This is a genomic window from Defluviimonas sp. D31 (genome assembly GCF_033436765.1).
In the GTDB taxonomy this organism is placed as follows: Bacteria; Pseudomonadota; Alphaproteobacteria; order Rhodobacterales; family Rhodobacteraceae; genus Albidovulum.
The window spans coordinates 108,326-163,723 of the sequence record NZ_JAWQFN010000002.1; the positions used below are offsets into that span (position 1 = coordinate 108,326).

Annotated in this window: 54 protein-coding genes, 3 tRNA genes and 1 pseudogene (2 of these 58 only partly in view); 36 read left to right on the forward strand and 22 right to left on the reverse strand. The window is 66.8% G+C overall.

What is annotated here, in order from left to right:
• The 4 genes from R5H32_RS04235 to R5H32_RS04250 all read left to right on the forward strand — a co-directional run.
• A protein-coding gene (locus tag R5H32_RS04235) for a hypothetical protein (RefSeq protein ID WP_318337445.1) crosses the window boundary here: on the forward strand, positions 1–94 show its end. Its footprint begins 671 nt before the window's first position; the window shows 94 of its 765 coding nt (coding positions 672–765); its start codon lies off the left edge, out of view; its stop codon occupies positions 92–94.
• A gap of 200 nt (positions 95–294) precedes the next feature.
• On the forward strand, positions 295–693 hold the full coding sequence (locus R5H32_RS20965) for a hypothetical protein (protein ID WP_412098996.1): 399 nt from the start codon (positions 295–297) through the stop codon (positions 691–693).
• The gene (locus tag R5H32_RS04245) at positions 690–1,436 is read left to right on the forward strand and encodes a hypothetical protein (protein ID WP_318337447.1); all 747 of its coding nucleotides are present in this window, start codon (positions 690–692) and stop codon (positions 1,434–1,436) included. Before R5H32_RS20965 ends, R5H32_RS04245 begins: the two co-directional genes overlap by 4 nt.
• A 299-nt stretch (positions 1,437–1,735) precedes the next feature.
• A complete protein-coding gene (locus R5H32_RS04250; RefSeq protein WP_318337448.1) occupies positions 1,736–4,210 on the forward strand; it encodes an AMP-binding protein in 2,475 nt (824 codons plus the stop codon).
• Positions 4,211–4,356: 146 nt separating this feature from the next.
• Here the strand turns inward: R5H32_RS04250 and R5H32_RS04255 are convergent, their stop codons facing one another.
• From R5H32_RS04255 to R5H32_RS04265, 3 genes are all read right to left on the reverse strand, one after another.
• Positions 4,357–4,506: a hypothetical protein gene (locus R5H32_RS04255; RefSeq protein WP_318337449.1), complete on the reverse strand. Its 150-nt coding sequence runs from the start codon at positions 4,504–4,506 to the stop codon at positions 4,357–4,359.
• A 296-nt stretch (positions 4,507–4,802) separates the two neighbouring features.
• Positions 4,803–4,877: transfer RNA gene (locus R5H32_RS04260), tRNA-Asn, on the reverse strand.
• A 69-nt stretch (positions 4,878–4,946) separates the two neighbouring features.
• Positions 4,947–5,858 carry an MBL fold metallo-hydrolase gene (locus tag R5H32_RS04265; RefSeq protein WP_318337450.1) on the reverse strand — a complete coding sequence of 304 codons (912 nt, stop codon included), beginning with the start codon at positions 5,856–5,858 and terminating at the stop codon, positions 4,947–4,949.
• A 42-nt stretch (positions 5,859–5,900) separates the two neighbouring features.
• Between R5H32_RS04265 and R5H32_RS04270 the strand changes: the two genes are divergently transcribed.
• Both R5H32_RS04270 and R5H32_RS04275 read left to right on the forward strand, forming a co-directional pair.
• On the forward strand, positions 5,901–7,226 hold the full coding sequence (locus R5H32_RS04270) for an ATP-binding protein (RefSeq protein WP_318337451.1): 1,326 nt from the start codon (positions 5,901–5,903) through the stop codon (positions 7,224–7,226).
• Between the two features lie 386 nt (positions 7,227–7,612).
• Positions 7,613–9,139: an arylsulfatase gene (locus R5H32_RS04275; RefSeq protein ID WP_318337852.1), complete on the forward strand. Its 1,527-nt coding sequence runs from the start codon at positions 7,613–7,615 to the stop codon at positions 9,137–9,139.
• 338 nt (positions 9,140–9,477) lie between these two features.
• On the opposite strand, the gene R5H32_RS04280 is transcribed toward R5H32_RS04275, so the two are convergent.
• Together R5H32_RS04280 and R5H32_RS04285 are read right to left on the reverse strand one after the other, a co-directional pair.
• The gene (locus R5H32_RS04280; RefSeq protein WP_318337452.1) at positions 9,478–10,650 is read right to left on the reverse strand and encodes an amidohydrolase; all 1,173 of its coding nucleotides are present in this window, start codon (positions 10,648–10,650) and stop codon (positions 9,478–9,480) included.
• A gap of 165 nt (positions 10,651–10,815) precedes the next feature.
• Positions 10,816–10,892 (reverse strand) — tRNA-Ile (locus R5H32_RS04285).
• A 131-nt stretch (positions 10,893–11,023) separates the two neighbouring features.
• Here R5H32_RS04285 and purM point away from each other — a divergent pair.
• The 3 genes from purM to rnd all read left to right on the forward strand — a co-directional run bounded on the left by purM (position 11,024) and on the right by rnd (position 13,963).
• Complete coding sequence (gene purM, locus R5H32_RS04290) at positions 11,024–12,070, forward strand: phosphoribosylformylglycinamidine cyclo-ligase (protein ID WP_318337453.1); 1,047 nt, start codon at positions 11,024–11,026, stop codon at positions 12,068–12,070.
• Positions 12,067–12,654 carry a phosphoribosylglycinamide formyltransferase gene (gene purN, locus R5H32_RS04295; RefSeq protein WP_318337454.1) on the forward strand — a complete coding sequence of 196 codons (588 nt, stop codon included), beginning with the start codon at positions 12,067–12,069 and terminating at the stop codon, positions 12,652–12,654. The genes purM and purN overlap by 4 nt, the downstream gene beginning before the upstream one ends.
• A 154-nt stretch (positions 12,655–12,808) precedes the next feature.
• Positions 12,809–13,963, forward strand: coding sequence for a ribonuclease D (gene rnd, locus R5H32_RS04300; protein ID WP_318337455.1), 1,155 nt, complete (start codon positions 12,809–12,811; stop codon positions 13,961–13,963).
• 6 nt (positions 13,964–13,969) lie between these two features.
• Here the strand turns inward: rnd and R5H32_RS04305 are convergent, their stop codons facing one another.
• A complete protein-coding gene (locus R5H32_RS04305) occupies positions 13,970–14,437 on the reverse strand; it encodes a hypothetical protein (RefSeq protein ID WP_318337456.1) in 468 nt (155 codons plus the stop codon).
• Between the two features lie 124 nt (positions 14,438–14,561).
• Between R5H32_RS04305 and R5H32_RS04310 the strand changes: the two genes are divergently transcribed.
• Positions 14,562–14,987: a SufE family protein gene (locus tag R5H32_RS04310; RefSeq protein ID WP_318337457.1), complete on the forward strand. Its 426-nt coding sequence runs from the start codon at positions 14,562–14,564 to the stop codon at positions 14,985–14,987.
• Between the two features lie 52 nt (positions 14,988–15,039).
• On the opposite strand, the gene R5H32_RS04315 is transcribed toward R5H32_RS04310, so the two are convergent.
• The 3 genes from R5H32_RS04315 to R5H32_RS04325 form a co-directional block, all read right to left on the reverse strand.
• A complete protein-coding gene (locus tag R5H32_RS04315) occupies positions 15,040–15,666 on the reverse strand; it encodes a DUF1638 domain-containing protein (protein ID WP_318337458.1) in 627 nt (208 codons plus the stop codon).
• Positions 15,663–15,836: a hypothetical protein gene (locus R5H32_RS04320; protein WP_318337459.1), complete on the reverse strand. Its 174-nt coding sequence runs from the start codon at positions 15,834–15,836 to the stop codon at positions 15,663–15,665. Before R5H32_RS04320 ends, R5H32_RS04315 begins: the two co-directional genes overlap by 4 nt.
• Before the next feature lie 121 nt (positions 15,837–15,957).
• Positions 15,958–16,659 carry a B12-binding domain-containing protein gene (locus tag R5H32_RS04325; protein WP_318337460.1) on the reverse strand — a complete coding sequence of 234 codons (702 nt, stop codon included), beginning with the start codon at positions 16,657–16,659 and terminating at the stop codon, positions 15,958–15,960.
• Positions 16,660–16,824: 165 nt separating this feature from the next.
• On the opposite strand from R5H32_RS04325, the gene R5H32_RS04330 reads away from it, so the two are divergent.
• A complete protein-coding gene (locus R5H32_RS04330) occupies positions 16,825–17,907 on the forward strand; it encodes a PA0069 family radical SAM protein (protein ID WP_318337461.1) in 1,083 nt (360 codons plus the stop codon).
• A gap of 471 nt (positions 17,908–18,378) precedes the next feature.
• Positions 18,379–18,693: a DUF1476 domain-containing protein gene (locus R5H32_RS04335; RefSeq protein ID WP_318337462.1), complete on the forward strand. Its 315-nt coding sequence runs from the start codon at positions 18,379–18,381 to the stop codon at positions 18,691–18,693.
• A gap of 156 nt (positions 18,694–18,849) precedes the next feature.
• On the opposite strand, the gene R5H32_RS04340 is transcribed toward R5H32_RS04335, so the two are convergent.
• Together R5H32_RS04340 and R5H32_RS04345 are read right to left on the reverse strand one after the other, a co-directional pair.
• A complete protein-coding gene (locus R5H32_RS04340; RefSeq protein WP_318337463.1) occupies positions 18,850–19,725 on the reverse strand; it encodes a serine hydrolase domain-containing protein in 876 nt (291 codons plus the stop codon).
• A gap of 12 nt (positions 19,726–19,737) precedes the next feature.
• Positions 19,738–20,106: a hypothetical protein gene (locus tag R5H32_RS04345; RefSeq protein ID WP_318337464.1), complete on the reverse strand. Its 369-nt coding sequence runs from the start codon at positions 20,104–20,106 to the stop codon at positions 19,738–19,740.
• Between the two features lie 356 nt (positions 20,107–20,462).
• On the opposite strand from R5H32_RS04345, the gene bmt reads away from it, so the two are divergent.
• The 8 genes from bmt (at position 20,463) to R5H32_RS04385 (ending at position 28,163) form a co-directional block, all read left to right on the forward strand.
• Positions 20,463–21,476 (forward strand): betaine--homocysteine S-methyltransferase, encoded by a 1,014-nt coding sequence (gene bmt / locus R5H32_RS04350; protein ID WP_318337465.1) that lies wholly within the window; start codon positions 20,463–20,465, stop codon positions 21,474–21,476.
• 269 nt (positions 21,477–21,745) lie between these two features.
• Positions 21,746–22,063 (forward strand): hypothetical protein, encoded by a 318-nt coding sequence (locus R5H32_RS04355; RefSeq protein WP_318337466.1) that lies wholly within the window; start codon positions 21,746–21,748, stop codon positions 22,061–22,063.
• A 48-nt stretch (positions 22,064–22,111) separates the two neighbouring features.
• Positions 22,112–22,873, forward strand: coding sequence for a phosphoribosylaminoimidazolesuccinocarboxamide synthase (gene purC / locus R5H32_RS04360; RefSeq protein WP_318337467.1), 762 nt, complete (start codon positions 22,112–22,114; stop codon positions 22,871–22,873).
• 11 nt (positions 22,874–22,884) lie between these two features.
• On the forward strand, positions 22,885–23,124 hold the full coding sequence (gene purS / locus R5H32_RS04365) for a phosphoribosylformylglycinamidine synthase subunit PurS (RefSeq protein ID WP_318337468.1): 240 nt from the start codon (positions 22,885–22,887) through the stop codon (positions 23,122–23,124).
• On the forward strand, positions 23,124–24,167 hold the full coding sequence (locus R5H32_RS04370) for a zinc-dependent alcohol dehydrogenase family protein (protein ID WP_318337469.1): 1,044 nt from the start codon (positions 23,124–23,126) through the stop codon (positions 24,165–24,167). The genes purS and R5H32_RS04370 overlap by 1 nt, the downstream gene beginning before the upstream one ends.
• A gap of 115 nt (positions 24,168–24,282) precedes the next feature.
• The gene (gene purQ, locus R5H32_RS04375; protein WP_263340507.1) at positions 24,283–24,951 is read left to right on the forward strand and encodes a phosphoribosylformylglycinamidine synthase subunit PurQ; all 669 of its coding nucleotides are present in this window, start codon (positions 24,283–24,285) and stop codon (positions 24,949–24,951) included.
• A gap of 147 nt (positions 24,952–25,098) precedes the next feature.
• Positions 25,099–26,823, forward strand: coding sequence for a sensor histidine kinase (locus tag R5H32_RS04380; RefSeq protein ID WP_318337853.1), 1,725 nt, complete (start codon positions 25,099–25,101; stop codon positions 26,821–26,823).
• 8 nt (positions 26,824–26,831) lie between these two features.
• Positions 26,832–28,163: a sigma-54 dependent transcriptional regulator gene (locus tag R5H32_RS04385; RefSeq protein ID WP_318337470.1), complete on the forward strand. Its 1,332-nt coding sequence runs from the start codon at positions 26,832–26,834 to the stop codon at positions 28,161–28,163.
• Positions 28,164–28,216: 53 nt separating this feature from the next.
• Here the strand turns inward: R5H32_RS04385 and R5H32_RS04390 are convergent.
• Positions 28,217–28,633: pseudogene (locus R5H32_RS04390) on the reverse strand (DUF3604 domain-containing protein); the annotation flags it as partial.
• Positions 28,634–28,660: 27 nt separating this feature from the next.
• On the reverse strand, positions 28,661–29,026 hold the full coding sequence (locus R5H32_RS04395) for a DUF3604 domain-containing protein (RefSeq protein WP_318337471.1): 366 nt from the start codon (positions 29,024–29,026) through the stop codon (positions 28,661–28,663).
• Between the two features lie 368 nt (positions 29,027–29,394).
• On the opposite strand from R5H32_RS04395, the gene R5H32_RS04400 reads away from it, so the two are divergent.
• Positions 29,395–32,178, forward strand: a complete 2,784-nt coding sequence (locus tag R5H32_RS04400; protein ID WP_318337472.1) for an Rne/Rng family ribonuclease — start codon at positions 29,395–29,397, stop codon at positions 32,176–32,178.
• Between the two features lie 107 nt (positions 32,179–32,285).
• Here R5H32_RS04400 and R5H32_RS04405 read toward each other — a convergent pair whose 3' ends face one another.
• On the reverse strand, positions 32,286–32,561 hold the full coding sequence (locus tag R5H32_RS04405) for a hypothetical protein (protein WP_318337473.1): 276 nt from the start codon (positions 32,559–32,561) through the stop codon (positions 32,286–32,288).
• A gap of 165 nt (positions 32,562–32,726) precedes the next feature.
• Here R5H32_RS04405 and R5H32_RS04410 point away from each other — a divergent pair, with 165 nt between their 5' ends.
• Positions 32,727–33,479, forward strand: coding sequence for a cytochrome c biogenesis CcdA family protein (locus R5H32_RS04410; protein WP_318337474.1), 753 nt, complete (start codon positions 32,727–32,729; stop codon positions 33,477–33,479).
• Positions 33,480–33,494: 15 nt separating this feature from the next.
• Here R5H32_RS04410 and R5H32_RS04415 read toward each other — a convergent pair whose 3' ends face one another.
• Complete coding sequence (locus tag R5H32_RS04415) at positions 33,495–35,555, reverse strand: glycosyltransferase family 39 protein (protein ID WP_318337475.1); 2,061 nt, start codon at positions 35,553–35,555, stop codon at positions 33,495–33,497.
• Between the two features lie 446 nt (positions 35,556–36,001).
• Here R5H32_RS04415 and R5H32_RS04420 point away from each other — a divergent pair, with 446 nt between their 5' ends.
• The 7 genes from R5H32_RS04420 (at position 36,002) to R5H32_RS04450 (ending at position 43,915) form a co-directional block, all read left to right on the forward strand.
• The gene (locus R5H32_RS04420; protein WP_318337476.1) at positions 36,002–36,919 is read left to right on the forward strand and encodes a 3-keto-5-aminohexanoate cleavage protein; all 918 of its coding nucleotides are present in this window, start codon (positions 36,002–36,004) and stop codon (positions 36,917–36,919) included.
• Positions 36,920–36,930: 11 nt separating this feature from the next.
• On the forward strand, positions 36,931–37,443 hold the full coding sequence (locus R5H32_RS04425) for a lipocalin family protein (RefSeq protein ID WP_318337477.1): 513 nt from the start codon (positions 36,931–36,933) through the stop codon (positions 37,441–37,443).
• Positions 37,444–37,484: 41 nt separating this feature from the next.
• On the forward strand, positions 37,485–38,942 hold the full coding sequence (locus R5H32_RS04430; RefSeq protein ID WP_318337478.1) for a carnitine 3-dehydrogenase: 1,458 nt from the start codon (positions 37,485–37,487) through the stop codon (positions 38,940–38,942).
• Positions 38,939–39,700 (forward strand): SDR family oxidoreductase, encoded by a 762-nt coding sequence (locus tag R5H32_RS04435; RefSeq protein ID WP_318337479.1) that lies wholly within the window; start codon positions 38,939–38,941, stop codon positions 39,698–39,700. The genes R5H32_RS04430 and R5H32_RS04435 overlap by 4 nt, the downstream gene beginning before the upstream one ends.
• 3 nt (positions 39,701–39,703) lie before the next feature.
• Positions 39,704–40,867, forward strand: a complete 1,164-nt coding sequence (locus tag R5H32_RS04440; protein WP_318337480.1) for an acyl-CoA dehydrogenase family protein — start codon at positions 39,704–39,706, stop codon at positions 40,865–40,867.
• A 247-nt stretch (positions 40,868–41,114) separates the two neighbouring features.
• On the forward strand, positions 41,115–43,112 hold the full coding sequence (locus R5H32_RS04445; protein WP_318337481.1) for an acetate--CoA ligase family protein: 1,998 nt from the start codon (positions 41,115–41,117) through the stop codon (positions 43,110–43,112).
• A complete protein-coding gene (locus R5H32_RS04450) occupies positions 43,112–43,915 on the forward strand; it encodes a carnitinyl-CoA dehydratase (RefSeq protein WP_318337482.1) in 804 nt (267 codons plus the stop codon). Before R5H32_RS04445 ends, R5H32_RS04450 begins: the two co-directional genes overlap by 1 nt.
• 205 nt (positions 43,916–44,120) lie before the next feature.
• On the opposite strand, the gene R5H32_RS04455 is transcribed toward R5H32_RS04450, so the two are convergent.
• A complete protein-coding gene (locus R5H32_RS04455; protein WP_318337854.1) occupies positions 44,121–44,447 on the reverse strand; it encodes an iron-sulfur cluster assembly accessory protein in 327 nt (108 codons plus the stop codon).
• An 80-nt stretch (positions 44,448–44,527) separates the two neighbouring features.
• On the opposite strand from R5H32_RS04455, the gene R5H32_RS04460 reads away from it, so the two are divergent.
• From R5H32_RS04460 to scpB, 7 genes are all read left to right on the forward strand, one after another.
• The gene (locus R5H32_RS04460) at positions 44,528–45,718 is read left to right on the forward strand and encodes a deoxyguanosinetriphosphate triphosphohydrolase (protein ID WP_318337483.1); all 1,191 of its coding nucleotides are present in this window, start codon (positions 44,528–44,530) and stop codon (positions 45,716–45,718) included.
• Between the two features lie 54 nt (positions 45,719–45,772).
• Positions 45,773–46,162 carry an AAA family ATPase gene (locus tag R5H32_RS04465; RefSeq protein WP_318337484.1) on the forward strand — a complete coding sequence of 130 codons (390 nt, stop codon included), beginning with the start codon at positions 45,773–45,775 and terminating at the stop codon, positions 46,160–46,162.
• Positions 46,163–46,299: 137 nt separating this feature from the next.
• Positions 46,300–48,045: an arginine--tRNA ligase gene (gene argS / locus R5H32_RS04470; RefSeq protein WP_318337485.1), complete on the forward strand. Its 1,746-nt coding sequence runs from the start codon at positions 46,300–46,302 to the stop codon at positions 48,043–48,045.
• Between the two features lie 82 nt (positions 48,046–48,127).
• On the forward strand, positions 48,128–49,132 hold the full coding sequence (locus R5H32_RS04475; protein ID WP_318337486.1) for an SPOR domain-containing protein: 1,005 nt from the start codon (positions 48,128–48,130) through the stop codon (positions 49,130–49,132).
• A complete protein-coding gene (locus R5H32_RS04480; RefSeq protein WP_318337487.1) occupies positions 49,132–50,142 on the forward strand; it encodes a glycoside hydrolase family 3 N-terminal domain-containing protein in 1,011 nt (336 codons plus the stop codon). The genes R5H32_RS04475 and R5H32_RS04480 overlap by 1 nt, the downstream gene beginning before the upstream one ends.
• Positions 50,135–50,923: a ScpA family protein gene (locus R5H32_RS04485; RefSeq protein WP_318337488.1), complete on the forward strand. Its 789-nt coding sequence runs from the start codon at positions 50,135–50,137 to the stop codon at positions 50,921–50,923. Before R5H32_RS04480 ends, R5H32_RS04485 begins: the two co-directional genes overlap by 8 nt.
• A 62-nt stretch (positions 50,924–50,985) precedes the next feature.
• Complete coding sequence (gene scpB / locus R5H32_RS04490; RefSeq protein ID WP_318337855.1) at positions 50,986–51,564, forward strand: SMC-Scp complex subunit ScpB; 579 nt, start codon at positions 50,986–50,988, stop codon at positions 51,562–51,564.
• Positions 51,565–51,618: 54 nt separating this feature from the next.
• Here scpB and R5H32_RS04495 read toward each other — a convergent pair whose 3' ends face one another.
• From R5H32_RS04495 to plsX, 6 genes are all read right to left on the reverse strand, one after another.
• The gene (locus R5H32_RS04495) at positions 51,619–52,713 is read right to left on the reverse strand and encodes a 2'-deoxycytidine 5'-triphosphate deaminase (RefSeq protein WP_318337489.1); all 1,095 of its coding nucleotides are present in this window, start codon (positions 52,711–52,713) and stop codon (positions 51,619–51,621) included.
• Between the two features lie 57 nt (positions 52,714–52,770).
• Positions 52,771–52,848 (reverse strand) — tRNA-Pro (locus tag R5H32_RS04500).
• Between the two features lie 89 nt (positions 52,849–52,937).
• Entirely contained in the window at positions 52,938–53,639 is a 702-nt protein-coding gene (locus R5H32_RS04505) for a MerR family transcriptional regulator (RefSeq protein ID WP_318337490.1), read from the reverse strand.
• 10 nt (positions 53,640–53,649) lie between these two features.
• Positions 53,650–53,952, reverse strand: a complete 303-nt coding sequence (ihfA, locus tag R5H32_RS04510; RefSeq protein ID WP_318337491.1) for an integration host factor subunit alpha — start codon at positions 53,950–53,952, stop codon at positions 53,650–53,652.
• 91 nt (positions 53,953–54,043) lie between these two features.
• Positions 54,044–55,018, reverse strand: coding sequence for a beta-ketoacyl-ACP synthase III (locus R5H32_RS04515; protein ID WP_318337492.1), 975 nt, complete (start codon positions 55,016–55,018; stop codon positions 54,044–54,046).
• Positions 55,015–55,398 carry the final stretch of a phosphate acyltransferase PlsX gene (plsX, locus tag R5H32_RS04520; protein WP_318337493.1) on the reverse strand. 738 nt of this gene lie beyond the right edge of the window, so 384 of the gene's 1,122 nt are visible here — the last part of the coding sequence; the start codon falls outside the window, past its right edge — the gene reads right to left on this strand; it ends in the stop codon at positions 55,015–55,017. Before plsX ends, R5H32_RS04515 begins: the two co-directional genes overlap by 4 nt.

Here is a 55,398-nt window from a genome sequence, read left to right on the forward strand (position 1 = left end):
CCGCCGCCTCAGCGGTAAGAGCGGACCAATAGCTGACAACGAATTGGCCAATAATCTTGGGCCGGGCGTGCTTTCGATAGGAACATGTAAATGACGATTTCCAAAGAAATTTTCCTCGCCATCCTGTCGATGGACGCCTAAAATCGTGGTTATGGGGCGGGTATCGCCGACGGTGGTGAAGGCGATACCGACGGTCTTGGCGATAGCCCTGGCACCCGAATTGGAACGGCAACCGTCAAACTGGTATCGGATTCGGATCCACTAAGCGCCGAAGTTGCCGCCGGCTTCTCCGCCATTGCCTACGATACGCCCTACGGCACGGTAATCTCCTACCGGGGGACGGATTTCACGCCCGCCGAGGATTTCGCCGCCGATCAATCCGAGGGCTGGCCGCTCGGCGCCGGAAACTTCCTCAAGGAGCAGACGCGGCTCGCCACCAATTTCCTCGATGCCGTGCAGCCCGATGACAGCGCGAAAAGCGTCATCCTCACAGGCCACTCCCTGGGCGGCGGGCTCGCGGGCTTTCAAGGCCGGATCTATGGCAACGAGGCGATCGTCTTCGACCCGATGACCTTTCTGCGGTCGGCCGAAAACCTCATTGAAATACTCAGGACCGATTCGAGCTTCGAGTCGGCGACCGCCCACATAGCACTTCGCCTAGATCGGTCGTTCTGCGAAAGGGTCGCCGCGTGAAAAGCGCCACAAAAGCCCTTCGGATACTGTCCCTTGGCGCGGTGGCCGCAATCGCCATCTGGCTGTGGCCGTTCTTTAGCCTTTTCATCCAGGATCATCACGTCTGGCACCAGAAGCTGGAACTGACAGTGGAAACCGCAGAAGGAATGAGGACCGGGACGGCGATCGTTGAAGTGCGCGCAGCCTTTGGGCAACAGCCGCTGTCGGGCAACGAGGTGAGCTACGAACTCTCCGGCGAGGCGACGGTGGTCGAGCTGGCGCCGGGCCGCTATCTCTTCGCGCTCTTGGGCGGGACGGAAGAACGCTACGCCTGCGCCGCCGGAAAGGCGCTGGGATGGGGCGGCCCATGGAACCCTTCGAATGGCGGCCTTCAGCGCGGAGAATGGTTGGCCGACGTGCCTCGTCAGGTGGGCAGGCCCGCGGTTTCGGTGTCAAAGGGCTGCCTTCCGGCAATGGTGACCTTCGACGACATCACCGATCCGAAGACGGTGCGGAGGGTCGACCCCGACGACCTCGCGGCCACGTTCGGCCCCGGCGTGCGGCTGAAGGCGGTGACCCTGGCGGTGACAGACGAGCCAGTTGCTCCATGGCAGGATGGGCAGGTCGCGGAAGTCCTGCCAAAAGCCTTCTTCGACGCCTGGGGGGCAGTTCACAGGGGCGCCCTCGCCCAAGGCATCCGCGATCCATACTTCTCAAGCCTGCTCGGTCAGCTGTCGCGTTCAGATCTTCAGATAGGTGGATAGTGACGATTTCGAAAGAGCTCTTTCTCGCGATCCTTGCCATGGATTCCTACAATCGTGGCTATGGAGCCGGGATTTCGGGACTGAACAGCTAGCACTCCGGATTCGCGAAGTGAATCCTGCTCACCGATAAGTGCAACAACGCCCATCTGATGAGCGGTCAATACTTGACTGAAATACTATGCTATTGTATCGGATTTGGACATCGCGACCCCTGATAGACCGAGGGCACCTTGTTCCATAGCTTTGATGCCCTGCAGTCGTACGGGGACAGGCCGGCGCTGCTCGCGGGCGATAGCAGTATGAGCTATTCGGAACTTGCCGCGGTCTCGGCCCGCTTCGCCTGCAGATTTCCCCGGCGGCGTGGCCTTATCGCGATCGAGATGGCGCCGACACCGATTACGATTGCCGCCTATCTCGGCGCATTGCAGGCAGGCCATGCCGTGATGCCGCTTCCGGCAGGGCAGACGGATCTCGCGCTGAACCTCGAAGCACGGTTTCGTCCCGCCGCGAGCTGGAGGCGGGTCGGGGATCGCTACCGCATGCTCTATCATGATAAGCCGGCCGGCCTTGATCCCGCTCTTGCGCTTGTGATGATGACCTCCGGCAGTACGGGACAAGGCCGCGGCGTCCGCCTCTCCCGGGACGCCGTGTCGGCAAACGCCTTGTCCATTGCCGAGTACCTGGCGATCGGCGCGGAAGACCGCGCCGCGCTGGTGCTGCCGCTGCACTATTCCTACGGCCTGTCGGTTCTTCACTCGCACCTCGCCTGCGGGGCAAGCCTTTGGCTGAACGAGGGAACGATCCTCGATGAGACCTTCCTGCCGCGCCTCGCGGCGTCTGGGGCGACAAGCCTGGCCGGCGTTCCCCATCTCTTCCGCCTGCTTGAGTCCGCGATCGCAGAAAACGAGCTGCCGGCCGGGCTGACCTGCCTGACGGTGGCCGGAGGCGCGATGCCGCCTGCCGATGTGATGCGCTGGACGCAAAGGATGTCGGAGCGGCGCGGCCGCTTCGTGGTGATGTACGGTCAGACCGAAGCGACTGCCCGGATCGCCTACCTGCCGCCCGAACTGGTTGCGCGCGCGCCGGAGGCGATCGGCCGGGCCATCCCGGGCGGATGCCTGTACTTGCGGGACGATGCCGGCGACACCATCGTCGGGCACGGGCGGGAAGGCGAACTGATCTTTCGCGGACCCAACGTGATGATGGGCTACGCGGCCGGTGCCGCGGATCTTGGCCTTGGCGCCGAAACGGACGAGCTCGCCACGGGGGATCTCGCAGTGCGCGGGGCTGACGGTCTCTACCGCATCACCGGGCGGCGCTCTCGCATGTCGAAGATCGCGGGCCTGCGCGTGGGTCACGATGCGCTGGAACAGGCGCTTGCCGCATCGGGAGAAGACGCGGCCGTCTGGGGCGATGACGAGCACATTTGGGTGGCGACGGCGCGCCCCGCCGAGGCACTCCAGACGCGCGTGGCCCGGCTCGCTGGCGTCGGCGCCCGGCATGTGATCCTGGTTCCGTGCGATCCTTTGCCTCGGCGCCCGAACGGTAAGATCGACTATCCGGCGCTCAAGGCGATTGCGTCGCCGCCGCCCCCTGACAAGAGCCTGTTGCCCCTGTTCGCGCGGACCTTCGCGCCGCAGGCCGTTCGGCGGAGCGACAGTTTCCAGAGCCTCGGCGGCGACTCTCTTCAGCATGTGGAGCTCTCGCTCGCGCTCGACCGTCATTTCGGGGGATTGCCGGACGGTTGGGAGCGGCGTCCGATCGCTGAGCTCGAAGGCGCCGCCACGGAAAGGTCGAGCCTGGTTCCGATGCCGCTTCTCGCGCGCGCCCTGGCCATTCTGGCGGTGGTCGTCGCGCACCAGACGCTGTGGCCCGTCTACGGCGGTGCGGCCGCCATGGTCATCCTGCTGGGCATGAGCGTCGCGGAGCACCGGTCGCGGTTTCTGGCCATGGGGGAGGTGTCGGGCTTTCTCTCTCCGGTTGGGCGCGTCCTGATCCCCTATGCCGTCGTCCTCTTGGGATACGCCGTGGCCTGGCAGCAGATACCCTGGGCGTCCGTCGCGCTGGTCGGCAATTTCGCCGTGACGAAGCCAGAAACGCACCTCATGCTCCCCTATCTCTACTGGTTCGTCGAAGCCTACGTTCAAATGTGTCTGCTTCTCGTGGTGGTCTTCCGCCTGCCGGGGATGCGTCGCTTGCTGGCGCGCTCGCTGTTCGGCACGGGCCTCTTCCTTCTGGCCCTTGGCGTGCTCCTGCGGGTGACCCTGCCCGAACTCTGGCCGCTCCCAGCCGGACGCTCGCAGTTTTCCGTGCCTTGGGTCTTCTACCTCTTCGCGCTGGGCTGGTGCATCGCTGCGGCGAAGAACGTCTCACAACGGGTCATGATCCTCGCAGCGGCGGCGATGATCCTGTCGCTCGCCGCCTGGCTTGGTGGCAACTGGTACGGGTCCTGGTCCAAATACCTGAGCCTGCTCGGGCTAACCTGCCTGCTGCTTTTCGTCGAGTCGGTGCCGATGCCGCGAGTGGCTGTGCGCGCGGTCATGCGATTGGCGCACGCGGCTTTCCCGATCTACTTGCTGCATCGCCTCGCGCCCGAGTTGCTGATGCCCTTCATGGAGCCATACCTGTCTCCAGCCGCATTCGACGGCTTGGCAATCCTGGCCGGAATCGGCCTGGGCATGCTGGCAGGAGGCGCGCTTGCCTGGCTTTCGCGGGCGCTGATCTCCTTGCCGGCATCCCGCAAGATTTGGCTCCTCCACCCCACAAGATGCTAGGTCGTTTTGACAAAAGGGGCCACGGGACGCGCTGATCATGATTCAAGCTGGTATCTGCGATCGAGGTCAGCTTGGCGCGAGATCTGATGTCGGAGGAGGAATGGTGGACTGTCCCCATCGAGTGGTTCGGTTTGATTGTTAGCGCATCATCGGCTGGACTTGCCCCCAACGCTGGACGGCCCCGCCGTTAGCGCCGCGGTGACGGGCTCGTCGCGACTGATGCGGGCCAGTTCGCGTTCGATGACATGGGTCAGAAATTGGCGGGCATCGTCGCGGGAAAGGCCTTGGGTCATCATAGCATCGAAAAGGGGATTGCTCTCGGCGGTGACAATCGGCCCATACGCCGCGCGATCAAGGGGGCATTCGTCCGCAGGCTGATCTGGATAATCCGACCGCCAAGAGCCGCAGGCATGCGGCGGCGCGATGCATAGGTCGGGCCGCGCTGGAAGGTGTTCGATTTCAGTCCCATCGGGGCCTCCGTCTGAAGGCGCTCATGGGGCCGAGGCGGCATTTCCCGTCACATGTATGACAGGAACGTGCGGTTCACCCGAAAACGGGCGATTGCCAAACGATCACAAGGACTTGGGAATTTTGGCTCCGGCGGTAGGGATCGAACCTACGACCAATTGATTAACAGTCAACTGCTCTACCGCTGAGCTACGCCGGAACACGGGGGGCGATATAGCAAGCGCGAAGTGGGGCGTCCAGAGGGTCTTGAGATAAATTTCGAGGATATTCACAGAAGCCGGAATCTGACGTCGATGCCGGGATCCACTTCTGGCGCCGCGATGTTTCTCTCCATGAGATCAATGAGATGAGCGAAGACGTTTCGCATGGCCGCAGGCATGAGCGGCGCCGGGGTTTCAGTGTAAATCATGGCGGCGAGGATAGCTGCGTCCGCAGCCCCCTGGGACAGCGCCTCCCGGATCGCCGTTTCGCGCTCTCGGCGGTGGGCCGCCAGCTCGGCGATGCGCGTCGGCGCGTCCGGAATCGGGTCGCCGTGGCCGGAATAGAATCGTTGCGCACCGGCCGCCCCGAGCCGGGCGAGGGAGGTCATGTAGGCTCCCATGTCTCCGTCGGGCGGGGACACAAGCGACGACGCCCAGCCCATGACGTGATCGCCGCAAAAGACCGCGTCCTGCCAGGCGAAGCAAAGGTGGTTGCCCATGTGACCCGGCGTGTGAAGCGCCTGCAGCGTCCATTCGGCGCCCGCGACCATCTCGCCGTCACCAAGACGGATATCGGGGGCGAACCCGGTATCGACGCCCTCGCCACCGGCGAGCCCGCCAGACGCCGCCAGCCGCTCCATCAGCGCCGAGCGCCCGGAGCGCGCGTCGCCGTAGGCGAGGACCGGGGCGCCGGTGGCCTCGGCCAGCGGCCGCGCCAGCGGCGAATGGTCGAGATGGGCATGGGTGACGAATATGTGGCTCACGCGTTCCCCGGGAGAGAGCGCGGCAAGCAGCGCCGCGAGATGGGCCGGATCGGCCGGCCCCGGATCGATCACCGCGACCTCGCCCTCCCCAAGGATATAGCTGTTTGTACCGTGGAGCGTCATCGGAGAGGGATTGGGCGCGAGCACCGTCCTGAGCCCCGGCTCCAGAAGCACCGCCTTGCCGGGGCGGGGAGGGATTCGCGGTTTCTCCGTCATCTTGCGCTTTCTCTCCCTGACGGCCGCGGCTAGGCTCCGGCCATGAGTTTCAACTGGTTCAAGAGCATCATGCCCCGTGGCCTTTACGGCCGCGCCGCGCTCATACTTGTCCTGCCCATCGTGATGATCCAGATCGTCGTGTCCATAGCCTTCATCCAGCGCCATTTCGAACGCGTTACGGCGCAGATGACCCGGAATGTCGTGCTGGAGATCTCCTTTCTCGCTGAACGCGCCGACGCCGCGGGGGATGTCGAGGCCGCCCGGTCCGAGCTTGGGCGGCTGGCAGAGGCGCTGGCCATGACCGTCGACCTTCCGGCGAGCGCAGATGCGCCGGCGGAGGATGCGAGGGTCTTCTATGATCTCTCGGGTCGAGTCGTCATCAGGACGTTGCGCACCATGGTCTCGCGTGTCGTTGCGGTCAACGTCTCGGACCTGCGCACGGTAGGGATCGTGATGGTGACCCGGCACGGTCCAATGGCGATCCGCTTCGAACGCAGTCGGGTCGCGGCGACCAACCCGCACCAGCTCCTCGTCCTGTTGCTGGCAACGGGCCTTCTGATGACGCTGATCGCTTTCATCTTCCTGCGCAACCAGCTCAGGCCGATCCGCAGGCTGGCCCGCGCCGCCGAGGCCTTCGGCAAGGGCCGGACGGTACCCTATCGCCCCTCCGGCGCGATCGAGGTCCGTTCGGCAGGCAACGCCTTTCTCGACATGCGCGCCCGGATCGAGCGCCAGATCGAGCAGCGTACGCTGCTTCTGTCGGGCGTCAGCCATGACCTTCGCACACCGCTGACGCGGCTGAAGCTGGGCCTGTCGATGCTCGGCGACGATCCCGAGGTCGCGGCGATGAGCCGCGATGTCGATGACATGCAGCGGTTGCTTGACGCGTTTCTGGCCTTCGTCAGGGGTGACGCTGTCGAGGAGGAGGCGCAGGTCATGGATCCGTTGCCGCTCGTGACGGCGGTGATCGAGGATGGACGGCGGGCGGGGCAGGACGTGGTCCTGTGCTCTGTCACCGGAGCCGGGGTGGCGCCTCTTCGGGCGGGATCGGTTCGAAGGGCGCTAGAGAACCTGATCGGCAACGCGGTGCGCTACGGCAGCCGCGCCGAGGTGTCGCTGTCGATTCTCGACCGCGCGATCCGGATCACGGTGGAGGATGACGGTCCCGGCATCGCGCGCGAGCGGCGCGAGGAGGCGCTGCGCCCCTTCACGCGGCTCGACACCGCGCGCAATCAGGACCGCGGAACCGGAGTCGGACTGGGGCTGGCGATCACCGCAGACATCGCGCGCGGCCATGGCGGCACGCTCCGGCTCGGCGAAAGCGAGCGGCTCGGCGGGCTCAAGGCGGAACTGGTCCTCGCTCGCTGAGCAGCGGGCTGGCTGGCAGGGTTCGGGGATGGACCGCTCGGCGGTTGGATCCTCCAATGCCGCGTTGAAGCGCGTGCTATCATCGAAGCCCGCATCGGCGCTGCTCACGATGCGTTCGCATTGATCGCGGGTCTCCCGACCGTCAGCGACCAGCGTCGTGCCGGGCCGCCGGCGACCCGTAATCAACAGGTCCTTGTAGTCCTTTGTAGTGCTTTTTAGCGGCAATACTCACTTGAAATACAAAATTGTGCTGCCAGACTGAACAGCGGGTTCGCTGCGACGTGCGACCGGCAACCCCAAATTTATCAGCAGGGAGTATGATGATGAGGACACGCATACTGATTTCTATTGCGATATGCACTTCGCTTTTCGTGTCTGGCGGCGTGATGGCGCAGGAAAGCTCTGACACCGAAAAGCCCAACATTCTGGTCATCTGGGGCGACGATGTCGGGCAGTCCAACATCTCGGCCTACACGATGGGCTTGATGGGGTACCGCACCCCGAATATCGACCGGATCGCCGAAGAGGGAATGATCTTCACCGACTATTACGGCGAACAATCCTGCACCGCGGGCCGGTCCTCCTACATTACGGGGCAGTCGGTGTTCCGGACGGGACTTTCCAAGGTTGGCTTGCCGGGTGCCGAACTCGGATTGCGGGAGGAAGATCCAACCATTGCCGGCCTTCTCAAGGCCCAGGGGTACATGACCGGGCAATTCGGCAAGAACCACCTCGGTGACCGTGATGAGCATCTGCCCACAAACCACGGATTCGACGAGTTTTTCGGCAACCTCTACCACCTCAACGCTGAGGAGGAGCCTGAGAACGAGGACTACCCGGGCGACATGGCAACGGCTGATGGCTCGACCTTCCGCGAGAAGTTCGGGCCGCGTGGCGTGATCAAGTCCACCGCGGACGGGTCGATCGAGGATACCGGACCGCTGACCAAGAAGCGCATGGAGACGATCGACGAGGAATCCGTTGCGGCCGCGATCGACTTCATCAAGCGGGCGCATGAGCAGGGCCAGCCCTTCTACGTCTGGTGGAACGGCACCCGCATGCACTTCCGTACCCACGTCAAGGACGAGATGCGCGCCCAGGCGAACGAGATCGCCGGCGGCGTGGTGGACGAGTACACGGCCGGCATGATCGAGCACGACCTCCATGTCGGGCAGTTGCTCGGCTTGATCGACGAGCTCGGCATCGCCGACAACACCATCGTGCACTACTCGACCGACAACGGTCCGCATTACAACACCTGGCCGGATGCCGCCGCGACTCCGTTCTTCGGCGAAAAGAACACCAACTGGGAAGGCGGATGGCGCGTGCCGTCGATGGTCCGCTGGCCCGGCAAGATCGAGGCCGGCTCGGTCACGAACGAGATCGTGCATCATATGGACTGGCTGCCGACCTACCTGGCCGCCGCTGGCCGCGACAGCATCAAGGACGAGCTGATGCAGGGCGGCGTCGAGGCCATTGGCCGGACCTACAAGGTCCATCTCGACGGCTACAACATCCTGCCGCTGCTGACCGGCGAGACGGACAAGAGCCCGCGCAAGGAGATCTTCTACTTCTCCGACGACGGCGACCTGACCGCACTGCGCTACGAGGACTGGAAGCTGATCTTCATGGAGCAGAAGGAATACGCCACCTTCCGCGCCTGGATGGAACCCTTCACGCCGCTCCGCGTGCCGCTGATGTTCAACCTGCGCCGCGATCCTTACGAGCGCAGCTACCGCACCTCAAACACCTACTACGATTGGCTCCTGGACCGCGCCTATTTCCTGGTGCCGGCACAGGCCTATGTCGGGAACTTCCTCGCGACCTTCCAGGAATTCCCGCCGCGCCAGAAGGCGGCGAGTTTCTCGCTGGAACAGGTGATGGACAAGATGACCGCTCCGGTCGGCGATTGACCTGACGGGAATCGCGAAGGCGGGCCGCTCCGGTGGGCGGCCCGCCATTTCGTTGCCACGACAGACCACGCCGGAAGCACTCGCGTTCGGATGCGCAACGCCTGAATCCGGATACACGAACCGACCGGTGGCGGCATCTTTTGCAGGATACGGCGGCCATCTCTCGCCCCTCGGTGACAGCGGATTCGATTTAAGGGTTCGGTGGGCCCGAAGGCACTTCCTGACGCGCAAAGGTTCAAGGAGTCTCGCTGCTCCAACAGCACAGGTGGCCGGCAACGAACATGATTGAAGGCGCTGCAGCCTCGCGCAAGCGACAGATTTGATCCCAGGGCTTTGCGCTAGGGCCGCGTGAAAACAGTCACGCCTTCCTTGATCGTTTCCATCACCTGGATCGTGTTGATCTTTGCCGGGTCGATGGTGAGAGGGTTGTCGGAGAGGATCACCATGTCCGCAAGCTTGCCAATCTCGAGCGATCCCTTTGTACCGTCTTCGAAGTGCTGGTAGGCACCCCAGATGGTTATCGCTTTCAGACCTTCGACCGGCGTGACTCGCTCGTCGGGCCCCATCACCTTGCCACTGCGTGACGTGCGATTGACCGTCGCCCACATCACCTGCATGAGGTTGGGAAGCGCAACCGGCGCGTCGGTGTGGCTCGAGGCGATCAAACCGGCATCCAGCACCGAGCGCATGGGCGAGATTTGTTGCGCCAAGTCGGGTCCGATGATCTGATCGTACCAGTCTCCCCAGTAGAACGTATGCATCGGAAAGAGCGACGGAAAGATCTGTAGCTCCTTAAGGTCGGGGATCTGATCCTTGCGCAGGAACTGGCCGTGGATCAGCGATATGCGCCGGTCGCCCAGGCCATACTTTTCTTGCGACCGGCGGATCGCCTCGATCATCTGATCGATTGCGGCATCGCCGTTCGCGTGCACATGCACCGGCCAATCCTTTTGATATGCCTCGTCAATCAGGTCCGCGATGACTTGCTTGTCGGGAATAGCCGGGTAGCCCTTGTATCCCTCCTCTTGGCCGTCCGGCGGCAGAAGGTACGGGGTCGTCCGCCATGCGGTCCGCCCCTGCGGCGATCCGTCGAACGTGATCTTCATCCCGGCCACCCTGTAGCGGTCTTGATAGGCCCGGCCTATGAGGGGAAGAACATTCTTCGCCGTGTAGTCGGCATAGGACATTACGTCGATGTCGAGAAGGCCGCGCTCTACCGCACTGACCGCGTCGGCCTGCTGGAACGCCATCAACCGTCCCTCATTGACGGTCGTGTATCCAAAGCTCTTGGCGAGTTCGAGGCCCTTCATCAGGAAGTAGTCCTTGTCTTCCGGACTTGAGGCGTTGATGGCCGGGATCATCACCGGAATGCTCGCTAGCTCTTCGAGCACACCATTCGGCTCCTGACTGCCTTCAGCCTCTAAACATAAGATATGGCAGTTGCAGTGTTCGGAAACCGCCAAACTCGTCCGGTTGATCGACTTGGCCGAGAGGGGCTGGACGGCGTGCAAGGCAACGGCCTCGACTAGTCACCGAAAGCTGTTCGAGATCGCTCACTGCGCCGCTGCCGTCGACCGTCATCGGGCGGTAAGGGGCCAGCCGTCCGTAAACGTTGTCGCCAATGCCGAATACCTGGTTCGAAATGCCCTTTAAGATAAGGCTTGTCTTAGCTTGGGTGGTAGGCCCGGAGGGACTCGAACCCCCAACCAAGGCGTTATGAGCGCCCTGCTCTAACCAGTTGAGCTACAGGCCCGACCTGCGCATTCACTAAGGCGCGATCTTGGGCAGGTCAATCGGCTTTACGCTTCGGCGCGTGGGCCGATCGCGCGTTGCCCCCGCGAGCGGTTTCGGCTATCGCAGCGGCGACAGAAGCCGGGGGATGCCATGACAGCCGGGAAGAACGGTCTTACCTATGCCGATGCCGGCGTCGATATCGACGCGGGCAATGAACTCGTCGAGCGGATCAAGCCGGCGGCCAAGCGCACCCAGCGCCCCGGCACGATGTCGGGGCTCGGCGGCTTCGGCGCGCTCTTCGACCTCAAGGCCGCGGGCTACAGCGATCCGGTCCTTGTGGCCGCGACCGACGGCGTCGGCACGAAGCTCCGCATCGCCATCGACACCGGCAATGTCGACACGATCGGCATCGACCTCGTGGCGATGTGCGTCAACGACCTCGTCTGCCAGGGCGCCGAGCCGCTGTTCTTCCTCGACTACTTCGCGACCGGCAAGCTCGACGTCGACCAGGCCGCCCGGATCATCGAGGGCATCGCCGAGGGCTGCGCGCAGTCCGGCTGCGCGCTCATCGGCGGTGAGACCGCCGAGATGCCGGGCATGTACCATTCCGGCGATTTCGACCTCGCGGGCTTTGCCGTCGGCGCGATGGAGCGCGGCCGCGACCTGCCGTCGGGGGTCGAGGAGGGCGACGTGCTTCTCGGCCTCGCCTCGAACGGGGTCCATTCCAACGGCTATTCCTTCGTCCGCAAGGTCGTCGAGATCTCGGGCCTCGGCTGGGATGCCAAGGCGCCGTTCGGCGCCGGCACGCTCGGCGACGAGCTGCTCGCGCCGACCCGGCTCTACGTCACCCAGGCGCTGGCCGCGGTGCGCTCGGGCGGCGTCCACGCGCTTGCCCATATCACCGGCGGCGGCCTGACCGAGAACCTGCCGCGGGTCCTGCCCGAAGGCCTCGGCGCCGAGATCGACCTCTCGTCCTGGGATCTGCCGCCGGTTTTCCGCTGGCTCGCCGAGACCGCCGGGATGGCGGAGCCCGAACTCCTCAAGACCTTCAACTCGGGCATCGGCATGATCGTCGTCGTCGGCCCCGAACGCGCCGCCGACCTGCGGCTCCTGCTCGAATCCGAGGGCGAGACCGTGCACGCGCTCGGCCACGTCGTGCCGGGGCAGGGGGTCCGCTACCGGGGCCGGCTTCTTTGAAGCGAGTCGCGATCCTGATTTCGGGGGGCGGCTCGAACATGGTCGCCCTTTGCCGGAGCATGACCGGCGACCACCCGGCGCGGCCCGTGCTCGTCGCATCGAACGACCCCGAGGCGGCAGGGCTCGCGAAGGCCGCCGATATGGGCATTCCGACCGCTGCCGTCGATCACCGCCGGTTCGCAGGAGACCGCGCCGCATTCGAGGCCGAGCTTCTCAAGCCGATCATCGCGGCCGAGCCCGACATCCTCTGCCTCGCGGGCTTCATGCGCGTCCTGACACCGGGTTTCGTCGAACGGTTCAAGGGGCGGATGCTTAACATCCATCCTTCTCTATTGCCCAAATACCCCGGTCTCGACACCCACGCCCGCGCGCTCGCTGCAGGAGATGCAGAAGCGGGCTGCACGGTGCACGAGGTTACGCCCGTCCTTGATGACGGGCCGATTCTCGGCCAGGCGCGGGTGCCGATCCTGGCCGGCGACACGCCCGAGGCGCTGGCCGCGCGTGTGCTTGTCGAGGAGCACAGGCTCTATCCTGCGGTGCTGCGCCGCTTCGCTTGCGGCGACCGGACCCCCGTCCTCTCCTGACGATTGCCCGACACCGACGGGACTGCGAGCGACGCAGACCGGCAACGGTGCGCGACATTGCGCGCGGCCGTCACCGTGTGCCCTTTCCAAGCCCGGAGGGCTCGCCTAAGACGGACGGACCGGCGGGATGACCCCGCGCGACAACGGATTTTTGATGCATACGATCACCACGACCGAAGACCTCGCCCGCTTCTGCGACGTCGCCAAGGCCCAGCCCTACGTCACCGTCGATACCGAGTTCCTCCGCGAACGCACCTACTACTCCAAGCTCTGCCTGATCCAGCTCGCGCTGCCGGGCGAAAAGGGCGAGGCGGTGCTAGTGGACCCGCTTTCAAACGGGCTCTCGCTCGAACCGCTCTACGACCTCTTCCGCCACGAGGGTACGGTCAAGGTGTTCCACGCCGCGCGGCAGGATCTCGAGATCTTCTTTGTCGACGCCAAGGTCTTTCCGGTGCCGCTCTTCGACACCCAGATCGCGGCGATGGTCTGCGGATTCGGCGACCAGGTCGGCTACGAGACGCTGGTCCGCAAGATCGCCAAGCAGAACCTCGACAAGACCTCGCGCTTCACCGACTGGTCGCGCCGTCCGCTCTCGGACGCTCAGAAGACCTACGCGCTGGCAGATGTCACCCACCTGCGGGTGATCTACGAATTCCTCGCCCGCGAACTCAAGCGCACCGGCCGCGAGAGCTGGGTCGTGGAGGAGGAAGCGGTGCTTCTCGATCCCGAGACCTACATCACCCGGCCCGAGGAGGCCTGGCAGCGGGTCAAGACCCGCACCACCTCGGGCCGCTTCCTCGCCATCGTGCGCGAGCTTGCGCGGTTCCGCGAGGACTACGCCCAGACCCGCAACGTGCCGCGCAGCCGGGTCTTCAAGGACGACGCGCTGCTCGAGCTTGCCTCGACCAAGCCCGCAAGCCAGGAAGAACTCGGCCGCTCCCGGCTCCTGCTGCGCGAGGGGCGCCGCCCTGACATTGCCGAGGGCATCCTCGCCGCGGTGCAGGCCGGGCTTGCGGCAAAGCCCGAGGACTGTCCGAAACCCGACACCTCGCGCGAGCAGCTTCAGGTCGATTCGGCGCTTGCCGATCTTCTGCGCGTGCTGCTTAAGGCCAAGTCGGAATATACCGGCGTGGCCCAGAAGCTGATCGCCTCGACCGGCGACCTTGACCTTCTTGCGGCCGGCGACCGGTCGGTGCCGGCGCTAAAGGGCTGGCGCGGTGAGGTCTTCGGCTCCGACGCGCTCCGGCTCTGCAAGGGCGAGATCGCGCTTTCGGCGCGCGGCGGCGCGGTCAGGGTCGTGCCGGTCTGAACCGGCTCAGCGCCGGCTCGTCCGGCTGGAGCGGCTGCCGAGCACGACGATCTCGCGCACACCCGCGAGCCGGATATCCGAAAGATGCACCGCGGCCGTGACCTCGCGCGATTGTGGCGTTCCGACCGGTTGCGCCGAGGTGGGCGGCGAGACGACGAAGCGGTACGTAAGAACGCCGTCGACGGGCTCGCCTCTGTTCTCGGCCACGAGATCGCTGTTCCAGTACCCCTGGGTCGGCGGCAGGCCGGTGGCCTGCACGATCGCCCCGCCGGGCCGGCGCGCGATCTCTAGTGCGGTCACCTCGTCGACAAGCGGGCGCGGATCCTGGGGCGCCGTCGCGATCCGGGTCTCGACCCCGGTACCCGCGGTGGAGCCGCCGAACCAGTTGACGGGGTTGAGCCGGCTCTCGCTGGCGGCTTCGCAACCGCCGAGCGTCAGGGCGGCAATCAACATTCCGGCGACAGGTACGCGCATCTTCAGGGCTCCCCTAGATCTCGGCATGTGGGTATCCCATCCGCGGCTCCGTGAAAAGAGGTGCGGACGGCTGGACCTCGGCGCCGATTGTGACTACCTCATGGGGACCAATGAGAGTGTGCACATGGCCAGCGCCGCCTTCGAAGACATTGCCGAGACCTTCGAGTTCCTCGACGACTGGGAGGACCGCTATCGCCATGTGATCGAGCTTGGCAAGGCGATGGAGCCGCTTGACCCCGCCTTCCAGGTGCCGGCGACCAAGGTCGAGGGCTGCGCCAGCCAGGTCTGGTTCCGACCGCTGATCGAGGGGCAGGGTGCCGCCGCGCGGTTCGATTTTCAGGGCGACAGCGACGCGATGATCGTGCGCGGCCTGATCGCGATCCTGCATGCGCTCTATTCCGGCCTCGATGTCAGCTCGGTGCTGAAAGTCGATGCCGCCGCCGAACTGGCGCGGCTCGGACTCGACGAGCACCTTTCCTCGCAGCGTTCGAACGGGGTTCGAGCCATGGTTGGCCGCATCCGCAAACTCGCTGCCGAGGCTGCAGGGTAACAATTTTTCGGCGAAAGATTGCTGCGAATTCTCGCCGAGAATTCGACCCAGGTCAGAGCCTCGATAGCGCGGGCTCCAGATCTCCGTAGCCGGTGAAGCGCCGTTCGTACGCGAGTCCGAGCCGCGACGCGCACTCCCGTGCCTTGGCGTCGAGCGTCGAATCCTCGGTCTGCGCCTGATAGACGAGCTTCTCGTAATTTCCGAAATACATGTCGCGCAACTCGGGATGGCGGTCGAGTCCCATCGGCTTCCAGACGAATGCATCGAACTGCCGGACGAGGAAGTCGGTCAGATAGAAGGCGGTGAATTCCTCGCGCGCGGCGAAGGTATCGTTGCCCTCGAAGAAGGAATAGCAGTGCGGCCCTTGGATCATCTCGACACCAAGCTCATCGCATCGCGCCTGAAGCCCGCCGCCGGTGCCGCAATCGGCATAAACGACGAATATGCCGTCATAGGTGTCGCGATGCTTCGCCACCGCCTCGGTCACCGCCTCGGTGATCTTCTCGGGCCAGAGATGGTATTTCGCTGGCAGACAGGTGAGGTCGAGATGGTTCCAGCCGTTCGCCGCCTTCAGGTCGAGGATCTCGCGCGCCAGCGCACCACAGGCGATCAGCAGGATCCGGCCCCTGCGCGCCGGGTCGATGCCGGTTTCGGTGAGGGTCTCGTCGCTCGGGATCATGGCCGCCTGCGCCGCAGACGCGCGATCAGCGCCGCAAGAAGCAGGACCGGCCCCATCGCCGCCAGCCAGAACGGCGCGCCGGTTCCGGCAAAGGCAAGGGCCATCGCAACCGTCGCCGCGCCCGCGGCGAGTACCAGAGCGATGATCAGAACAAGACGGCTTTTCGGCATCGGCGACTCCATTATCCCAACCTGTGTCCACTGGAGGGTCTTGTGAACCCGGCGGCGAAAAAAAAGTGCCCCGCGGGCAGAGCCGCGGGGCTGACAGGGAGCGTCACAATTCCGGCGTGGCTCAGCCAGCGGCAAGCTTGTTGTGCTTGCGCGACATGTAGTCCTTCGCGGTCTGCACCGCGACGGCCGCGTCGCGGCAGTAGGCGTCGGCACCGATGGCCTTGCCGAACTCTTCGTTCAGCGGCGCACCGCCCACGAGGACGATGTAGTCCTCGCGCATGCCCTTTTCCTTCAGCGTGTCGATCACGACCTTCATGTAGGGCATCGTCGTCGTCAGCAGCGCCGACATGCCGAGGATGTCGGCATCTTCGCGCTCGAGAGCCGCGATGTAGTTCTCGACCGGGTTGTTGATGCCGATGTCGACGACCTCGAAGCCCGCGCCTTCCATCATCATGCCGACGAGGTTCTTGCCGATGTCGTGGATGTCGCCCTTGACGGTGCCGATCACCATCTTGCCGACCTTCGGCGCGCCGGTCTCGGCCAGGAGCGGCTTCAGGATCGCCATGCCGGCCTTCATCGCGTTGGCGGCGAGAAGCACTTCCGGAACGAAGAGGATGCCGTCGCGGAAGTCGGCGCCGACGATGGTCATGCCGGCGACCAGAGCCTTGGTCAGCACGTCATACGGCGTCCAGCCGCGGTCCAGGAGGATGCGCACGCCCTCTTCGATCTCGTCCTTGAGACCGTCATAGAGGTCGTCGTGCATCTGAAGCACAAGCTCTTCGTCGTCGAGCTCGGAAAGGATGATGTCTTCTTCGTCGGCCATGCTGATCTCTCCTGGCGGTTCTTGCGCCCGTAATGCGACCAATGATGCCAGATCACTTGGCGATTTGCGACATCGGCCGCGCATTGCGCGACAGTGTGCGACAAGGGGGCGGTAACAATGCTCGCTCTGCTTGATTTATGTTCGCTAAATGTTCTAATCTGAGACATGAGTCTTCCGCCTCCCGACCCGTTCCTGCGCCTGAAGGCGCGCGGTGCTGCCGCCAACGCGGCCGGGCGGTTCGAACCCTATGCGCGGATTCGCGATTCCGACGGCTGGGACCTGCCCGAGGAAGAGCGCCTCGCACAGACCGAGGTCAGCGAGGAGCGCCCCCGGTCGGTGATCAACCCGGTGACCTCGCCCGATCTGGGTTTCGACCGTTCGGTCAATCCCTATCGGGGCTGCGAGCATGGCTGCATCTACTGCTACGCTCGGCCGAGCCATGGCTATCTCGGACTGTCGGCGGGGCTCGACTTCGAGACGCGGCTCGTCGCGCGCCCGACCGCGCCAGCCGTTCTCGCGCGTGAGATCGCGCGGCCCTCCTATCGCGCCCGCCCGATCGCCTTCGGCACCAACACCGACCCCTACCAGCCGATCGAGGCGCGCTACCGGATCATGCGCGCGATTCTGCAGGTGATGTCAGACTGGAACCATCCGGTCACCCTCGTCACCCGCGGGGCGCTGGTCGAGCGTGATCTCGACCTGCTCGCCGGCATGGCGCGGCGCGGTCTGGTCCAGGTCGGCATCTCCGTCACCACGCTCGATCCCGGCCTCGCCCGTCGCATGGAGCCGCGCGCGCCCGCTCCGGCGCGCCGCCTCGCGATGATCCGGGCTCTTGCCGCGGCCGGGGTTCCGGTCCGCGTCATGGTCGCGCCGGTGATCCCGGTCCTGACCGAGCCAGAGATGGAGCGCATCCTCGCCGCAGCGGCCGAGGCCGGTGCGCGGGCGGCAAGCTGGATCCTCCTGCGCCTGCCGAACGAGGTGGCGGAACTGTTCCGCGACTGGCTCGCCCGGGCCGAGCCGGGCCGCGCGGCGCATGTGATGAACAAGCTGCGCGAGATGCGGGGCGGGAGGGACTACGATCCGGATTGGGACCGAAGGATGCGAGGCGAGGGGATCCACGCCGATCTGATCGCACGCCGCTTCGCGGTCGCGACGAAGCGGCTCGGCCTTGCCGAGGGCCTTCCGCCGCTCGACTGCGGGGCCTTCGCGCCGCCGCCGAGGCCCGACGACCAGCTCTCGCTCTTCTGACGCGGCCTCCCGCTCCTGCGCCGAGCCGATAGCGCCGAAGTGGCGGTTCTTGTTCTTCGGGCGGGTCAGGCCGGCATGGATCATGCGGCTGTCGCCGTCGATGATGCTGGTGGAATGCCCGTCGACGCCCCTCCCGAACAGTCGGGGATCGCGATGAGTCCGGCCGTGTCGCGGTGCATGTCCCCCAGGTCCGGAGCGGGCCGACCGCGCGCCGGATCGGCGTCTCGGCAGGCCGCGATGCCTTCTCAAGCGAAAACGGAAGCGTGTCATTGAAGGGAAGGCGGACCGAGAAGTCCTTCAGGCGTTGGCCGCAGTGGTGTTTTCTCATCGCCGTTCCGGACCCCGGACCGCACAGATCGGGCGCTCTGGTCTCGTTTCCGGCGCGACCGCGGGCGTACCAGACCCTTGCGCCTCGCGGGCGCGGCGGGCATATGAATAAGAAAGCACCGCAAATTCCAGATGGGGATCCGCATGACCACTTTCGACGAGCGCGAGCAGGCTTTCGAGGCGATGTTCGTCCATAATGAGGAGATGAGATTCAAGGCCGAGGCGCGGCGCAACAAGCTGCTCGGGCTCTGGGCGGCGGAGCTGCTTGGCAAGGTCGGCGAGGCGGCCGACGCCTATGCCCGCGAGGTCGTCGTCGCCGATGTCGAGGAGTCCGGCGATGACGATGTGTTCCGAAAGGTCTATGCCGATCTCGAGGGCAAGTCTGACGCGCCGACGATCCGCGCCAAGATGATCGAGCTGATGGCCGAGGCCAAGCGCCAGATCGCCAGCGAGGCGTGAGCGCGAAGACCCGCCCGGCGCCGTGCTTACGCGTTGCGCCGGTGCGGCGTTCGGATTGCCGGCCTGACGGGGTTGGGCCGGCAAGGAATCGCGTCCAACAACCGATCCGCGATCCGGCGGCCGCGGGTCAGCAATCCCCGTCGGGGCAAGCTCAGTCTATCTGAACGCCTGCTGCACGATCGCCCGCGCATAGGCGTGGACCCAAAGCGAGCTTTGCCAGGACGCGGAGAAATAGACGACCGCCGTGTCGGTTTCGGGCGAGATGTAGATGCACTGTCCCCCGCGCCCGGATTTGTAGAGATCGCCGTCGGCAAACACGGCATCCCATTGGTAGGACGCGCCCATGCCGCCCTCGCCGAAGTGAGCTTCCATCCGGTCCCCCATGTCGCCGGTGAATTCCGCAACTTTCGCAGCCGCGTAGACCTTGGGCAGATACTCCTCCCCCACGACCCGCTCGTCTGCAACGGCGCTCCAACTCGGCGTGTAGAGCGTTGCGTAGCGGGCCAGATCGCGCAGGCGCGACGCGAAGATTCCGAAGGCGGAGGGTTCGCCCGCGGGTGACAGGCCGAGCACGGCGTCGCCCTCCATGCCCGCCTTGCTCCACAGCCGCTCGGTCAGGAGGTCGTGGAACGGCTTCCCGGTGATCGCTTCCGCGATCATGACCATCATCATCGTGTTCATCGAGGAATACTCGAAACGCTCGCCGGGCGCGCGCAATGTGCCGGCCTTTTTCATCGCATCCGCAAACGAGGCGTTCTCCGGCAGGAAAGAAGCCCCGGCGAAGGTCGCGTAGAAAAGCGTCGTCGGATGATCCGGATCGCCGAGGTCCGCTTCCCGGATATCGAGCCCGGACCTCTGGTGAAGCACATCGGCGACCTTGAGCCCTTCCCAGGCCGTGCCGCGAAAGTCCGGCAGGTATTGACCGACGGTCTCGTCGAGATCGAGAAGGCCGTCGCGTTCCAGGAGGTATGAAACAACTCCGACCAGCGACTTGGCGGCGGACGCCCAGATATGGTTGTCCCAATCGCGCATGCTCAGGTATTCCTAGAAGACGATCTTACCCTCGTGCACGACAACGATGGCTTCCATCCTCGACCGCTCGTCCGCCATCGTCTCTTTCAACGTCATCGTGCCGAGGTCGGTCGTGGCCACCACCTCGCCGATCTCGGGCATGATGTTTTCCTCGAGGATGGCAACCGGGCCTTGCCGGTGTACCAGAGCCGCGGGCAGGACCTCGCTCAAGTGCTTGATCGCATATGCGCCGTCGTCCTCGCCCGCCGTCAGCGTATTGTCATTGTAGGCCTGGCGGAACTTCAGGCTGTCAGCGGCCGAGTAGCCGTCGCGCCAGGTCGCAAGCGGCGTCAGACCAGCCGGGATCGTGTATGTATCCTGAGCCGTCGCGGAAAGCGTCATGGCAAGACCGAAAAACACTATAGCGCACGAGCGATTGATCGTCCTCATCGGCATATCCTCCCATCGCGTATTCCCGATTGCGCCGCCGTGCAGCCGGGCTACGGCGCGCTTGCACCGGTCAGACTGCCAAAAACGAGCACGTGGCGAAACCCGGGTGCCACGATTCGTCGCGCCGGGTGTCCCGCACGGGGTCGGATCTGAACGCGGTCCCCGGCTGCGACCGATGCCGCGGCAGGTGAAGAAAATGCGCCGGATCGAAGATCATGTTGATCAGGTTCGATTTGCATCGGCGCGCGCGGCATGGCACATCCTGCCGCAAGGCCGCGCGGATGCGGCCCCTTCTGAAAGGTCATGCGATGAGCACCTCCCTCTCCCGTCTGCTGGAAACCCGCGACTGGATCCTCGCCGACGGTGCGACCGGCACGAACCTGTTCAACATGGGGCTCACCGCCGGCGAGGCGCCGGAGCTGTGGAACTCCGACCGGCCGGACAATATCCGCACGCTCTACCGCGGCGCGGTCGATGCGGGGTCGGACCTGTTCCTCACGAACACCTTCGGCGGCAATGCGAGCCGGCTGAAGCTGCATGACGCGCAAGGCCGGGTGCGCGAACTGAACAGGGTTGGCGCGAGCCTCGGCCGCGAGATCGCCGATGCCGCGGGCCGTTCGGTCGTTGTAGCGGGGTCGATGGGCCCGACGGGCGAGATCATGGTGCCGATGGGGGCGCTCACGCACGAGCTCGCGGTCGAGATGTTCCACGAACAGGCCGAGGGGCTGAAGGAGGGCGGCGTCGACGTGCTCTGGGTCGAGACGATCTCGTCGCCCGAGGAATTCGCGGCCGCGGCCGAAGCCTGCGCGAAGGCGGGCATGCCCTGGTGCGGGACGATGAGCTTCGACACGGCGGGGCGTACGATGATGGGCGTGACCTCGGCGGCGATGGTGGCGCTGGTGGATCAGCTGGCGAACCCGCCGCTCGCCTTCGGCGCCAATTGCGGCGTCGGCGCGGCGGACCTGATGCGCACGCTGCTCGGCTTCGTCGCCGCCGGGCCAGAGCGGCCGATCATCGCCAAGGGCAATGCCGGCATCCCGAAATACCACGATGGCCATATCCATTACGACGGCACGCCGGATCTGATGGCGGAATACGCGGTGCTGGCGCGCGATGCCGGGGCCACGATCATCGGCGGCTGCTGCGGCACGATGCCCGAGCACCTCGCCGCGATGCGCCGGGCGCTCGAGGAGCGGCCGCGTGGCGCGCGCCCGACGCTCGACGAGATCGCCGCGAAGCTCGGCGGGTTCTCCTCGACCTCGGACGGCACCGGCGCGGACGAGGGCGCGGGGCGCGAGCGGCGCGGCCGGCGGCGCGGCTGAGAACCGCGGCAGGGGCATTGGCCGGCCGTCACGTAGACAGGAATGAGCCTGCCGGTTTCAGTATCTTTCGCTGGCGGCTTGATCAGGCTTCTGCAGCATTCGACCGCACGACAGGGGCTCGGCGGATGACCGAAGCCGTTTGCGTTGCAATCGCGCCTGTGGCCGGCGTTTTGCCCCGATCTGATCGCCGTGCAGTCCTGAGCGGCGGTCTCTGACTCACAATCGGGATTCTCGGTCGTCAGCCGAGAGGTTCCCATGAGGGGGGGGCGGTGCGGCCCTGTGCCTCAGCCGCCGGGGCGGGCGTGCACGTCCAGACCGATGCCTGGCCCCCCAACGACCCGAACTCAGACCTCGACGCCGCCGCGGCGACCGGCCTCGACCTGCCGCCGCCTGGCATCGTCAACGCCTGCCGAGGCGGCCCTGTGCGCCTGCGGAAAGAGGTACAGGCCATGCGCAATGCGCGGCGCCTCTTCCCGGGCCTGTTCCGCGCAACGAGCCGCTGCACCGACGTCACCGGCATGGGCGGCCGGCCCGGCACCGCCCACCTTCCGGCTTTGGCTTGCGGCACCGGACCTTCTGGCCTATAGCGGCGCAAGGAAAGGCCGGAGGCGCCCGGCCCGTCGAACGGAGCTTACATGGCACGTCGCAAGAAGATTTACGAAGGCAAGGCGAAGATCCTTTACGAAGGCCCGGAACCCGGGACCTTCATTCAGTATTTCAAGGACGACGCCACCGCCTTCAATGCGCAGAAGAAGGACGTGATCGACGGCAAGGGGGTCCTGAACAACCGCCTCAGCGAGTACTTCATGAGCGGGCTGACCAATATCGGCATCCCCAACCACTTCATCCGCCGCATCAACATGCGCGAGCAGCTGATCCGCCAGGTCGAGATCATCCCGCTCGAAGTGATCGTGCGCAACTTCGCCGCCGGCTCGCTCTCCAAGCGCCTCGGCATGGAGGAGGGCACCGCGCTTCCGCGCCCGATCGTCGAGTACAGCTACAAGAACGACGCGCTCGGCGACCCGATGGTGAGCGAGGAATACATCCTCGCCTTCAACTGGGCCAACCAGCAGGATCTCGACGACATCGTCTCGATCGCGCTTAGGGTGAACGACTTCCTCTCGGGCGTCTTCTACGGCGTCGGCATCAAGCTCATCGACTTCAAGATCGAGATCGGCCGGATCTGGGACGGCGACTTCATGCGCCTCATCGTCGCCGACGAGATCTCGCCTGACAGCTGCCGGCTCTGGGACATCAAGACCGGCCAGAAGCTCGACAAGGACGTGTTCCGCCGCGACCTCGGCAGCCTGACGGACGCCTACAGCGAGGTCGCGCGCCGCCTGGGCGTGCTGCCGACCCAGACCACGCATCTCACCAAACCGACGCTGATCAACTGAAAGGCCCCGCGATGAAAGCCCGTGTCCATGTCATGCTCAAGGATGGCGTTCTCGACCCGCAGGGCGAGGCGGTGCGCCATGCGCTCGGCACGCTCGGCTTTTCCGGCGTCGAGGCCGTGCGCCAGGGCAAGGTGATCGAACTCGACCTCGCAGCGACCGACCGCGCCGCGGCGGAGGCCGAGGTCGCGCGGATGTGCGAGAAGCTCCTCGCCAACACCGTGATCGAGAAATACACCGTCGAGATCGCCTGATGCGCGCCGCGGTCCTGACCGGGTACCGCGCGCCCCTCGACCTTGCCGAAATCGCCGAGCCGGACTGCCCCGCGGACGGGGTGGTCCTCTCGGTCCTCGCCTGTGGCATCTGCCGCTCGGACTGGCACAGCTGGACCGGGGCGGACCCCGATGTCACCCTTCCGCACGTCCCCGGTCACGAATACTGCGGCGTGGTCGAGGAAGCGGGCCCCAGCGTCACCCGCTGGAAGCGCGGCGACCGCGTCATCGCCCCCTTCATCCTCGCCTGCGGCCAGTGCCCCGCCTGCGCGAGCGGCAACCAGACGACCTGCCCGACGCAGGTCATCCCCGGCTTCACCCATCCCGGCGCCTTCGCCGAACGCATCGCGGTGCCGCGCGCAGACCACAACCTCACGCGGCTTCCCGAGACGATGGAGCCCGCGCTCGCCGCGGCACTCGGCTGCCGCGTCACCACCGCCTGGCACGGGCTCACGGGCCGCGCGGCCCTTCAGCCGGGCGAATGGCTCGCGGTCTTCGGCTCGGGCGGAATCGGCCTCTCGGCGCTCCTCCTCGCGAAGGCCATCGGCGCGCGGGTGATCATGGTCGACGTGGTCGCGGAGAAACTCGCCCATGCCGCGGCGCAGGGCGCCGACGCCACCGTCAACGCCGCGACCGAGGACGCGCCGGAAGCGATCCGCGAGATCACCGGCGGCGGCGCGGATGTCGCCATCGAGGCGCTCGGGATCGAGGCCACCACGATCGGCGCGATGCGGTCGCTGCGAAAACTCGGCCGCATGGTGCAGATCGGCATGCCCGCCGGCCCGCACAGCCAGATGACCCTGCCGATGGACGTGCTCTATTCCGGCCAGCTCGCGCTTTTCGGCACCCGCGGGATGCCCGCCTGGCGCTATCCGAGCCTCCTTTCGCTGATCGACGCAGGCCGGGTCGACCTCACGCCCCTCATCGCCCGCCGCGTTGCGCTCTCCGCCGCCTCGGCCGAGCTTGCCGCCTTCGACCATCCGGCACCGCCCGGCGTGGCGGTCATCACCGATTTCACCCGCTGAAGCTTCTTCATTGCCGAAATACCCCGGGGTTTGGGGCAGCGCCCCAATCCGCCGCTGGAACCGGCGCGAAGATTGGGTTACAGCGCAGCCAACCCGACCAGCCCGAGGACCGACCATGAAAGCCGCCGTCATCACCTTCCCCGGATCGAACTGCGACCGCGACCTCGCCGTCGCCTTCGAGCGCATCGGCGCCGAGGTCGTCCGGGTCTGGCACAAGGACGCCGAGCTGCCGAAGGGCATCGACATCGTCGGCATTCCCGGCGGCTTCTCCTTCGGCGACTACCTGCGCTGCGGCGCCATCGCCGCGCAATCGCCGGTCGCCGCCGCGGTGAAGGACTTTGCCGGCAAGGGCGGCTATGTCATCGGCATCTGCAACGGCTTCCAGATCCTCACCGAGACCGGCCTCCTGCCGGGCGCGCTTCTTCGCAATGCCGGGCTCAAGTACGTCTGCAAGGCGCTCGATCTCAGGGTCGAGACCGCCGACAGCGCCTTCACCTCCGGCTGGCACAAGGGCAGCCTCGTGCGGATCCCGATCGCCCATCACGACGGCAACTACACGATCGACGACGAGGGGCTGAAGCGTCTCAAGGACGAGGACCGCATCGCCTTCACCTATGCCGACAACCCGAACGGCGCCACCGCCGACATCGCCGGCGTCCTTTCCGCCAACCGCCGCGTCCTCGGCATGATGCCGCATCCCGAGCGGATGGCCGAGCCCGAGCATGGCGGCACCGACGGGTCGGTGCTTTTCCGCTCTCTCGCCGCCACGATGGCGCTCGCCTAAGCGCGGCCGCTTGAGGCGCCCTCCAGCGAGGCCTAGACTGGCGCCATGTCCGACGAGGCGACACCGAAAGACGAGCAGGGGCGCGCCGCCGATACCGGCGGCGCCTCGGCCGGCCTGCCGGTGCCTGCCGAACCCGTGCCGGGCGGGATGATCCGCAACCCCTGGTTCCTGCGCCTCGTCGTCATCGCCTTCATCGTCACGGCGGTCTCGGTGATCTGGAACACCAACGCCTTCCTCACCGACCGCTTCAGCGAGACCACCCGCAACCGTGCCGAGGTGCGCCTCGCGCTCTACACGGGCCACGTCCTGAGCGAGCTGCAGCGCACCTCGGTGGTGCCGCTCCTTCTCGCCCGCGACCCGGCGCTGATCTCCTCGCTCAACTCCGGCGACTTCTCGGTGACCTCGCAGCGGCTCATCACCGCCCAGACCGAGATCGGCGCCGCCTCGATCGTGCTGCTCGACCTCTCGGGCCGCACCGTGGCCGCCACCGACCGCACCCGGCTCGGCGCAAGCCATGCAAGTGCGCCCTATTTCGTCGATGCGCAAAGGTCGAAGGACACCGTCTTCACGCTTTCGGAACGCGCCTCGGGCGGGTTCGAGTTCACCTATTCGCGGGCCGTCCTCTCCGACAACCGCGTCGTCGGCGTGATCGTGGTCGGCGCCGAGCTTGCCAAGTTCGAGCGGGTCTGGTCCGGCATCACCGACGCCGTCGCGGTGGTCGACAGCGAGAACCGGGTGATCCTCTCGACCGAGCCGCGCTGGCGCGGACTCACGATCGGCCAGGCGCTCGCCGTGCGCTCCGCGCCCTCGGCGCTCGAACGCGCCTTCCAGCTCACCGCCGACTGGACGAACAACGCGCCCGACGCCTATGTCCGCGGCGAGGCGGTGATGCGCAACGAGGCGCGGATCCCGTTCCGCGGCTGGAAGCTCATCAGCTTCACCACCTATGATTCGATCCGCGAGCAGGTGAACGCCGTTCTGGCGCTCGAGATCATGGGCTTCGCGGTGCTGCTGGCGCTGATCTTCTACTTCCTGTCGCGCCGGGCGCGGCTGCAGTCGGTGGTCGCGCGGCGGGAATCGGCGGAACTGCGCCTGCTCAACGCTCGCCTGCAGCGGGAAGTCGCCGAGCGCGAGAAGGTCCAGAAAGACCTCGCCGTGGCTGAACAGACGCTCGCCCAATCCTCGAAACTCGCCGCACTGGGCGAGATGTCGGCCGCCGTCAGCCACGAGCTCAATCAGCCCCTCGCGGCGATGAAGACCTACCTCGCTGGCGCCCGCCTTCTCCTCCAGCGCAAGCGCGCCGAGGAGGCTCTGTCCTCGTTCCAGCGCATCGACGACCTGATCGAGCGGATGGGCGCGATCACCCGCCAGTTGAAGAGCTACGCGAGGAAGGGCGGCGAGGCGTTCGAGCCAATAGACGTTCGCTCCTGCGTTTCCTCGGCGCTGTCGATGATGGAGCCGACCCTGCGCAACCGCGCGGTCCGGATCAGCCGGGTCCTGCCGCGCTCGGCGGTGATGGTCATGGCCGACCGGGTGCGGCTCGAACAGGTGATCATCAACCTGCTTCGCAACGCCCTCGACGCCACCAAGGAGGTTCCCGAACCCCAGGTCGAGATCCTGCTCACCTCGGGCGAGACCGCGACGCTCGCGGTGCGCGACAACGGCCACGGCATCGCCGATCTCGATAACCTTTTCGAGCCGTTCTACACCACCAAGAAGCCCGGCGAGGGCGTCGGGCTCGGCCTTGCCATTTCCTCGGGGATCGTCAAGGACCTCGGAGGACGTCTTACGGCGCGAAATGCGCCGGGCGGGGGGGCTGTATTCGAAGTGAAGCTCCCCATATTGTCGGAGAAGACGCAAGCGGCTGAGTGAGGTGAGCGATGGCGCGTGCTATGAAAGTTGCGATCGTCGATGACGAACAGGACATGCGGCAGTCGATCAGCCAGTGGCTGGCGCTGTCGGGCTTCGATACCGAGACCTTCGCCAGCGCCGAGGATGCGCTGAAGGCGATCGGCCCGGACTATCCGGGCGTCGTGGTCTCCGACATCAAGATGCCGGGCATGGACGGCATGGCCTTCCTCAAGCGGCTGATGAGTATCGATTCCGGCCTGCCGGTGATCATGATCACCGGCCACGGCGACGTGCCGATGGCGGTCGAGGCGATGCGGGTCGGCGCCTACGACTTTCTCGAGAAGCCCTTCAACCCCGACCGCATGACCGAGCTTGCCAAGCGCGCCAGCCAGACCCGGCGGATGACGCTCGACAACCGCGCGCTCCGCAAGGAACTCTCGGACGGTTCGACGATCATGAAGAAGCTGATCGGAAACTCGCCGGCGATGGAGCGGCTCCGCGAGGACATTCTCGACCTCGGCCAGGCCGACGGCCATGTGCTGATCGACGGCGAGACCGGCACCGGCAAGACGCTCGTGGCGCATGCGCTCCACGCCGTCGGCCCCCGCGCCGGCAAGAAATTCGTCGTGCTCTCCTGTGCGGCCTTCTCCGAGGAACTGCTCGCCACCCGACTCTTCGGCCCGATCGAGGAGGGCGGCCAGATCCCGCTCGTCGAGGAGGCGCGCGGCGGTACGCTGGTGCTCGAGGATGTAGAGGCCCTGAGCCAGGCGCTGCAGGCGCGGCTCCTGACTTTCATCAACGACCAGGGCACCCCGGCCGAGACCCGAATCATCGCGATCTGCAACGACCACGAGCAGGGCCGCACGGTCGAGGATGCGCTCCGCCCCGACCTCTACTACCGGCTCGCGGCCCTGAAGATCATGCTGCCGCCCCTTCGCTCGCGCGGCGAGGACATCCTGACCCTCTTCACCCGCCTCGCCGAGCAGTTCTCCGAGGAATACGGTTGCGACGCGCCGCAGGTCACCGCGCAGGAGGCCGCGCAGCTTCTCCAGGCGCCCTGGCCGGGCAATGTCCGCCAGCTCATCAACGTGGCCGAGCGCGCGGTCCTGCAGAACCGCCGCGGCTCGGGCTCGATCGCCTCGCTCCTCATGGCCGAGAACGAGGAGGCGGGGCCGGCCATCACCACCGAGGGCAAGCCCCTGAAGGACTACGTCGAGAGCTTCGAGAAGATGCTGATCGACAACACGATGCGGCGCCACAAGGGCTCGATCACCGCGGTGATGGAGGAACTCTGCCTGCCGCGCCGGACCCTCAACGAGAAGATGGCGAAATACTCGCTCCAGCGCGCCGACTATCTCTGAGCCCCGCCACGGCGGCTCGGTCAGCCTTCGGGACCGTATCAGATCGTTGACGTTTAGGCGCGTTCCTGGTGGACCGTCTGCGCCCCGCCGGGGATCGGCACGCCGAACCGGATCGCGTCGTAGACGATCCAGCGCGGGTTCGGGATCCCGATGACGCGGGCGTAGTAGAACGCGGGCCGGGCGGGATCGAAGTCCGGGTCAGTCCAGACCGTGCCATGTTCCGATGCGCCAATGGTACTGGTCCAGTTCGCGTTGGAGATGTCGACGGTGTTGCCGACCGCTGGCAGGGCGCCGCTGGCGTCGGGCTCGCGCCCCGCGGACCAGGCCACATCGTAGACCTTACCGGCCGTCGAGCCGTCGGCGTTCAGCCAGCCCTTGACGATCTGGATGCGGTCGAGGTTCGCGCCGATCGGATCGCGCAGGGCGTAGACCATGAAGGTCGGCGCGCCGTCACCGGCGGCGGTCGCCGCGGTATCGCCCCCCTGGCTCGGCGCGTCTTACCAGTTCCTGCCCTGTTCGGTCGCGACGCTAGCGGGCGCCCGGGCGATCAGATGGGTGGCAAAGCCCATCATGTCGGAATGGTCAGCGACCACCAGCCAGTCGAGCGGCCGGCCGATCTTCGCGGGCTGCCCGGTGGAGCTTGTCACCTCCTCGCCGCGCGCGAACCGGTAGGCCTCGTCGAGCCCCAGCCGGTTGACCATGAGCCCGGCGTCGGGCGAAGGCGCGGTGTGGAGACGGGTGTCGCCCCGGTAGACATGGTCCGGGCAGGTCCGTTGCGCGTAAGGCGAATACGCCTTGCCGGCATAGGCCGCCGCGACGCCTCCCGCCGCGAGAGGCCCGTGGACCATTTTCGCCATTGTCATGGCGCGGCCATCCCCGCTATTGTGGCCGCCAGTCGGCATTGAACGCATTCGCGCCAGCCGACTTGTGGAATTCTCTGCCTGATTGCGGACGGGGCATCGACTCCGAAGGGCAATCCGGCGGGTGTCATTGGCCGAAAGGCCGATTCAATACCCCGGCGCCGCAACCGGCGAGGGGCCAGCTAGGGACGCCCGCGCGGCGTTCAGGACAGAACCGCGATGAAACGCGTGAGGACAGAGCAGCAGAATCCGGGCAGGCCGTCGGCCGCCCCCGCAGCTGTTCTTACGCCGTCACTCGCCCAAGCAATTGAACGCGGCTTCCGCGCCGGCCCCTCGGGGGGGCGGCCACCAACCGCGTTCGGAAAGATTTCATGGCCAAGAAAATGCTCATCGATGCCACCCACGCGGAAGAGACCCGCGTCGTGGTGGTTGACGGAAACAAGGTCGAGGAATTCGACTTCGAGACCGTCAACAAGCGCCAGCTCGCCGGCAACATCTATCTAGCGAAGGTCACGCGGGTCGAACCCTCGCTGCAGGCGGCATTCGTCGATTACGGCGGCAACCGCCACGGCTTCCTGGCGTTCTCGGAGATCCATCCCGACTATTACCAGATCCCGGTCGCCGACCGTCAGGCGCTCCTCGAGGAGGAGCGCGCCTATGCAGAGGCGCTCGAGGCCGAGGAGAACGGCCGCTCGCGTCGCCGCGGCAAGCCCCGCGCCGAAAGAAGCCGCCAGGACGACGCCGTCGCGACCAGCGACGAGATCCCCGGAATGACGCTTGTCGATCTCAGCGACGGGGAAGAGGACGAGAACCGGACCGAGGCGGAGGCCGGTGAGGCTTCTCGCGATGCCGGCCGTGACGTCGATGCCGCGGACGCGCCGGACGAGTCCGCCGTCGAGGAGCCGGTGGAGGAACCCTCCGCCGAAGCCCCGCGCGAGGAGCCCTATGTGGCCGCCGACCACGCCTCCGAGACCGACGACGACATCGAGTCGGTCGCCGACGAGGACGTGATCGAGGAGATCCGCCAGCCGCGCAAGCCCCGGCCACGCCGCTACAAGATCCAGGAAGTGATCAAGGTCCGGCAGATCATGCTGGTCCAGGTCGTCAAGGAGGAGCGCGGAAACAAGGGCGCCGCGCTCACCACCTATCTCTCGCTCGCCGGCCGCTACTGCGTGCTGATGCCGAACACCGCCCGCGGCGGCGGCATCTCCCGCAAGATCACCAACGCCGCCGACCGCAAGAAGCTGAAGGAGATCGCGGGCGAGATCGAGGTGCCGGAAGGCGCCGGCCTCATCATCCGCACCGCCGGCAGCCAGCGCACCAAGGCCGAGATCAAGCGCGACTACGAATACCTGATGCGGCTTTGGGAGCAGATCCGTGATCTCACGCTGAAGTCGATCGCGCCCGCGCCGATCTACGAGGAAGGCGACCTGATCAAGCGCACGATCCGCGACCTATACAACAAGGACATCGACGAGGTTCTCGTCGAGGGCGATGCGGGCTACCGCGCGGCCAAGGACTTCATGAAGATGATCATGCCGTCCCACGCCAAGAACGTGAAGCACTACCACGAGGGCCTGCCGCTCTTCGCCCGCTACCAGGTCGAAAGCTACCTCGCGGCGATGTTCAACCCGACCGTGCAGCTCAAGTCCGGCGGCTACATCGTCATCGGAGTGACCGAGGCGCTCGTCGCGATCGACGTCAACTCCGGCCGCGCGACCAAGGAAGGCTCGATCGAGGAGACCGCGCTCAAGACCAACCTCGAGGCGGCGGAGGAAGTCGCGCGGCAACTGCGCCTGCGCGATCTCGCCGGTCTCATCGTCATCGACTTCATCGACATGGAAGAGCGGCGCAACAACGCCGCCGTCGAGAAGCGCCTGAAGGAAAAGCTCAAGACCGACCGCGCCCGCATCCAGGTCGGCCGCATCTCCGGCTTCGGGCTTCTGGAGATGAGCCGCCAGCGTCTGCGTCCCGGCATGCTCGAGGCCACGACCGCGCCCTGCCACCATTGCCACGGCACCGGCATCATCCGCTCCGACGACAGCCTCGCGCTGCAGATCCTGCGCCAGCTCGAGGAGGAGGGGACGCGCAAGCGGTCGAAGGAAGTGCTCCTGAAGGCCCCGGTCGCGGTGGTGAACTTCCTCATCAACCAGAAGCGCGAGCATCTGGCCCAGATCGAGGCGCGCTACGGCATGGCGATCCGGATCGAGGCCGATCCGGCGATGGTGAGCCCCGATTTCTCGATCGAGAAGTTCAAGACCGCGACCCGCTTCGTGCCCGAACCGACCACGCAGGTCGTGTCGGTCGATGCGCTGCGGATGGCCGATCTCGAGGAGGACGAGGAGATCGTCGAGGAGGCCGAGGAGGCCGACGAGGCGGAGGACGCCTCCGAGGCCGCGGCCGAACCTTCGGCGGGCGCCGCGGGCGAGGGCGAGCCCTCGCGCAAGAAGAAGCGCCGGCGGCGGCGGCGGCGCAAGGGCGGCGGCAACGGCGAGGCCGCAGCCGAGACCGGCGCAGAAGCCGAATCCGACACCGAGGAGACCTCGGCCGAGCGCGTTCAGGACGAGACCGGCGAGGTTTCGGAGGTCGAGGCGGGCGCCGAGGAGCCGGCCAAGAAACCCAAGTCCCGCCGTGGCCGTGGCCGCGGCAAGGCGAAAGCGACCGAGGAGGCCGTTGCGGCGCCCGATGCCACTCCGGCGGAGGTTGTCGAAGCGCCCGAGCCTGAGGCGCCCGCGAGCACAGCCGTGACCGAGGAACCGGCCGAGAAGCCCAAGGCGCGCCGCTCCCGTGCCAAGGCAAAACCGGCCGAAGGCGAGGGTGCCGAGCCCGCGCCGGCCAAGCCCCGCGCGCCGCGCAGCCGCAAGCCCGCGGCCGCACGCAAGGCCACCGAAGCCGCCCAGGCGTCTGTGGAAGCCGCCGTGACCGCGCCTGACGCGGAGACGGCTCCGGCCGCACCGGCCGACGAGGCGCCGGTCGCCGCGTCCCAACCGCATGCCGAGCCGGTGGCCCCGGCCCAGCCGGTTCCGGCGCTGAGCCCCGCGGCCGCCGCGCCCGCGGCGCCGATCCAGCCCGACCCGCAGATGGCCGAGGCGAGCGCCGATGAGGCGGACGACGACAAGCCCAAGCGCCGCGGCTGGTGGTCGCTCGGCCGCTGACGGAACGAACGCGGAAGCCGGGTCGACAGACCCGGCTTCTTCATTTTCACCGGGATCATCCGCCCGCAGCCCCTCGGCCGCGCGCCAGCATCCGGCCGCGCGATCGCCTATTTGAAGACGACCTCCAGCTCGTCCTCAAACCAGGTCTTCAGCCCGACCATCGGCTGCTCGCCGGTCTCGGAGAAGGCGAAGACGTGAAAGGCGTCGTTATGCATGGTCACCCGGCAGAAGCGGCCCTCTCCGGCAAGCGCCGCCGGACATTCGGCGAGGTTTACATGTCCCACCGCGGTCTCGAACATCTCGTAGGTGAATTGCGCGGAATCCTGCGCCAAAGCCGCCGTCCCGAAGAGCGCGGCGGCACAGGTCAGTGCCAGTCTTGTCATCTTAACCACCTCCCTTTGCGCCCATCACTCCGGTCATGGACCCTTCCATCCTCGCACGGCGCTCCGCCCCGGCCTCTGACGGCGATCAGCCGCGCCACGACCTTGTGAGAGCCCGTGACGCAATGGCCCCGTGACGGCGCCCGAAGCTTGCGCTAAGGCTGGGCCATGTTGGAAACCGGCATCATGGACGCGGGCTTCGTGCTCGCCGCGCTGATCGCGCTCTTCGCGGGGGTTCTCTCGTTCCTGAGCCCCTGCGTGCTGCCGATCGTGCCGCCTTATCTCGCCTATATCGGCGGCATCACCGTGAGCGAGATGAGCCAGGACGAGGCGCGGCGGCGGCCGACGCTGGTCCCCGCGGCGTTCTTCGTGCTCGGGCTTTCGACGGTGTTCCTGTTTCTCGGCTTCACCGCCTCGGCCTTCGGCCAGTTCTTCCTGCAGAACCAGGACGGATTCGCGATGCTCGCGGGTGCCGTGGTGATGGTCTTCGGCGCGCATTTCCTTGGCATCTTCCGGATCCCCTTTCTCGACCGCGAGGCGCGGTTCTCGGGCGGCGACCGCGGCGGCTCGGCCTTCGGCGCCTATGTGCTCGGCCTCGCCTTCGCCTTCGGCTGGACCCCCTGCATCGGCCCGCAGCTCGGCATGATCCTGGCGCTCGCCGCGCAGGACGGCTCGATGCTGCGCGGCACCGGGCTCCTTGCGGTCTATGCGATCGGGCTCGGCATCCCGTTCCTGCTCGTTGCCGCTTTCTTTCCCCGCCTCCGGGGCACCATGGCCTTCCTCAAGCGCAACATGGACCGGATCGAGCGGATCATGGGACTTCTCCTCTGGACCATCGGCCTGCTGATGCTGACCGGCGGATTCAGCCAGTTCTCCTACTGGCTGCTGGAGACCTTCCCCTCGCTCGCGCTCCTCGGCTGACCCGCGCGGACGCGGTCACTCGGCCACGAACCGCACGACCTTGCGTCCCGGAAACGCCGCCGCGAGCGCCTCGGTGTCCAGATCGCCGGTATCGCGCAGGAAAACCGGCGCCGACCCGCCGAGCCAGGGATCGTTGAGAAACAGCGCCGATCCCGCCTGCGTGACCCCGTCGAAGATCACGACCTTGTCGTCGAAGAGACCCGCGGCCGCGAGGTCGCGCATCTGCGGATCGAAACCGCCATAGCCATGATACTTCTCGACCCCGCGCCAGGACGTGAACACCGTTAGCCCGAAGACGCAGCACAGTCCGAGGATCGTGTCGATGCGGATAGCGCTTTCCTCGTCCTTGCCCCGAAAGCGGTTTCTGAGCGCGTCGTAGCCGCGCGCCGAGAGGTAGAGCAGCGGAAAGGACGCGAGGAACCAGTAGCGCGGGCCGAGATAATAGCTGTCGGCGAACCAGTAGAGGGCCAGTGCCGCGACGACCGCGCCGACGACCGTGATCATCGCCACGTCGAAAAGGCGCAGCGGCCGCTGCCAAAGCAGGAAGGCGAAGACCAGCGACAGCGATCCGACCGACCAGCCGAGCATGTCGAACTGCAGGCTCGCCGCCATGGTGAGCACGTTGATCGCCGCCTCGGTCGGCGAATGGCCGGGCCAGAGGTCGATCACCTCCCGGCCGCCCGGTGCCCCGATATCGGCGCCGAAGCCGTAGGCGTCCGCTCCCGGTGCCCAATGCTGGTCGAGATAGGCGCTGAGAGGGGTCGTCATCGCCGATCCGGTGATCGCGGCATTGTAGGCGAGGAGCAGCCCCACGACGACGAGGCAGCCCGCCCCGAAAGCTGTCGCGCGCCGCATCGACCCGCCCGGCCCGGCGAGGATCCAGAGCCCGGTCACGGCGCCGATCACCAGCCCGTCAAGCGGCCGCGCCGCGACGATCCAGCCGATCGCAATGCCCGCAAGCGCGAGCCTCCGGAGCTCGGCCCGGTCCGACCCGCCGCGCAGCGCCATCCACCAGGCGAAGAGCATCAGCGCCAGCGTCAGCGTATGCGGCATCAGCGTTCCCGCCGCCGCCAGCAGCCAGGGCGAGGAGGCCATCATCGCTGCCACCAGGTCGGCCTGGTCCTGCCCGACCTTGCGCCGGGCGATGTCATAGGCAAGGAGCACCGAGACCCCGGCGAGGAGTGGATTGACGAGCCACGGCAGCCCGCTCACGAATCCGATCGCCAGCGCCGCCGGCCAGCCGGGCATGGCGGCGGCATACCAGCGCCCGTCGCGGACCTCGAACAGATAGGTTTCGAGCCCCGCTTGCGCCGCCTCGGGCGGCGCCGGAACCGTCACCGCGCCGCCGGCGAAGGTGCGCGCCTGGAAGATGAAGGCGGCCTCGTCCTCGTCATGGGGGATGTTCTCGAAGGCGAATTGCGCCAGCAGTAGGCTCGCGACAACGGCGAAGGTCGCGGGCACGATCGGCGATACGCGGTGGACGCCACGGATCGGGCTGCGGACCTGGCTCATCGCAACCAGCACCGCAAGATGCAGCACCATCAGCGCAGCCATCGCCGCGACATGGGCGAGGTACGCACCGTAGGCTCCCCTCCAGACATAGATCAGGAGCGGCACACCGAGCCCGAAGCTTGCCGCGAAATAAATCCCGATCCGTACACCTCCGAGCCGCCGCCTGGCCTCACCAAACAGCCGCTTCGGATCGCACTGTCCCAGCATCCGGATCGCGACCGCCGCCTCGAGCGCGATCACCGCGACCATCAGCCACTCGCGGCCGTTCTGCGGCCTCAGGTGCAGCGTCGGGAACCAGAGCGCCTCGGTCATGTAGAGTTGCGCACCGCCGCCGGTCAGAAAGACGAAGGCGAGCACGCCGAACCGCGCCGCGCCGCAGCGCATCGCATAGCCGAGTGTGGCGAGCGCAAGCGCCAGCACCGAGAGCGCCCAGCGGTCGAGCGGCTCGAGCGCGAGTCCGGCCAGTTGCGAGGGCAGCGTGAGCGCTGCCCAGAGCACCACTCCCGCGCAGATCATTGCCGCGAAGCCGGTCCGGAGGTTCGGCTGGACGGGCACAGCCTTCATGTCCCGGCTGCCGCGAGCGGATTGCGCGTGTCTATCACGGGTGCCGCGTGGCGCCAGCGTCCAGCGTCTTCTGTTTCGTCAGTGCAGGGCGAAGCGACGGTATGTGTCCGCATATGGCTCAATCTTTCGTGCCGCGTCCAAAGGATAAAAGAACCCGCCCGGGCCGTCCGGCCGGGAGAGGGGCCGAGCCTTGCCAATGTAGCCCAAGTTTGGGGCCGCGATCCGAATTTCCGGTTCGGGCCCGTGCTTTATGGCCGAGGCGATGGAAATAAGCATCCAGTCTCGCCATTGTGGAGCGAACGTGAACAACGGTGCGGGGGGCCGGCTGCCGCGATCAGCCGCCCATCTGGCACGGGTTCATTTCGCAATGTGCGAACAAGAATTCGCTATTGGTAAATTGGTCGCCGATGGCATGGCTATAGTCGCAGCAACCAGGGAGGATTCCGATGCCACTTGCCATGAACCGCGAAGTCTTCATCACCTGTGCCGTGACCGGATCGGGCGGCACCCAGGACCGCAGCCCGCACGTCCCGCGCAGCCCCGAGCAGATCGCGAAGTCCGCGATCGACGCCGCCAAGGCCGGCGCCGCGATCGTCCATTGCCATGTCCGCGACCCCGAGACCGGCAAGCCCTCGCGCGACCTGAAGCTCTACCGCGAGGTGACCGAGCGGATCCGCGACGCCGAGGTCGACGTGGTCCTCAACCTCACCGCCGGCATGGGCGGCGACATCGTCTTCGGCGGCGTCGAGAGCCCGTTCCCGGTCAATGCAGGGGCGACCGACATGGTCGGCGCCACCGAGCGCGTCGCCCATGTCGCCGACTGCCTGCCGGAGATCTGCACGCTCGACTGCGGCACGATGAACTTCGCCGAAGCCGACTACGTCATGACCAACACGCCGGGCATGCTCCGCGCGATGGGCCGGATGATGACCGAACTCGGCGTCAAGCCTGAGATCGAGGCCTTCGACACCGGTCACCTCTGGTTCGCCAAGGAACTGGTGAAGGAGGGCGTGCTCGACGGTCCGGCGCTGGTGCAGCTCTGCATGGGCGTGCCCTGGGGCGCGCCGGACGACCTAAATACCTTCATGGCGATGGTCAACAACGTGCCCTCGGACTGGACCTTCTCGGCCTTCGCGCTGGGGCGCAACCAGATGGCCTATGCCGCGGCCGCGGTGCTCGCGGGCGGCAACGTCCGGGTCGGGCTCGAGGACAACCTCTGGCTCGACAAGGGTGTCCTGGCGACCAACGCCCAGCTCGTCGAGCGCGCCGCGACGGTGGTGACGAACATGGGCGCGCGGGTGATCGGACCGGAGGAGGTGCGCGCGAAGCTCGGGCTCACCAAGCGGGCGCCGGTAGCCAAGTGATCAGGCTTGCGGTGGCATTCGTCCTCGGTTTGGCGTCCGCCGCATCCGCCGAGGCCTATCGGGACCGGTCGGTCCCGATAGAGACGGTGTCCGAACTGGATATCGAAAGATATGCTGGCCGCTGGTACGAGATCGCCCGCTTCCCGAACTCGTTCGAGAAGGGCTGCGTCGGGGTAACCGCCGATTATACGCTTCGAAAAGATGGGCAGGTGAGCGTACTGAATACCTGCCGCAAGGGGGCGCTCGACGGGCCGGTCAAGACCGCGAAAGGCGTGGCCCGCATCGAGGGGCCGGGCAAGCTGTCGGTGACCTTCGTTCCGTGGCTTCCCTTCGCGCGCGGCGACTACTGGGTGCTCTACCTCGACGCCGACTACTCGCTGGTGGCGATCGGAACCCCGCGCGGCAAGACGGGCTGGATATTGGCGCGGCAGCCGATGATCAGTGCCGAGCAAAGATCGCGAGCCGAAGCGGCGTTGCGCCGGAACGGATATGACACAAGCAAACTGATCGACGTGGCGCAATAACCGCTCTGAGATCTTGAACAGACGGAAAAGGAGAGGCAGTCATGAAGACGGCCGCAATCATCGGTGGTGGCGTGATCGGCGGCGGCTGGGCCGCGCGGTTCCTTCTGAACGGCTGGAACGTTCGTGTGTTTGATCCTGACCCGCAAGCCGAGCGCAAGATCGGCGAGGTGCTGGCCAACGCCCGCGCCGCGTTGCCGGCGCTATCGGACGTGCCGATGCCGCAAGAGGGTCGCCTGAGTTTCGCCGCGACCGTCGCCGAGGCGGTGGACGGCGCTGATTACATTCAGGAATCCGTCTCGGAACGGCTCGAACTCAAGCACCGCGTCTTCGCCGAGATCCAGGCGGTTGCGAAGGGCGTCCCGATCGGCTCCTCGACCAGCGGTTTCAAGCCGTCGGAACTGCAGGAGGGCGCCGCGGATCCCTCGACGATCTTCGTCTCGCACCCCTTCAACCCTGTCTATCTCCTGCCCCTTGCAGAGATCGTCCCGAGCGCGAAGTCGGATGCGAAAGTCATTGAAAGCGCCAAGGAAATACTTCGTGAAGTGGGCATGTTCCCGCTCCATGTCCGCAAGGAGATCGACGCCCATATCGCCGACCGTTTCCTCGAGGCTGTCTGGCGCGAGGCGCTCTGGCTGGTGAAGGACGGCATCGCCACGACCGAGGAGATTGACGAGGCGATCCGCATGGGCTTCGGCCTGCGCTGGGGCCAGATGGGGCTGTTCGAGACCTACCGGGTGGCGGGCGGCGAGGCCGGCATGAAACACTTCATGGCCCAGTTCGGCCCCTGCCTGCAGTGGCCCTGGACCAAGCTTACCGATGTCCCCGAATTCACGGAAGAATTGGTCGACCTGATCGCCGGCCAGTCCGACGAGCAGTCGGGAAAATACACGATCCGCGAGCTCGAACGCATCCGCGACCAGAACCTCATCGGCTTCCTGCGCGCGCTTAAGGACCGGAACTGGGGCGCGGGCAAGGTGCTCCTCGACCACGACAAGCGCCGCCGCGCCGCCTTCCACGAGGCGGGAAAGACCGGCGAGGGCGCCCCGCTGGTGATGGCGCAGATGCAGGTCCTGCCGGGCTGGATCGACTATAACGGCCACATGACCGAAAGCCGGTATTTGTTTGCGTCATCAGAGACTTCCGATGCGTTCCTGAGGCTGATAGGCGCCGATATGGACTATGTCGCGAACGGGCACAGCTACTATACCGCCGAGACCCACATCATGCATCTCGGCGAAGCGAAGCTTGGCGACCGCCTGACCGGCACGCTCCAGGTGCTGCATGCCGACGAAAAGCGCCTCCATGTCTTCATCCGAATCCTGCGCGGCGACGAGGTGGTGGCGAGCCTCGAACAGATGCTGCTCCATGTCGACATGAAGGCCGGCAGGACCTGCCCGGCCGCACCCGAAGTGCTCGCGAAGCTCCTGCCCATCGCCGAGGCTCACCGCCCCCTGCCGCGCCCGGAAGCGGCCGGCCGTTTCGTCGGACAGCGCAAGTGAGCCAGCGGGTCCTCATCACCGCCGGGGCAGCTGGGATCGGCCTCGCCATGGCCCGGACCTTCGCAGAGACCGGTGCCGAGGTTTGGGTGACGGATGTCGACGAGACCGCGCTCAAGGCGGTGCCAGCCGGCATCCGCGCCTCCCGCGTGAATGCATCGGACGAGGCCGAGATGGCTGCTTTCTTCAAGGAAGTGAGGGAAGTATGGGGCGGCGTTGATGTCCTTTGCGCCAATGCCGGGATCAAGGGGCCGACGGCCTCGGTCGAGGAGATGCCTCTGGGCGAATGGCGCGACTGCATCGCCGTCAATCTCGACGGCGCGATGCTGGCCGCGAAATATGTGGCACCCCTGATGAAGGCCCAGGGCAAGGGCGTGATCCTCTTCACCTCCTCCACCGCCGGGCTCTACGGCTTTCCCTACCGCGCGCCATATGCGGCGGCGAAATGGGCGGTGATCGGTCTGATGAAGACCGTCGCGATGGAGCTTGGCCCCCATGGCATCCGCGCCAACGCCATCGCGCCCGGTTCCGTCACCGGCCCGCGCATCGACCGGGTGTTCCATGCCGAGGCCGAGGCGAAGGGCATGACCTACGAGGCGGTCCGGGACGGCTATGCGGCCGGAACTGCCCTTGGAAGACTCTCCGACCCCGAGGATATCGCCAACATGGCGGTCTTTCTCGCCTCCGACGCCGCCCGCATGGTCTCCGGCCAGGTTCTGACCGTGGACGGCTTTACGATCAACCCCGACCCGAAGGTGTGATAGATGGATTTCGGACTGACCGAAGAACAGCGCATGATCGTCGAGACGACGCGGGCGTTTGTCGAAAACGAGCTTTACCCGCACGAGGCCGAAGTCGAGCGCAGCGGCCACCTGCAGATGGAGCTGATAAAAGAGATCCAGGCCAAAGCGATAGAGGCCGGTCTTTATGCGGCCAACATGCCCGAGGAGGTCGGGGGTGCCGGTCTCGATACCCAGACCTGGCTCCTTTACGAGAAAGAGCTCGGCAAGGCCAATTACGCGCTCCACTGGACCTGCGTCGCGCGTCCCTCGAACATTCTTCTGGCCGGGACGGACGAACAGAAGGAGCGGTACCTCCATCCCTGTATCCGTGGCGAAAAATGGGACTGCCTCGCGATGACCGAACCCGGCGCGGGCTCCGACCTGCGTGGCATGAAGGCCTCGGCACGGGAGGACGGGGACGACTTCATCCTGAACGGGACGAAGCACTTCATCTCCCACGCCGACATAGCGGATTTCGCCATCACCTTCATGGCCACGGGCGAAGAGCAGACGCCGCGAGGCGTTAAGAAGAAGATCACAGCCTTCTTCGTGGACAAGGGCACCAAGGGCTTCTCCGTGCGCGAGGGCTACCGCAATGTCTCGCATCGCGGTTACACGAATGCGGTTCTGGAGTTCGACGACTGCCGCCTGCCGAAATCCGCGATCCTCGGCGAGGTCCACAAGGGCTTCGAGGTGGCCAACACATGGCTCGGCGCCACCCGGCTTCAGGTCGCTGCGACCTGCCTCGGCCGCGCCGAACGGGCGCTCGGACATGCGGTCTCCTATGCCGCCGAGCGCGAGCAGTTCGGCCAGAAGATCGGTAAGTTCCAGGGAATCTCTTTCAAGCTTGCGGACATGGCGACGGAACTTAAAGCCGCGGAACTGCTCACTCGCGAGGCCGCCTGGAAGTTCGACCAAGGCATCGTGACGGAAACCGACATGTCTATGGCCAAGCTCAAGGCGACCGAGACCCTGGCCTTCATCGCCGATGAAGCGATCCAGATCCATGGCGGCATGGGGCTGATGGATGAGCTTCCCCTCGAACGGATCTGGCGTGACGCCCGCGTCGAGCGGATCTGGGAGGGAACGAGCGAGATCCAGCGTCACATCATCAGCCGCGAACTTCTCCGCCCCCTTGGCGCCTGAGCCCGCTACCCCGGGGGGCTGTCTGCCCCCCGGACCCCCGAGGATACTTGCAAAAAAGAAGAAGCAACGAAATGTTAACTATTCGTGGGCAGAGTGATGTCACGGTGCAGGCGGGGACGCCGATGACCGTAAAAGGAGAAGGCGCTCCGTCCCGTTCGGGGCGGAGCGTTTCTTCATTCTTCTTTTCACAAGTATCCCGGGGTCCGGGGCAGCGCCCCGGTGCTTTCCACGGGCGCGGAGGCTGGGCATGAGCCGCGACCTCTCCCGCCTGCTGCGTCCTCGTTCGATCGCCGTGATGGGGTCGGTCTGGGCCGAGAACGTCATCGCCCAGTGCCGCAAGATGGGCTTCGCGGGGCCGGTCTGGCCGGTCCATCCGACTAAGGCCGAGATTGGCGGGCTACCGGCATACACTTCTCTCGCTGCTCTGCCCGACGCGCCGGATGCGAGTTTCATCGGTGTCAACCGCCACGCGACGGTCGAGGTCGTGGGCGAACTCGCGCGGATGGGGGCGGGCGGGGCGATCTGTTTTGCCTCTGGCTGGACCGAGGCCGGCGAGAAGGGATTGCAGGACCGTCTCGTCGCAGCGGCGGGCGGGATGCCGGTGCTTGGGCCGAACTGCTACGGCGTCATCAACTACCTCGACGGGGCGCTTCTCTGGCCTGATCAGCACGGCGGGAAACGGGTGGAGAAGGGGGTGGCGCTGCTTTCGCAGTCCTCGAACATCGTCATCAACCTCACGATGCAGGCGCGCGGTCTTCCCGTCGCCTACGTCGCCTGTCTCGGCAATGCCGCGCAGATCGGGCTCGCCAAACTTGCCGGCGCGCTCCTGGCCGATGACCGGGTCACAGCGATCGGCATGTATGTCGAGGGGATCGACGATGCCCCGGCTTTCGCGGCGCTGGCCGAGGCGGCACGGGCCGCCGGCAAGGGTGTGGTTTGCGTAAAGTCCGGCAAGACCGAGGCGGCGCAAAGTGCTGCGGCCTCACATACAGCGGCCCTCGCCGGGGGCGGTGCGGCCTCCTCCGCCTTCCTGCGCCAGTCCGGTGTCGCGGAGGTGAACACGCTCGCGGAACTCGTTGAGACGCTGAAGATATTCCACGTTCATGGGCCGCAGATCGGCACCAGGCTCTGCTCGCTCTCGTGTTCGGGTGGCGAGGCGGGGCTGGTGTCGGATCTCGCCGCGCCCTACGGGCTCGACTTCCCGGCGCCGAGCCCGGGCCAGCGCCGGCGGCTTGGCGAGATTCTCGGGCCGATCGTCGCGATCGCCAATCCGCTCGACTACCATACCTTCATCTGGGGCGACGGGCCGCGCACCACGGATGTCTTCACGACGATGCTCGAGGGCTATGATGCGGGCATTTTCGTCATCGACCCACCGCGCCCCGACCGCTGCGATCCGGCCTCGTTCCAGCCTGCACTCGACGCGATCGAGGCGGCGGGGAAGGCGACCGGCAAGCCCGCGTTCCCGGTCTCCTCGCTGCCGGAGAACTTCGACGAGGCGCGGGCCGAGGCGCTGGTCGCGCGCGGCGTCGCACCCCTGTTGGGGCTCGAGACCGCGCTCGGGGCGCTGAAGGCCGCGCAGACCGGGCCGGGGCGGCCGGGTTGGCGGCCCGCGCCGGCACTCGAGCCTCGCGCCACAAGGCTTCTCGACGAGGCCGAGGGCAAGCGGTTCCTCGATGCCGTGGGCGTGCCGATCCCGCGCGGGGTGATCGGCGCGACCCTGGCCGAAGTGCGCGAGAAGGCGGCGGGCCTCGCGGCGCCCCTCGTCCTCAAGGGGCTCGGCTTTGCCCACAAGACCGAGGCCGGCGCGGTGCGGCTCGGGCTCGCCTCGCTCGATGGCGAAGCCGGGATCGAGGGCGCGACCGGCTATCTCGTCGAGGAGATGGTGACCGGGGCGGTGGCCGAGGTGCTGCTCGGGCTCCGGCGCGATCCGGTCTACGGGGTGACGCTGACGCTCGGTCTCGGCGGCGTGGCGGCAGAGCTTCTTGCCGACACGGTGACACTGGTGCTGCCGGTCGGCGAGGACGAAGTGCTCGCTTCCATGCAGCGGCTTCGGCTCTGGCCGCTCCTCGACGGCTATCGCGGCCGGCCGCGCGCCGACATGGCGGCGGTGGCGGGGATCGCGGTGCGGCTCGGGCAGGCGATGCTCGACCGTCCTGAACTGGAGGAAATCGAGATCAACCCGATCCTCGTCCGGCAATCGGGCGCGGTCGCGGTGGACGCATTGATACGGGAGGCGACGTGATGGCTGGAATGCAGATGCGGACCGAGGGTCCGGTTCGGACCAGGCGCGAGGGCGGCATCCTCGAGGTGACGCTCGACCGGCCCAAGGCCAATGCGATCGACCTTGCGACGAGCCGGATCATGGGGCTCGTGTTCCGCGACTTCCGCGACGACGACAGTTTGCGAGTCGCGATCCTGCGCGCCGAGGGCGACAAGTTCTTCTGCCCCGGCTGGGATCTCAAGGCCGCGGCCGGGGGCGATGCGGTCGACGGCGACTACGGGGTGGGGGGCTTTGGTGGCCTTCAGGAACTGCCCCATCTCAACAAGCCGGTGATCGCGGCGGTGAACGGCATCTGCTGCGGCGGCGGGCTGGAGCTCGCGCTTTCCTGCGACCTGATCCTCGCCTCCGACAATGCCACCTTCGCGCTGCCGGAAATCCGCTCCGGCACGGTGGCCGACGCCGCCTCGATCAAGCTGCCGAAGCGCATTCCCTACCATGTCGCGATGGACCTTCTTCTGACCGGGCGCTGGTTCGACGCCGAGGAGGCGTTGCGCTGGGGGCTTCTGAAGGAGATCACGTCCCAGGCCGACCTTCTCGCCAAGACCTGGGAACTCGCCCGGCTCCTCGAAAGCGGTCCGCCCCTGGTCTATGCCGCCATCAAGGAGGTCGTGCGCGAGGCCGAGGCGATGCGCTTTCAGGATGCGCTGAACCGGATCACCAAGCGGCAGATGTCGACGGTGGATCGGCTCTATGGCTCCGAGGACGTGCTTGAGGGCCAGCGCGCCTTTGCCGAGAAGCGCGATCCGGTCTGGAAAGGGCGGTAGAACAGGGCCCGAACCGGGGCGTCCGGAGGTGGCCGCGCGCTTCCGTCCCCCCTTGTGGGGGAGGGAGGGGGGGGCTGGAAGCCCCGAAGGCCCGAGGTCACCCCCACCCCCATCCCCTCCCCACGGAGGGGGAGGGGAGGCGCCTGCTTCGCGCGTGTTTGTTTGCGGCCCGGGCGCGAGCCGGCCCGGCCCCCACCGGTTGGGATCAGATCGAGAAGCTCGTGCCGCAGCCGCAGCTCGATGTGGCGTTCGGGTTCTCGACCACGAACCGCGCGCCGATCAGCTCGTCGGCAAAGTCAATTACCGCGTTCTGCAGGAACGGCAGCGAGACGCTGTCCACCAGCACCTTTTGCCCCTCGCCCTCGAGCACCAGATCGTCCGGCGCCGGATCGTCGAGCCGGATGTCGTACTGAAAGCCCGAGCAGCCGCCGCCCTCGACCGCGACGCGCAAGGCCTTCGCCTCGCCGCTGGCCGCGTTGATTTCTGCCAGTCGCGCGAAGGCGCGGGGCGTGACTTTCGGCGGCAATGTCAGGTCCATGACGGAATCCCATGTCAATTCGCGGGCAATGCCCATATATGATCGCGCGAAAGACGCGACAAGAACAGGCCGTTATGACGCTTGCACCCTATGCCTGCCATCCGGAGACATCCCGAGGCCGGCTCTTCCCGGAAACCATGTCGACCTTCCGCTCGCCCTTCCAGCGCGACCGCGACAGGATCATCCATTCCTCCGCCTTCCGGCGCCTCAAGCACAAGACCCAGGTCTTCGTCGAGCATGAGGGCGACTATTACCGCACCCGGCTTACCCATACGATCGAGGTGGCGCAGGTCGCGCGCACCATCGCCGGGACGCTCGGGCTCAATGTCGAGTTGGCCGAGGCGGTGGCGCTCGCCCACGATCTCGGCCATCCGCCCTTCGGCCATACCGGCGAGGACGCGCTCCATGAGCTGATGGCGCCCTTTGGCGGCTTCGACCACAACGCGCAGGCGATCCGCATCGTCACGCGGCTCGAGCGGCACTACGCCGATTTCGACGGGCTCAACCTGACCTGGGAGACGCTCGAGGGCATCGCCAAGCACAACGGGCCGGTGATCGGGCCGAACGCGCAGGGCTCGCATTCGGTGGCCGACCCGGCCGACATGCCCTATGCGCTGGCCGAGGTGAACGCCCAACATGATCTGGAGCTTCACACCCATGCCTCGGCCGAGGCGCAGGTGGCGGCGGTGGCCGACGACGTCGCCTACAACCACCACGACCTCCACGACGGGCTCCGCGCCGGGCTCTTCACCGAGGCGGACCTGATGGAGCTGCCGGTGACCGGCCCCGCCTTCGAGGAGGTCGACCGGCTCTATCCCGGCCTCGACCCCTCGCGCCGCCGCCACGAGGCCCTGCGCCGGGTCTTCGGGGTGATGGTGGAGGACGTCATCGCCGTCGCCCGAAACCGGCTGGAGGCGAGCCAGCCCCAGTCGGCCGAGGAGATCCGCGCGATGGAGGGGCCGATCATCCGGTTCTCGAAACCGCTCTACCAGAACCTCAAGGCGATCAAGTCCTTCCTCTTCACCCGCATGTACCGCGCGCCCTCGGTGGTGCGCGAGCGCCAGCGCGTGACGGCGATGGTCAAGGACCTCTTTCCGCTCTTTCTCGAAGAGCCCTCGCTCCTGCCGGACGAATGGCACGCCGACATCGCGAGGGCACAGGACAAGACCGAGCTTGCCCGCGTCGTCCTCGACTATGTGGCGGGCATGACCGACCGCTTCGCGATCCAGGAGCACGAGCGGCTCTGCCGGGCCGGGGCGGCCTGAGCGATGGCGCGGAGGAAATTCACCACCAGCCTCCCCGCGCCCTATCTGAAACGGGTGACGGTCATCGCCGACAAGTACGATCCGGGGCAGGGCTACCCCTTCGACCTGCCCTGGCTCGACGCGGATTTCGCGCTCGACTTCACCACGCCCGTCACCGTGCTCGTCGGCGAGAACGGCACCGGAAAATCGACCCTCATCGAGGCGCTCGCCGCGATGGCCGTTTATGACGAGGCCGGGGGTGGCAAGGGATTTGCGCCGGTCGATCACAGTCGCGCCATAGACTGCTGGAGATCACCCGGTTCGGCATTTCAGAGACCGACTACCGCAACACCCGCCATTTCCGGCTCTACCGCAGCTTCGCGGCCGATCCCGAGGCGTTCGTCGCCGAGGCGCTGCGCGGCGAGTGGTGAGGCCGGACCCCGATCGCGCCTTCATCGTGCCTGAGATATTCCCGGGGATGTGGGGGCGTCGGCCCCGCACGGTCGGCCGGCCAAGGGGCCGGCCGAAGCCCGGCCGCGCAGCCTGAGCATTGACGCCGCAAACCGCCTCTGGCATGGCAACCGGGACGGAAGGATATGCAGATGAACCTCTTTGCCGAAATCCGGGCGCTCGTCGTCGAAAGCCTCGCCGACATGGTCGCCAAGGGTGACCTGCCCGCGGGGCTCGACATGGTCAATGTCGCGGTGGAGCCGCCGCGCGACGCAGCCCACGGCGACATGGCGACCAATGCCGCCATGGTGCTCGCCAAGCCCGCCGGCCTCGCGCCGCGTGCCATCGCCGAGACGCTGGCAGCGCGCCTCGCAGCCGATCCGCGCATCAGCACCGCCGAGGTGGCCGGGCCCGGCTTCCTGAACCTCCGCCTCGCACCCGCCGTCTGGCAGGGCGTGGTGCGATTGGCCCTTGCCGAGGGCCGAGATTTCGGGCGCTCCTCCATGGGGCAGGACAAGCGCGTCAATGTCGAGTTCGTCTCGGCTAACCCGACCGGGCCAATGCATGTCGGCCATACCCGCGGCGCGGTCTTCGGCGACGCCCTGGCAAGCCTGCTCGACTTCGCCGGCTTCGACGTCACCCGCGAATACTACATCAACGATGGCGGCGCGCAGGTCGACGTGCTCGCCCGCTCGGCCTACGAGCGCTACCGCGAGGCCAACGGCCTCGATCCCGAGATCGCCGAGGGGCTCTATCCCGGCGATTACCTCATTCCCGTGGGCGAGGCGCTGAAGGCGAAATACGGAACGAGCCTGCTCGACCGGCCCGAGGCCGACTGGCTCGCCGATGTGCGCGCCTTCGCCACCGCCGAGATGATGGCGATGATCCGCGAGGATCTGGCGCTCCTCGGCGTAAAGATGGATGTCTACTCCTCGGAGAAGGCGCTCTACGGCACCGGCAAGATCGAGGGTGCCATCGACACGCTGCGCGGCATGGGGCTGATCTACGAGGGCACGCTCGAGCCGCCGAAGGGCAAGCTGCCCGAGGACTGGGAGGAGCGCGAGCAGACGCTGTTCCGCTCGACCGCGCATGGCGACGACGTCGACCGGCCGGTGAAGAAGTCGGACGGAAGCTGGACCTATTTCGCCCCCGACATCGCCTACCACTACGACAAGGTCAGCCGCGGCTACGACCTCCTGATCGACGTCCTCGGCGCCGATCACGGCGGCTATGTGAAGCGGCTGAAGGCGGTTGTCTCGGCGCTCTCGGGCGGCAAGGTGCCGCTGGAGGTCAAGCTCATCCAGCTCGTCAAGCTCTGGAAGAACGGAGCGCCCTTCAAGATGTCGAAGCGGGCTGGGACCTTCGTCACGCTCCGCGACGTGGTCGAACAGGCCGGCGCGGACGTCACGCGCTTCGTGATGCTCACCCGCAAGAATGACGCGGCCCTGGACTTCGACTTCGACAAGGTGCTCGAACAGTCGAAGGACAACCCGGTCTGGTATGTGCAATACGCCCATGCCCGGGTCTCCTCGGTGATCCGCAAGGCCACCGCGGCCGGGATCGCCGCCGATGACGCGACGCTCGGCGCGGCGGATCTTTCGAAGCTCGGCCACGAGGCCGAGATCGGGCTCGCGAAGAAGATCGCCGAATGGCCGCGCCTCGTCGAGATCGCCGCGCGCGGGCAGGAGCCGCATCGGATCGCGTTCTACCTCTATGAACTCGCCTCCGATCTCCATGCGCTCTGGAACCGCGGCAACGACGATGCCAGCTTGCGCTTCCTGCAGGAGGGCGACGCGGCCACGAGCCAGGCCAAAATCGCGCTCGCGCGGGCCACGGGCGTTGTCATTTCCGCCGGCCTTGGTATCCTTGGCGTGACCCCGGCCGAAGAGATGCGCTGAGACAGAACGCCAGCCGGGACGACGCAGGCAAGACGGACCCGGCGCCGCCGAATTTGGGCGCGGCGCGCGAGCGAGGCAGAGCATGGCGGAAGCGGATTATGACGACTACGACGCCTATGACGGCTACGCCGAGGCGGCGTTGACGCGCGCCCGGCGCGGCGGGGCGGTTCAGAAATGGATCAACGGCGCCGGCGCGGTGACCTCTCTGGCGCTGATCGTCGGGTTGGGCATCTGGGGATACAATCTCGCGGTGCGCGATGTGCGTGGCGTTCCGGTCGTGCGGGCGCTGGAAGGTCCGGCGCGGATCGCCCCCGAAAATCCCGGTGGCGAGCTTGCGCTGCACCAGGGCATGGCGGTCAACGAGATTGCCGCCGATGGCACGGCAGGCGATCCGGCCGAGTCGCTGACGCTCGCCCCCCGCCCCGAAGGGCTTGCCGACGAGGACCAGCCGATGGGCGCGATCGCTGAAGCCGGCGGTCAGCCGGCGCCCGACGCTCCGGCCGGGACGGTGGAGCCCGCGCCGATCGACCCGGCGCTGTCCGGTGCCGAGACCCCCGCGCTGCAGGAGCCGCTGCCGGACGGGCCGGTCGAACCGGTCGGGCTCGAGACGGAGCTTGCGATGGCTGAGGCGATATTCGTGGCCCCGGACGTGATCGCAGCCGACATTCCCGGCGTCGCTGTCTCGCGCCGCCCCGCGTCGCGGCCCGGTGGCGCCGCGATTCCGGATGCGATGCCCGATGATCTGTCCGATCCGATGGCGGAAGCCGCCGCCGCCGCCGTGGCGCTGGCGCTCGCGCCGCAGCTTGCGGCCGATGTGGCGCCCGGATCCCTGGCCTCGGGCACACAGCTCGTGCAGATCGGCTCCTATCCCGAAGAGTCCGAGGCGCGGCTCGAATGGGACAAGACGGTGGCGCGGTTCGGCGCGCTAATGGACGGGAAGCGCCGGGTGATCGAGCCTGCGGAAAGCAGCGGCCAAGCCTTCTACCGGCTGCGGGTCGCGGGGTTCACTGATCTTGACGACGCCCGGCGGTTCTGCGCCGCGCTCAAGGCCGAGAACGCCGAATGCGTGCCCGCCGTGGTGCGCTGATGGCCAATTCCGCAACGATTCTCGGCTGCGAGGGCAGCCGGCTTGGTGCTGGCGAGGCAGAGTTTTTCCGCGAGGCCGATCCATGGGGCTTCATCCTGTTTTCGCGCAATGTCGATTCACCCGACCAGCTTCGCCGCCTGACCGGCGATCTGCGGGCTGCGGTGGGCCGCGAGGCGCCGATCCTCGTCGATCAGGAGGGCGGCCGGGTCCAGCGGCTCGGCGCGCCGCACTGGCGCGAATGGCTGCCGCCGATGGATCAGGTCGCCCGGACCACACCCGAGGCGATGGAGCGCGGCATCTATCTTCGCTACCGGCTGATTGCGGCTGAACTGAGGGCGGTCGGCATCGACGCGAACTGCGCACCCACGGCCGATATCGCCGGATCCGATACCCATCCGTTCCTGAAGAACCGCTGCTTCGGCACTGATGCCGAGACGGTGGCGAAGGCGGCCCGCGCCTCGGCCGAAGGCCTGCTTCGGGGCGGTGTGCTGCCGGTGGTGAAACATCTGCCCGGACACGGTCGCGCGGTGGTGGACAGCCACCTGCAGCTGCCGCGCGTGGGGGCGGCCATAGATGAGCTCGACGCGACGGACTTCGTCCCGTTCCGGGCACTTTCCGACCTGCCGATGGCGATGACCGCCCATATCGTCTTCGACGTGCTCGATCCCGAGCGCCCGGCCACCGCCTCGGCGGACGCGGTCACTTTCATCCGCGACGGAATCGGCTTCGGCGGGCTCCTGATGACCGATGATCTGTCGATGGAGGCGCTCACCGGCACGCTCGCAGATCGCGCGGCGGCCGGGATCGCGGCGGGTTGCGACATCGCGCTCTACTGCAAGGGCATCCGGGCCGAGGCCGAGGCGGTCGTCGTCGCCTCCGGGCGCCTCTCCAGCGCCGCCGCGGCGCGCGCCGACAAGGCCCTGGCCTGCCGCCGGAGCCCCGATGCCATTGACACCGCCCTTCTGGAGGCCGAACTTGAGGCCCTTCTGATGGGACAGGTCCATGGCTGATCCGACAGAGTTCGAGGAAGACCGGACCTCGGTCAGCGAACGTCTCGCCGCCGAGGCGCTGATCGTCGATGTCGACGGCTTCGAAGGGCCGCTCGACCTGCTCCTGATGCTGTCACGCACGCAAAAGGTCGACCTGCGCAAGATTTCGGTGCTGACGCTCGCCGAGCAATACCTTGCCTTCGTCGAAAAGGCCAAGGTGCTCCGGCTCGAACTCGCGGCCGACTACCTGGTGATGGCGGCATGGCTCGCCTTCCTGAAGTCGCGGCTCCTCCTGCCGCCCGATCCGGAGGACGAGGGACCGTCGGGCGAGGAACTGGCCGCCCATCTCGCCTTCCAGCTCGAACGGCTGCAGGCGATGCGCGAATCCGCCGCCCGGCTGATGGCGCGCGACCAGAAGGGCCGCGACTTCTTCGTGCGCGGCGTCCCCGAGGACGTGATGCGGGTCCGCAAGGTCACCTACACCGCGACGCTTCTCGACCTGATGCAGGCCTACGCCCGCATCCGTACCCGCGACGAGTTCCGCCCCTATGCGATGGACCGCCACCATGTCTTCACCATGGAACAGGCGCTGGACCGGATGCGGGGGTTGATCGGCTTCGCCGGCGACTGGACCGACCTCGCCGTCTATCTGCCGGAGGGCTGGACCGCCGATCCCGCGCGCCGCCGCTCCGCCACGGCATCGACCTTCGCCGCGTCGCTGGAGCTTGCCAAGCAAGGCCGGATCGAGTTGAGACAGGCCGAGACCTTCGCACCCATCGCCATCAGACGGAAAGAGACGTGACCGAGACCAGCGCGCCCGAGAAGAGCCTGTTCGAGGCCCCGCCCATCGCCGAGCAGGAGCGTATGGTGGAGGCGATCCTCTTCGCCTCGACGGACCCGGTGACGGTCGCCGACCTCGCGGCGCGGATGCCGCATGGTTCGGACCCGGCCGAGGCGCTCGTCTACCTGCGCAAACGCTACGAGGGCAGGGGTGTCCGGGTGGTGAAGGTCGGCGATGCCTGGGCGATGCGCACCGCGCCCGACCTCGGCTTCCTGATGCAGAAGGAGACGGTCGAGACCCGCAAGCTGTCGCGCGCGGCGATCGAGACGCTGGCGATCATCGCCTATCACCAGCCCGCAACCCGCGCCGAGATCGAGGAGATCCGTGGCGTCGCGGTAAGCCGGGGTACGGTCGACCAGCTCCTCGAGATGGAGTGGATCCGCTTCGGGCGCCGGCGGATGACGCCGGGGCGTCCGGTGACCTATGTGGTCACGCAACAATTCCTCGACCATTTCGGGCTGGAATCGGCGCGCGACCTGCCGGGGCTTAAGGAACTGAGGGCCGCCGGCCTTCTCGACAGCCGGCCGTTGCCGGGCACGGTCAGCCTTTCGGACGAAGAGGCGGAAGATCAGGCCGGCCAGAGCGAACTTTTCGAGGATTGAGACCGGGCCGGACGCCGGGTCTCGATTTTTCGCCGAAAAATCGGCGCCAGGCGGTCATGCCGCGCGGAAGTGCTTGCTGAGTTTCAGCCCCTGGCCCTGGTAGTTCGAGGCGATCCCCGTTCCATAGAGTCGTGCCGGGCGCGCGGCCATGCGCTCGTAGACGAGCCGGCCCACGACCTGCCCGTGTTCGAGGACGAAGGGCGCCTCGTGGCAGCGCACCTCCAGCACCCCGCGCGAGCCCGCGCCGCCGGCTTCGGCCCAGCCGAAGCCCGGGTCGAAGAAGCCCGCGTAATGAACCCGGAACTCGCCCACCATGGCGAGGTAGGGCGCCATCTCGGCGGCGTAATCAGGCGGGATCGTCACCGCCTCGCGGCTGACGAGGATGTAGAACGCGCCGGGGTCGAGGATGATCCGGCCCTCGGTGGTGCGGACCTCCTCCCAGAAGTCATGGGGCGCGTAATGGCCGATGAGATCTAGGTCCACCACCCCGGTATGGGGCTTGGCGCGGTAGCCGACGAGGTTGTCCGACGCGGGCTTGAGATCGACCGAGAACCCGAGCCCTTCGGAGATCACCGCGGTGCCGGAAACGAGGCTCTCGGCCGCGTGCAGATCCCGTAGTTCCCCGTCCGTCAAGAGCGCCTGGCCGCGGCGGAAGCGGATCTGGTTGAGTCTCATACCGGGCCGCACGAGGACCGAGAAGGAGCGCGGGCAGATCTCGGCATAAAGCGGGCCGTGATAGCCTTCGGGAATGCGGTCGAATTCCTCGCCGCCATCGGTGATCGTGCGGGTCAGGAGGTCAAGCCGGCCGGTCGAACTCTTGGCATTGGCTACCGCCGTGAGACCCTTCGGCAGCGCCAGCCGTTCGGCCAGCGGCACGACATAGACGCAGCCTTTCTCGAGCACCGCGCCCTGGCTCAGGTCGACCCGGTGCATCTCGAACTCGGCGAGGCGCTCGGCCACGGTGCGGCCCTTGCCGGCGAGAAACGAGGCGCGGACGCGGTAGGCCACGGGTCCAAGGCGTAGATCGAGACTCGCAGGCTGGATCTGGATTTCCTCGACCGCGGGTTCGGCGGCGATCCGGCCCGTCGCGATCATCCCGCGCAGCGCGTCGTCGGCCAGGACGCCGGTTTCGCCGGTCTCAACGCTCATCTGCCGCCTCCCGATATGCGAACGCCCACCCCGGCAAAGGGGTGGGCGTTTCGGTGATGGTCGGGCCGGCGAGATTCGAACTCGCGACCTTCCGCCCCCCAGACGGACGCGCTAACCAGGCTGCGCCACGGCCCGACGAAGCGGGGTATAGGCCGATTGCGGGGGCGGGGGCAAGCGCCAAAACGCATGTCTGAACCAGAGCCGGAATGGATCGCACCGCCCCCTTAGCCCGGCTGTTGCGGATCCAGCCCGGCAAGCCGGTCGTGAAGCGTCAGGAGGCGGTGGTAGAGCGATCGCAGCTCTGTTCGCATGCTGCGTGCGCGCCCGTCGTCCATGGCCCGCAACAATGCCGCGGCGGAACGGTTCGTGCCGCCCGTTTCAGGTGTGACAGCGGCCGGGCGCGCGGTCTGGCGATCCAACGACAGGACGTTGCCCGGCGATCCCGCCGGCAGGGTCGGGACATCCGCCTGCATCGGCGCTTCGGACGCCGGAGTTGCGGGTTCCGGGGCAAGTGGGAACAGGCTGCCCTGCGCCGGGTCGCGATAGGCCGCAGCGTCGGGCCGGCGCGGTTCCGAGGCCGGGCGCGCTGCCGGGGGCGGGGCGGGCGCGGGCGCGGGCGCCGGCGCCGCCGTTTCCGCCTCGGACGGCTCGTCTTCGCCGGGCGACAGCGCCGCGACATGACGGATCCCCGATTCCCTGAGAATCTTCTGGACGCCGCGGATCGTCAGCCCGTCCTCGTGCAAGAGCTTCTTGATTCCACCAAGCAGCGCCACATCGTTCGGCCGGTAATAGCGCCGCCCGCCGGCGCGCTTCACCGGCTTCACCTGGGAAAAGCGGCTTTCCCAGAATCGCAAGACATGGGCCGGCGTGTCCAGTATCTCGGAGACTTCGCTGATCGTGCGAAAGGCCTCGGCCGATTTCTCCATGCCCGCAGCCTCAGCCCTTGTTGCCCGCCGCGACGCGGTCCTTCATCAGATGCGAAGGGCGGAAGGTCAGCACCCGGCGCGGATGGATCGGCACCTCGTCCCCGGTCTTGGGGTTGCGGCCGACGCGGGCGGCCTTGTCGCGCACCGAGAACGTGCCGAAGGACGAGATCTTCACCGTCTCGCCGGAGACGAGCGCGTCGGACATGTGCTGCAGCACGCCTTCGACGAGTTGTGCGGATTCGTTGCGCGACAGGCCGACCTCGCGGAAGACGGCTTCGCTCAGATCCATGCGAGTCAGGGTCTTTTCACTCATGACGGTTCCCCGGTTGTTTGCGGAGGAGGATGAGTGGTTTGAAAACCCAAGTCAATATCAATGGCTTGGGTGCGCCAATTCAAGCGGAAATCTACCAGCGGAGGACGACCGAACCCCAGGAAAGGCCGCCGCCGATCGCTTCGGTGACCAGAAGATCACCTTCCTTGATCTGGCCGCGTGCCTTGCCGACCGAAAGCGCGAGCGGAATCGACGCGGCCGAGGTGTTGCCGTGGTCCTGCACGGTCACGACGACCCGCTCCATCGGGACCTGCATCCGTGAGGCGGTTGCGGTGATGATCCGCAGATTCGCTTGGTGCGGCACGATCCAGTCAACGTCGGCGGGCGTGAGACCGGCCTTTTCGAGGGCGTTGTGCGCGGTCTGGGCCAGCTTCTCGACCGCGTGGCGGAAGACCTGGTTGCCCTGCATGCGCAGATGCCCGGCGGTGCCGGTCGTCGAGACGCCGCCATCGACATACAGCAACTCGCGGTGGGTGCCGTCGCTGTTGAGGTCCGTCGCGAGGATGCCGCGATCCTCCGACGTCCCCGTGCCGGCCGAGGCTTCGAGCACCACGGCGCCGGCGCCATCGCCGAAGAGTACGCAGGTGGAGCGGTCCTCGAAGTCAAGGATCCGGCTGAAGGTTTCGGCGCCGATGACGAGCACGCGTTTCGCCTGTCCCGAGAGAATCAGGGCGTTGGCATTCGCCAGCGCGAAGACGAAGCCCGCGCAGACCGCCTGCACGTCGAAGGCGAAGCCCTTCTTCATGCCGATCTTCTGCTGGATCATCGTCGCGGCCGAAGGGAAGGTGAGGTCGGCCGTCGAGGTCGCGAGGATCACCGCGTCGAGGTCGTCGGCCGTCATCCCGGCATCGGCCAGCGCCGCGCGGGCGGCATGAGCGCCGAGATCCGAGGTGGTTTCGCCGTCGGCGGCGAAATGGCGACGTTCTATCCCCGTGCGGGTGCGAATCCACTCGTCCGACGTGTCGATCCGGGTTTCGAATTCGGAGTTCGGAACGACGCGCGCAGGCAGATAATGCCCGACACCACGGACCACGGCACGGAGAGTCATTCGGAAGCCCTGTTCTGTTCGAGCGGTTGCGCGGCATCCTGCCCCGCCAGAGCGGCAGAGGCAACCCGCGCCGCAAGGCGGTCCTGGAAGCCGGATTCGGCGAGCCGGAAGGCAAGCTTGATCGCCGCCGCCACGCCCGTCGCATCCGCCGAGCCGTGGGACTTCACGATGGTCCCGTTCAGGCCGAGGAAAACGCCGCCGTTCTGGCGCCGCGGGTCGATGCGCTTGCGAAACCGCGTCAGCAAGCCGAGCGCCAGAAGCCCCGCGAAGCGCGACAGAAGCGTGGCGTTAAACTCCTCGCGCAGAAAATCGCCGATGAGCCGCGCGGTGCCTTCGCCGGTCTTGAGCGCGATGTTGCCGGTGAAGCCATCGGTGACGAT

Excerpts from the sequence above, each read along its gene's own strand:
- R5H32_RS04250 (WP_318337448.1), top strand. The coding sequence starts at position 1,736 with ATGAGCTATTCGGAACTTGCCGCGGTCTCGGCCCGCTTCGCCTGCAGA.
- R5H32_RS04255 (WP_318337449.1), bottom strand. The coding sequence starts at position 4,506 with ATGATGACCCAAGGCCTTTCCCGCGACGATGCCCGCCAATTTCTGACC.
- R5H32_RS04265 (WP_318337450.1), bottom strand. The coding sequence starts at position 5,858 with ATGACGGAGAAACCGCGAATCCCTCCCCGCCCCGGCAAGGCGGTGCTT.
- R5H32_RS04270 (WP_318337451.1), top strand. The coding sequence starts at position 5,901 with ATGAGTTTCAACTGGTTCAAGAGCATCATGCCCCGTGGCCTTTACGGC.
- R5H32_RS04275 (WP_318337852.1), top strand. The coding sequence starts at position 7,613 with ATGGCGCAGGAAAGCTCTGACACCGAAAAGCCCAACATTCTGGTCATC.
- purM (WP_318337453.1), top strand. The coding sequence starts at position 11,024 with ATGACAGCCGGGAAGAACGGTCTTACCTATGCCGATGCCGGCGTCGAT.
- rnd (WP_318337455.1), top strand. The coding sequence starts at position 12,809 with ATGCATACGATCACCACGACCGAAGACCTCGCCCGCTTCTGCGACGTC.
- R5H32_RS04305 (WP_318337456.1), bottom strand. The coding sequence starts at position 14,437 with ATGCGCGTACCTGTCGCCGGAATGTTGATTGCCGCCCTGACGCTCGGC.
- R5H32_RS04310 (WP_318337457.1), top strand. The coding sequence starts at position 14,562 with ATGGCCAGCGCCGCCTTCGAAGACATTGCCGAGACCTTCGAGTTCCTC.
- R5H32_RS04315 (WP_318337458.1), bottom strand. The coding sequence starts at position 15,666 with ATGATCCCGAGCGACGAGACCCTCACCGAAACCGGCATCGACCCGGCG.
- R5H32_RS04320 (WP_318337459.1), bottom strand. The coding sequence starts at position 15,836 with ATGCCGAAAAGCCGTCTTGTTCTGATCATCGCTCTGGTACTCGCCGCG.
- R5H32_RS04325 (WP_318337460.1), bottom strand. The coding sequence starts at position 16,659 with ATGGCCGACGAAGAAGACATCATCCTTTCCGAGCTCGACGACGAAGAG.
- R5H32_RS04330 (WP_318337461.1), top strand. The coding sequence starts at position 16,825 with ATGAGTCTTCCGCCTCCCGACCCGTTCCTGCGCCTGAAGGCGCGCGGT.
- R5H32_RS04335 (WP_318337462.1), top strand. The coding sequence starts at position 18,379 with ATGACCACTTTCGACGAGCGCGAGCAGGCTTTCGAGGCGATGTTCGTC.
- R5H32_RS04340 (WP_318337463.1), bottom strand. The coding sequence starts at position 19,725 with ATGCGCGATTGGGACAACCATATCTGGGCGTCCGCCGCCAAGTCGCTG.
- R5H32_RS04345 (WP_318337464.1), bottom strand. The coding sequence starts at position 20,106 with ATGACGCTTTCCGCGACGGCTCAGGATACATACACGATCCCGGCTGGT.
- bmt (WP_318337465.1), top strand. The coding sequence starts at position 20,463 with ATGAGCACCTCCCTCTCCCGTCTGCTGGAAACCCGCGACTGGATCCTC.
- purC (WP_318337467.1), top strand. The coding sequence starts at position 22,112 with ATGGCACGTCGCAAGAAGATTTACGAAGGCAAGGCGAAGATCCTTTAC.
- purS (WP_318337468.1), top strand. The coding sequence starts at position 22,885 with ATGAAAGCCCGTGTCCATGTCATGCTCAAGGATGGCGTTCTCGACCCG.
- R5H32_RS04370 (WP_318337469.1), top strand. The coding sequence starts at position 23,124 with ATGCGCGCCGCGGTCCTGACCGGGTACCGCGCGCCCCTCGACCTTGCC.
- purQ (WP_263340507.1), top strand. The coding sequence starts at position 24,283 with ATGAAAGCCGCCGTCATCACCTTCCCCGGATCGAACTGCGACCGCGAC.
- R5H32_RS04380 (WP_318337853.1), top strand. The coding sequence starts at position 25,099 with ATGATCCGCAACCCCTGGTTCCTGCGCCTCGTCGTCATCGCCTTCATC.
- R5H32_RS04385 (WP_318337470.1), top strand. The coding sequence starts at position 26,832 with ATGGCGCGTGCTATGAAAGTTGCGATCGTCGATGACGAACAGGACATG.
- R5H32_RS04395 (WP_318337471.1), bottom strand. The coding sequence starts at position 29,026 with ATGACAATGGCGAAAATGGTCCACGGGCCTCTCGCGGCGGGAGGCGTC.
- R5H32_RS04400 (WP_318337472.1), top strand. The coding sequence starts at position 29,395 with ATGGCCAAGAAAATGCTCATCGATGCCACCCACGCGGAAGAGACCCGC.
- R5H32_RS04405 (WP_318337473.1), bottom strand. The coding sequence starts at position 32,561 with ATGACAAGACTGGCACTGACCTGTGCCGCCGCGCTCTTCGGGACGGCG.
- R5H32_RS04410 (WP_318337474.1), top strand. The coding sequence starts at position 32,727 with ATGTTGGAAACCGGCATCATGGACGCGGGCTTCGTGCTCGCCGCGCTG.
- R5H32_RS04415 (WP_318337475.1), bottom strand. The coding sequence starts at position 35,555 with ATGAAGGCTGTGCCCGTCCAGCCGAACCTCCGGACCGGCTTCGCGGCA.
- R5H32_RS04420 (WP_318337476.1), top strand. The coding sequence starts at position 36,002 with ATGCCACTTGCCATGAACCGCGAAGTCTTCATCACCTGTGCCGTGACC.
- R5H32_RS04430 (WP_318337478.1), top strand. The coding sequence starts at position 37,485 with ATGAAGACGGCCGCAATCATCGGTGGTGGCGTGATCGGCGGCGGCTGG.
- R5H32_RS04440 (WP_318337480.1), top strand. The coding sequence starts at position 39,704 with ATGGATTTCGGACTGACCGAAGAACAGCGCATGATCGTCGAGACGACG.
- R5H32_RS04445 (WP_318337481.1), top strand. The coding sequence starts at position 41,115 with ATGAGCCGCGACCTCTCCCGCCTGCTGCGTCCTCGTTCGATCGCCGTG.
- R5H32_RS04450 (WP_318337482.1), top strand. The coding sequence starts at position 43,112 with ATGGCTGGAATGCAGATGCGGACCGAGGGTCCGGTTCGGACCAGGCGC.
- R5H32_RS04460 (WP_318337483.1), top strand. The coding sequence starts at position 44,528 with ATGACGCTTGCACCCTATGCCTGCCATCCGGAGACATCCCGAGGCCGG.
- argS (WP_318337485.1), top strand. The coding sequence starts at position 46,300 with ATGAACCTCTTTGCCGAAATCCGGGCGCTCGTCGTCGAAAGCCTCGCC.
- R5H32_RS04475 (WP_318337486.1), top strand. The coding sequence starts at position 48,128 with ATGGCGGAAGCGGATTATGACGACTACGACGCCTATGACGGCTACGCC.
- R5H32_RS04480 (WP_318337487.1), top strand. The coding sequence starts at position 49,132 with ATGGCCAATTCCGCAACGATTCTCGGCTGCGAGGGCAGCCGGCTTGGT.
- R5H32_RS04485 (WP_318337488.1), top strand. The coding sequence starts at position 50,135 with ATGGCTGATCCGACAGAGTTCGAGGAAGACCGGACCTCGGTCAGCGAA.
- scpB (WP_318337855.1), top strand. The coding sequence starts at position 50,986 with ATGGTGGAGGCGATCCTCTTCGCCTCGACGGACCCGGTGACGGTCGCC.
- R5H32_RS04495 (WP_318337489.1), bottom strand. The coding sequence starts at position 52,713 with ATGAGCGTTGAGACCGGCGAAACCGGCGTCCTGGCCGACGACGCGCTG.
- R5H32_RS04505 (WP_318337490.1), bottom strand. The coding sequence starts at position 53,639 with ATGGAGAAATCGGCCGAGGCCTTTCGCACGATCAGCGAAGTCTCCGAG.
- ihfA (WP_318337491.1), bottom strand. The coding sequence starts at position 53,952 with ATGAGTGAAAAGACCCTGACTCGCATGGATCTGAGCGAAGCCGTCTTC.
- R5H32_RS04515 (WP_318337492.1), bottom strand. The coding sequence starts at position 55,018 with ATGACTCTCCGTGCCGTGGTCCGTGGTGTCGGGCATTATCTGCCTGCG.